Below are 51,655 nucleotides of genomic sequence, written 5' to 3'. Positions count from 1 at the left end.
CGACGGCACGCTGATCGAGGCCTGGGCTTCGATGAAGAGCGTCAAGCCAAAGGGCGGCCCAAGCGGCGGTCATGGCGAACCGCCGACAGACGGCGGCGGACGCAATGCGGAAGCGGACTTCCACGGCGAGAGGCGATCGAACGAGACGCATACCTCGACTACCGACCCCGACGCCAGGCTCTACCGCAAAGGGCGGGGCAAGGAGGCCAGGTTGTGCTTCATGGGACATGGGTTGATGGAGAACCAGCACGGCCTGCTGGTGGAAGCCGGTCTGACGCTGGCCGACGGACATGCCGAGCGGGTAGCGGCCCTGCACATGATCGAACCTCGTGCCGACCGGCCGCGGGCGATCACGCTCGGCGCCGACAAGGCCTATGACGCAGAGGACTTCGTCAACGAGTTGCGCTCGATGAAGGTGACACCCCACGTAGCGCAGAACACGAACGGCCGTCGTTCGGCGATCGATCGCCGCACCACGCGCCACGGTGGCTATGCCGTCAGCCAGCGCATCAGAAAGCGCATCGAAGAGGCGTTCGGCTGGATCAAAACCGTCGCTGGGCAGGAGAAGACCAAATTGCGCGGCCGCGACCGCGTTGGGTGGGCCTTCACCTTCGCGGCCGCCGCCTACAATCTGGTGCGGCTGCCCAAGCTCTTGGCGGCGTCGAAATGACCGCGCCCGCAGGCTGCCAACTGATCGGCCGCTGGCGGATCATCGAAGCCGATCTGTGGGATCGCGGTTACCTGAACCTCGGTGGACCCGCAACCATCGCCATCGGACCCGACAACAACGGCGAGATCGCCTTTGGCGCCCTGCAAGCCGGTCTCGAACTGAGCTACAGCCCCTCGATAGTTCACTTCACATGGGCCGGGTGTGACGAGATGGATGAAGTCACAGGCGATGGCTATGCCGCATTGCTCGACGACGGCTCGATCGAGATCACATTCGCCTACCACAACGGCGACGAGGCCATCCTCAAGGCAATACGTCAGACTTCTTCAACAGCCTGCTAGTGAGGTGCGACAACTGGCGCGACCGCGCTTTTCCGACCGTCAATCTACTTCATTCAAACAGACGAGGACAGTAGGCCATCCTGCCTCTACCGTAGGTGGTCCTTCTGTCGAACTCGTACGGGAGTAATTATTGTAGGTTGTGCGGAAATTGAAGCAACATGCAAACACTGTTGCAGTTCATACACTCGCATCCCGTAGGGGGGACATTCTCGAAGGACGATTGGGGTAACAACGATTTTCTCGGTGTTACCGCAAGAATTTACAAACCCCATTCCGTGATATGCCGCCAGGATGACAATAACGATGGGATATTCATCGTAAAATCGGGTTGGGCCCTCCTTTACCGCGGACTACTGGACGGAGAACGGCAGATCATCGACACTCCTCTGCGGGGGGACATTGTCGGTTTCCGTTCCGTGGACGGACCTCGTTTAGCGTCCCTGGCGTCCATAACCGAACTAGCTGTTTATGAAATTTCCAGCAAGAAACTGGTAGAGGCCATCTTGTCGGAAGGCCGGCTCGGCAAGACTATCGCCTGCTCCCTGGCCCGCCTGAACGCCATCCTTACCGAACATCTCATGAATGCCGGGCGGCGGAACGCGATGAGCCGCACCGCCCATTTCCTGCTCGAGTTGGAGGAGAGGCTCTCGATCGTTGGCCTGTCGGCCCATGGACGATATGAGTGTCCGCTTACCCAGCACGAATTGGCCGACATCCTCGGAATGACCACCGTTCACCTCAATCGGACGTTAAGGGAACTCCGCAAGGCCGATCTCGTCGCTTTCAAGGCAGGTTATGTAGAGGTGATCAACCGCAAGAAGCTGGTCAAAACAGCCGGATTCGACAGCGAGTATCTCAGGTAAAGGTTATTCCCTCAGCTCGGGTTCAACCGTCTCTAGCGGGGTTTTCGCGTCGCCCCCCCTGCGGCGCGGTGCTGGGCGCCAGCGCATAGACCATCAGCAAAATTTCTGCTGGAAGACGACAGTGCGCCGTCGCTCGGGCAGTTCCAGACGATGTCCGGGCTGGCAGTTGGCTTACCTGGCCGCAGTCTATCTTGACGAGGGCAGCCGCAAAGGCCCGATTATCATGACCGACGGCACCATGGCCTGTCGCATGAGGAGAAGGTGCTGCCGAAATGCGCGTAAGCTGCCCATAAACGGCGGCAGATACAGCCGGTGTTCTCGTACCTAAAGCGCTTGGCCACGGATGCCACGAACTGCGCCCTGGTCATGCCAATATCCACCTTCAGGAATTCTCGTCCGCAATCGCGAGGAACTACCGATCCTCCCTTCGAATAGCTGCTGGGCTTGGGGTTTGGCTGAGCGGTCCCATCCTGAGAATGGCATCATCGCCTACCCGGTTAGTCAACCTCGCAGAGCTATCCCACCTCTTGGCATTCCTTAAGCGGTCGGAATCATTTCAACGGTTGGCACATGGCCAAAGGGATTGAATCTGACCGGACCCGCGCGTCACGATCGAACTCGCGCGGAGCTTCAAGGCGGGGGTGACGCGGTCTCAACACATGTCCTCAGGCGACCGTCGAGGCGAAATTTTCTAAAAATTAACTTATGTTAGAGAACGCTTATAAATAGACGATAGGCTGCACAAGCTGTTCTCGGCTAGGGGCGAAGAACTGCTGAAACTGCTGGTGAGCTCACGCTTTCACAAGGGCTGGGTGTTCAATCACAAGCGCATTCAAACACAGGGCAGCGTATTCAAGCTTTCAGATTGCGAAGAATGAGGGGTGTTTTGGCAGCCGCAACGCGGCCTGTGCGAAAAGATTGGGGAGTGACATGGGTTCCACAGCAGGACGGCGTAAACACACGGCCAAACGGTCAGGAGTGCTGTCCAGCGGAACGGAAAGTGTCCACGGCCAAGCAGGCAGAGGATGCCTCCTCATCCTGGACGGACGGGCTCTAGGCCGCGAGTGTCTCGCATCGGCTCTCGCGGACCACGAACTCGGCATGGAGATCGCCGCCGTGGGTTCGATCGATGAATGGCGCGTCAAGAAGGGCTCGGCACCTCCTCTTGCAGCCATACTCTTCAACCTCGGCGGCCGAAAGATCACCGATCAGGGCATCGCAGACGAGATTAGGCATATTTCGTCCGAATTCAAATCAGTCCCTGTGGTTATCCTGGCCGACACTGAAGATCTTGCACACATACTGACCGCTCTCGAATGCGGCGCACGCGGCTACATTCCGACCTCGGTCGAAATCGACGTCTGTGTCGAGGCTATCAACCTCGCGGCAGCGGGAGGCATCTTCGTCCCTGCGAGCAGTGTCCTTTGCATGCGCCACCTGATAGGTTCGGATAGCCCCGACACGCAGCCTTTGAAAGGCATGTTCACGCTCAGGCAGGCCGAGGTCGCCCAAGCGCTCCGGCGCGGAAAGGCGAACAAGATCATCGCCTACGAACTGAACCTGCGCGAAAGCACTGTGAAGGTCCACATCCGAAATATCATGAAGAAGCTGAAGGCGACCAACCGCACGGAAGTCGCCTACAAAGTCAACGATCTCTTCGCGGAAGGAACTCCTGCCGAAGCGTATCCCAAGCAATAAGACGGCGACCTCGGGTGAATCCCGGCGGGCGGTCTTAGTGAAAGTCGGGGGATCTCCGTTGCAGTGAGTGGCATCCGGGAGCCGCCCGAGATACAGCGGCCCCCGCCCCAGTGGGGTTCGTTGCCCCGAGCTTCCTGATAGTATGCTGTAGGGGATTTGGCGGGGAGCTCCGAACCGCCCGGCTTCGTCGCGATGATGTTGTTCCGCAGTCCTATGGAAAGCTGTTCCAAGGGCGCAGTGTCAGATACAGTGGTCCGCATGCGGCCGCAGAAGCTCTCGGCGCTCGACCCGACGGCAAGCCGGCGTAGACATACCGTCCCGTGTTCCTGCAGGACATTCAGGCGTGGAGTGCTCATGCCGCTCTGGTCGTCAGCTTCACCCGCGACGAGGCGGCTGTCATAAGGTGACGGCCGTCTGACAAACGGGTCTAGGTCCCGCCGAAAGGCTTCGCGGAGACCTGCACAGGGCGGCACGCAAAGCCAAGACGATTCCCGCCGACAGGAACCTTGCCTCGCGGACGACCGATTGAGAAGGGAATGCGCGACTTCCGCCAGGCGGGAAGCTGACCGCAAATCGGGTTAACTTTCTGCCGCTGAATCCGCCGATTCATCTGCACTGTCAGGGAAAGTGTGTCTGGCCACCCATCTTATGGCTTCTTCGATCGTATCGAAATTCTTGTGCTGCCCGCTCAGCAGCCCGAAGCCTGTCTCGAGGAACCATTTGCCCTTCGTGGAGTAGGCTTCCTCGTCGATCTGAGTAAGGACCGCGACCAGTTGATCCCAATGCCACACCAAAACCCCGGACTCTCCGCCCTCGACCGTCCCGATCCGCGCTTTCTTGAACGAAAATCCAGGAGCAATTTTTGTCTTGCCCACTTTGATGAATCCCTCAACTTCAAAATGGATAGTAGAAACGATCGGCTTGCACCTGGCTAGTTCTGTACTATCTGTGCTAGTTCTGTACCTATCTGTGCTTGTAGATGTCTTGTTGCCGGACCGCTGTAGAATAACTAGTTAAGCAGATCGCACGGTGAGTTCAAGGCCAACTCCATTTTTCGACGATCGCCCCGTAAGTTTTGCGAGAGAATGTTCGCAAACTGCTAAGTATTTTGCCTTCCGGAGCGTGAAAGCCTCGGCGAAATGCTCGGGTGCCATTCCATCCAGCGCAACCTCGCAAGCCCAGCGAGTGTCTGGCGGTCGAACCGTCCTTGGAGCGCCGCGTTCCGAAGTGCTTGTCGAGGAGCTCGATCTTGCGTTCCAGCACGTCGGCCGTGAGCGGCACGTAGGCACTGGGGTGCCAAAGGTCGCCGTCCCATTTCAGGGCGGCATTCGAGCACCAGATGATCGCGGAAGACGTTCTAGGTCAGTTGTTTGAACCTCCCGGGGGCCTGATGGGCATCGAACTTGGCCTGGGTTGGCACCACGTCGCTATGAACCCGTCATCTGTCTGCGAAATCCGCGACGGCAATCACTAAAGGCCGGGTTGAGGTCCGGTTGGAGGGTCCACCTCAGCGCCCCATTGCGATCCGTCGCGTCAAGACCCGGAGGCGGTCACACAGGATGAGTGTTCTTGAGAAGGTGGTACTCGGTTTGTCCTTCAAGTAGCTCTTGCGGATGGTGAGAAGGCTGAGTAGCCATGTTTTCGGTCCCTGACGGGCCTTTGCCAGGAGCGGAAGTGAGCATACCATGGTTCATCGCCCAAACTGCAGCCTGGGTACGGTTGCCGACCCGAATCTTTCGAAGGATGGCCTTCACGTGTACCTTCACCGTCGCTTCGGCGATGTTAATCTTGCGCGCGATTGTCTTGTTAGACTCCCCTCCGATCAGGCAACGTATAATACAATCTTCCCGAGCTGACAGCATTGATGGTTCTCGATCAGCGTTCTCCATTGCAAGAGCCACATTTGTAACCTCATGTACTGCTAATTCATCATATTTTAGACCATGTCTTATGTCCTGAATAAACGTCGAAGTTTCCGCAGGTAGAACCGTCTGCCCCAGCATAACCAATTCGAGAGCTTTGATGAAGGTGTCGTGAGCGGCAACTTTTGTCAAATACGCGTCGGCCCCCGCGCGAAGGGCTGAAACTATATCGTTGGGTCGACAGTGATCGGCTAGCGCAACGACATGGCTGGTCGGATAAATCCCTTTAAATTCTGAAATTTGCGCAAATCCAGCATCTGCATCAATACGGTCGACATCCATGATGAGCAAGATGGACCGGTGCTTGGGCAGCGGCTTCTGCAGAAGGTCGTGAACACAAGCCGCAGAGAAAATAATGCGAAACTTTGCTGCATCCAGAATTAAAACAAGGCCCTCTCGGAGTAACTCGCTTTGGCTGACAAGCACTGTTGTGAAAGACTTTGGGATTATCAAGGATTTCGTTGTCATCGTGGCCTCTCCTGACGCGATTGAGGTAACGCGCGTCTCGCAAGGTGCTCCTCGCATAGTTCTTTCTTGACCATGTTACCTTACGCGAGGAAAACCCTAGACAAGAACACCCTCTTTAGGCGTAGGGTAGCTTCGTCGAGGGCTACCCCGGATTCTCAAGCTTGAGGGCTTGGTGAGGGATGCGAGCCCTGGCTTTCAGCCGCTCCGGGCGGCAGCCAGCACCATCGAGGCGACGGATGCGCGGGCCGCGAGAGTTGCCGGGGTTGGTCTCCCGTGGGGCGTGGGTGGTGCCGCCGGTCTGGCGCGGGGCGGCGCGGCGTGTCAGGCGGGAGAACCGCGGGCGAAGGGGCCGCGCCGCGACCAGCCGCCATTTTGGGATGACGGCGCAGGCCGAGGAGAAGGCGATCTTGACGCGGCGCGCGCTGATCCTGAGCAGCGCCCGAGCTTCAGCAGCTTGAGGAGCTACGTGCCACAGCTGGCAGTGGCAACTGGGTGTCGGCCAAGGCGATGCGGCGCAGCGCGCACAACAGCACGGATGCCTCCGGGCATCGAAATAGGCGGTGGTTTGCCGAGCCTCTCCTTGCACCTGCGGTGAGCAATAGAGGAGTTGCCTGGCGCGGCCCCTGGGGCGGCCGATATCGGGGGCAGCGCTGCCGGGAAGTCCTCTGGCAGGGGCTGGAATTCGAGCCTTGTGAGATCCGGCGAGAGAAATGATAAGGCGGGCCAGTTCTGCTATTGCTACCTCGATAGTGTTGCCAAGATTGCGGCTTCGTCGAGGTCGCCTCTTCATTCATCAGGCGAGTCAAGCCGTCGATCAGGTCATCGACATAGCAGAATGATCGGCTTTGGGACGAGGAGCCGGAGATCGTGATCGGCTCGTTCTCCAGGCCTGGACGACGAAGTTGGAGACGGCCCAGCCATTCTGCGAACGCATGTTGGGGCCGCAGGGGGTTCGAGACGCTAAGTTGGACCGCTATTTCCGGCTCTTCGTTGCGTTCGATCGCGTTTGTCGCGTTTGCCATCAAAGAGGTTCTCCTTCAGCACAGCAATCTGCTCATTGGACGAGTTCGCCGGCGGGGTGTTTATCCGGAAGGAGTGCCTACAAAGGGATAGTTGTGCCGCTGGCGGTGAAGGGTCACGATAAGGCAGAGCCTTCCTCGTCGACCGATGCTCGGCAGTTCGGGACGGGCTGGCCACTTGAAAGTGAAAGCCACGCGCCATGGCCATGGATGCAAAATACACTCCCTCGTCAAAGGCGGCCGACCGCGGGGGATGGAAGGTCGTCCTGCTTGTCTTCGGGCTCTCCGGGCTCGCCGCCCTGGGAGGGGCCGCGGTCAAAAACTGGGGGGCAGGAGCAGTAGGAGCAATAGAAGTTCTTTCCAGAGCCGTGGCACAGAAGGTCAACGATGTCTCCGGACCCGTGGTGCGGGAGGTCGAGGATGCCTCTGGGGCGGCGGCACAGCCGGTCAAGAACGCCTCCGGGGCCGTGATGCAGAAGGTTGAGGACACCTCCATAGCCCTGGTGCAGAAGGTCGAGGATGCCTCCGGAGCCCTGGTGCAGAAGGTTGAGGACGCCTCCGGAGCCCTGGTGCAGAAGGTTGAGGATGCCTCCGGAGCCCTGGTGCAGAAGGTCGAGGATGCCTCCGGAGCCCTGGTGCAGAAGGTGGAGGATGCCTCCGGAGCCCTGGTGCAGAAGGTTGAGGACGCCTCCGGAGCCCTGGTGCATAAGGTCGAGGATGCCTCCGGAGCCCTGGTGCAAAAGGTCGAGGATGCCTCCGGAACCCTGGTGCAGAAGGTTGAGTACGCCTCCGGAGCCCTGGTGCAAAAGGTCGAGGATGCCTCCGGAACCCTGGCGCAGAGGGTTGGGGATGCCTCCGGAGCCGTGATGCAGAAGGCAGAGGATGCTTCCGGACCCGTGGTACAGAAGCTCGAGGACATCTCCGGGGCCGTGATGCAGAAGGTGTCTGCTGCCATCGATAGCTGGCAAGAACAACCGGTTCAAACCACGGCCGAATCCTCCCGCGCCCGCGCGATCGTGCCGGGACCGGATGCGTCGGCCGCGACGTTCGTCGAACGGAGCGCCGCCCCTGCCGTCCCCACCATTGCCGGGCACCCCCAAACCCTCGGCAAGGGGCCGGATGCATCGGCCGCGGCAATGGTCGAGCAGAGCACCGACCCTGCCGTCGCCACCAATGCCGAGCGCCCCAAAGCCCTGAGTAAGGCGCCAGACGTGCCAACCGGAGCCGTGTTCGGCGTCGGCGACCGCCTTAAGATCGCGTTCTACGAGCGCGTCGACGTCGAGGAAGACAAGTGGGGGGCCGCATCCTCGGGATTGCGCGGCATCCTGCAGCGTCCGGAACTGAGCGGCGAATATATTGTCCAAGAGGACGGCACGATTTCCGTGCCCTTGCTGGGCTCCATTCCGGTCGCCCTCAGGTCGACGCAACAGGTACAGGCCGACCTAGTGGAAACCTTCAATCAACTGCTGGGCCGCAAGGGACTGGTCAATATCCTGCCGCTGGAGCGCCCGCCCGTTTACGTGCTGGGGCCGGTCAAGAATCCAGGCTCGTTCAAGTACGCGACCGGCATGACGATCCTGCACGCGATCGCACTGGCCGGCGGACTCGATCGGGCCGAGAGCGAGCCGTGGCAGAAGATCGAAGCTGTTCGTGAGACCCAGAAGCGGAGCGGGGCGATCGATGCCATGTTGAACTTGCTTGCGCGCGCGGCGGTTCTGAAGGCCGAGCGCGACGGTACGGCACCCGCTATCCCGCGCCAGTTGCTGGAGCTGGCCGGCGCGACCGAAGCTGCGAACCGTGTCGACGAGCAGAGCGACCGGCGCAAGGGCATCGCCACGGCCCGCAAGGATCGCGAGCGCGCGACCATGCGTGCACTGGAGGCGGCCAGGCAGGATGTTGTCGCTTATGGGCGCATGGGGTCGCTCGACGAACTCGTCAAGCTACGCCAGCAGCGTGTCAACAGCATGCGAACGCTCGTGGACCGCAAAGTTCTCAGCATAACAGTGATGGATCAGATCCAGAGTGAGTTGTCCGACGCGGAGCAGCGTAGGCAGAACGCCCTCAACCAATACGCAAGCGCCAAGCAGCGCCTCGCTTCGCTGGAGTCTGAGGTGTTGCGAGCCCGAGCCGACCTCAGGAACGATCTGGAGATCGAGATCGAGAGCACGCAGAGCCAGATCGCGGCCAATGTGCGCGAGTTGAACGTCAGCGAAGGCGTCCTGTACGCGTTGCCGGTGACCCGCGCCCAGTTTGCGAAGGACGCGAACAGCTTGACCTATCGAATCGTGCGGCAATCGGCAGCCGGGCCGGTCAGCATCGAGTCCGGCGGGATGACCCTGTTGCAGCCAGGCGACCTCGTCAACATCATCGAGGGCGAAAACGAGCCAAGAGAGCCGGCCGGTTCACCGGTCCCACCCCCGTCGCCTACTGGCGAGAGCTTGCCGGCCGCGTCCAACCCCAACGACGTCGAGCCTGCCCGCGTGGTGAGAGAGTAGAGGATCGGTCCGATTTGATGCCCACAGCAAGGGTGATTGTTCTGCACGGGAGGGCCCTTGCGCTGGGCCGCTCAGCTGCCGGGTCGACCTCGCCGGCCGGGTTGCCAGGATCTCATCGGACTCGGCCCCAAGAAGCGGCCAAATCGAATGGGAGCACGTGTTGACAAAGTTGAAGCCTGACTATGTTGCGATCCAGCGGCGCTGGAAGGATACACGGCAACCTGAGCGCCTGATCGCGCATTACGAACTCGAACGCCGGCTCGCGGATCGGCTGCGGGCCGCTTGCCGCGACGAGCGCTCTCGACTCTATCCCGAAGTCTATTCGGAACTGTTCAACAGCCTGCTGGACCATCCGCAAAAAGCCGCCGTCGGCTCGCGCCCGGACCGGATCGCGAAACAGGTCAGGGTCCTCAAGCCTCTGATGGGGCGCGGCGACGTGTACCTGGAGATCGGCTGCGGTGACGCCTCGCTGCCCCTCGCGATGTCCGGGATCACTCGTGAGGCGCTGGGCCTCGATGTCACGGACGCCCTGGTGGATTTCGCCGCCGCTCCGGCCAATTTCCGCTTCCTGAAGACGGACGGGGTCGAGATCCCGCTCGCGGACAACTCCGTCGATCTGGCGCATTCGGACCAGGTCATGGAGCATCTGCACGTGGAGGACGCCGAGGCTCAGCTCCGGGAGATCCACCGGGTGCTCAGGCCCGGGGGGCACTATGTGTGCACGACCCCGAGCGGAGTTACGGGGCCGCACGATATCTCGGTTTTTTTCGACGAGGTGGCGACGGGCATGCACATGCGGGAATACGACTACCGCTCACTGCGCGCCCTCATGCTCCAGGCCGGCTTTCGGCCAGTCGAGTTCCCGCTGGTGGTCGCCGGATATTGGCTCGCCACGCCGCCCTACCGGCTGCTGCACGGCATCGAACGGGCTCTGCAACGGCTTCCGGCTCGGTTGCGGCGCATTCAATTGGCCGGCATCCTGATGGGCATCACGGCAGTTGCCACCAAATAATAGCGCCTGACTCGGGACGTGGGCGCCGGGACTTCCAGGACTTGCCCACCAGGGCGGGACTTCCGTACAGCATCAGGTACCACGAAGTCGCCGGCACCGCGACGCTCAGGACCGCCACGGTTCGAGAGGATGCCTTGGAGTCGCCTTAGCTGGTTTTCGCCCTCTATCGGACACCTAAATTAGATTACGCCGGTTCACAGCTCCCGACCGACATCCGACTGGGCTTTGACGGCAATCCCAGCCGGCTGCCCCTGCCGACGCGACTGACGGCCGGATTGGCCATACTCAAGGCGAGCGGCGTCGCGTCCCTCCAGCACCCGCTCCTTCAGTCTGAGCAGCGGAGACTCCATCAGGAACCATGAGATGGTCGGAACGCACAGACTCAGCACGATGGCGATCAGCCCTTGAGCCCAAAGGGGAATGGTTCCGAACCGCTCTACGACCGCGCTCGATTGAAAAATCTTCAGGAAAAACACGTGCGTCAGGTAGATGCCATAAGAGATTTTGCCGACGAAGCGCACGAACCTAAAGCTGCTGAACCACGCGAGTAAGCCTGGCAGCTCCGCGTCGGCGTCCACCACCAGCCGTGCGAAAAAGATCCCAACCGTCAGATTGAAAGTGAGGTGCCGCAGGATGCCGTTGCCCGCGACGTACGAGGCGACGCACTGGAACGCGAGGCATGCCAAGCCGGCGCACCACCAGTCCAGACCGGCTCGGAGACGGCGTCCTTCCCTCGACGCGGCATAGGATAACGCGCCGATGAGCACACCAAACCCTAGGATCTCGAATTTGCCGAAGATCGAGAGCTCGAAGGCAAACCGATCGATCGGGGTGGCCAGAACCAACGTGCGCAACAGGAAGCCGGTGCCGATCAGGAATACCGCCACTCGCACGGCATCGCGCCCGGACAGCAGAACCAGCATGGGCAGCAACAGGTAGAACTGCTCCTCCACGGCTAGGGACCAGAACACCAGCAGGGGACCGCCGGAAGCCGCGAGGTAATTGCTCGTGTAGGTGAGATGCCAGAGAATGAAGTCGTGAACCTCGGGCACGCCCAGCACGAACAGGACCAGCAGGGTCAGATAGTAGGCTGGCATGAGCCGTACCGCGCGGCCGATGTAGAACCTGCGGATGACTTCGCCCGCAGGGGCTTGCTCCAGTCTGAACAGCAAGTTGCGCGTGATTAGGAAGCCACTCAGGACGAAGAACAGTTGGACGCCCAGCGCTCCCGCCCCGATGGGGAAGTGCGTTCTGACCCACGGCCCGCCGAAGTGCTCGACGCCGACGAGTCCGATCGCGATGGCTCGCAGGCCATCCAATTGCGGTCGATAACCTTGCGCCATGACCGGTGTCTCCTTAAGTCTCAGGTGGCGACACAACCGACGGCCCTCCGTGCACAGGGCCGGCGGCAGAATCCAGTTTCATCGCGTTAGGGCCGCACATGGAGCGTCGACGCTGACGCGAGCGTCCAGCCCAGGACCAAGGCCTTGAAATCCGGCAAGCTTCGCCCCCGCGATCAGTCGCGCACGCAGCATCCCAGCCGGGAGATGTCGTGAAGCCATCCTGCTCTCCAGTTCGTTTCAACTCGAATTCAATTCGTCATGGCTGGCGGAGTGGAGCGCCGGTCTTCGAAGCTGGGTGTCGCCACTCAAGTGACGGGGCGGGTCGCTACGACCAGGGTTGAAACGCCGAATTTCCGCAAAGGCGTTTTTTCGATCCGTGGGATGAGCTGCCGATAGGTCGATATCACGCCAGCCGGCAGCCATTGATAAAGCTCGAATACCGGCAGCACATAGTCGACCTTCTGTATCTCGAAACCCGCCGCGGCCACGATATTGCGCAATTCATGGGGCCAGTAGTTCCGTGCCGCCATAACGCGAGCCGACCACGAACTCGGTAGCCAAGGAAGCAGTGGGATAGGGAACCCGAAATTGCGGCCTAGAAACCGCATCCCATGGCCCTCGAATGGAAACCAGCGATTTGGACTCATCACGACCAGATGACCACCGGGCCGCAGGACCCGCCAAATTTCGCGCAGCGTGGCCGCCTCGTCGGCGACGTGCTCAAGAACCTCATTCAACAATGTCGCATCGACAGAGGCATCCGGTAATGGGAAGTCGTCGGTGCAGCAGTGGTATTCGATCGCATTTGGCCGCCGATTAAGCCTCTCATCATTCGCCAGCTTGCGAGCGATGGCCTCGTCGATCCTCGATCGTTCAGGATCGACACCAATGGCTTTCTGGGCACCCCAGGCGACCAGGGCCTCGGTGTAGCCGCCGTCGGCACAGCCGCAGTCGAGCCAGACTCCCTGCAGCAGTCCGAGGTCTTTCAACTTGCCGAGCCTGTAAGCAAGATTGCTTCCAATCGCGGTCGAGCTGCCGGGATGGGGATAGCGTGGCGCAGTACGCGCGCGCGATAAAGAATTCTCGCTTGTCGCGATGGCCCGCAGGCCATCCAATTGCGGTCGGTAACCTTGCGCCATAACCGGTGTCTCCTCATGTCTCAGATGGCGACGCAACCGCCGGCGGCCCTTGGTGCATAGGGCCGGCGGCAGTATCCAGTTTCATCGCGAAGGCCAAAATCAGGGCCGCACATGCACCCTCGACGCTGACGGCAAGCGTCCAGCCTATGACCAGGCCTTGAAGCCCATCAAGCTTCGCCCCCGCGACCACGAAGCACAGTTCCAGTAATCCCCCAAGCGTGAACCAGCGAGATGCCTTGCGCATCGTATCGCTCAGCCGCGCCAGCGTGCAGGCATGAAATTTGAGCGTTAATCCCAGCAGGCTAAAGCCGAGAAAGCGCAGGCTCGGACCAGCGATCTCAGGATAGGCCGGATTGAAGACCGCAAGGATCTGCTGCGAATAGGTTAAGATGAAGGCGGCGAAGACCACTGAGAAGAGCAATGACGCCATTAGCGACAAAAGGATGTAGTGCCTGGATTGTTTCGGGCTTGCTCTAACCACGGGGAACAGGGCCGTAGCCATGGCTGCGGGAATGATCGAGGCCATGGACACCAGCATCCACAACGATACGAAGGCGGCATTGATGGCCGGCGACAGGAGAATTAGCACAAGGTACGGCATGATGAGAGCCGAGGTCTGCACGGCCACATCGAGCGTGTAGTGGTCGAAGACCTTGCGTCGGAGCGTATGCAGCAGCGGGAAATCGGGGAGCCCAACGAGGTGACGCGCGCCACCCCGGGTCAAGAGATCGACGCCGATCCAGGAGGCCAGCATACCGGCCACCCAGGTCAGAAGAATCGCGGCATTGGAGGCGTAGCCAGCGGCTGCGGCGGCGGCGATCAGGATCAGCTTGAACGTGGAGAACAGCACTTGCCGGATCATCCTGCCGGTGCTGCGCAAGTTGCCCACGAGCGCCTGATCGACCACCGCACTGAGAACGGTCAGGCAGCAGCCGACGACGAACGCAACGCCCTCGAACCAACCGTCGATCGGCCCGGCCGAGATGTTGAGATACGCCTCCCCGAAGACAAACAACAAGGCGAAGCCAATCGCCAGCGCCACCCCGACGGACGCTGCCGCGGCCACGAGGCCGCGCTCCTTGCCCGGGTGCAGAACGATTTCGCCCATCAGCAGGGTCCCGAGCCCGGCCTCCCCCAACAGACCGACCAGCCCCATCACGGACAGGAGGGCAGAGGCCTTGCCTATCACCTCCGGCGGAAACAGCCGGGCGGCGAGCAACCAATAGATTAACCCAAGACCGGCCGCTGCCATCGTTCCGATTGCCAGAGCGCCGGAATTCGTTAGGAGTGTGGCGTTCTTTTGAAGCGCCCGGCGCACGCCATTAAGTGCGGTCACGGCGAGATCTACCGGCATGATGGGTCTTTCGAGAGTTGGCGCGCCCGCACCGCGGACGTGCCGGCGGCTGGGCGCAGGACGTCCCGGTAGACCTGCTCGATCCGGGTCACAATCACTCCGGCTTTGAGGCGCCCCACCCTGGCGAGGCCTGTCGCCTCTAGGCGGGCCAGCAGGGCGCGGTCTTCCAGAAGTGTTTGCATCGCCTGCGCCAGGGCATGCGCGTCACCGGGCGGCACGAGAAGCCCTGTTTCGCTATGATCGACGATATCCGGCATGCCGCCGACATCGGTTGCGATGACTGCCTTGCCGGACGCCATCGCTTCCATGATGACCGTCGCGCAGGCTTCGGGTCCCAGCGATGGCAGCACGCCGAACAGCGAGCGCCGCCATGCGTGCATGATGGCGGAATGCGGCCACGTACTGAAGACGTGAACGTTTGGCGGAAACTCGGTTGGCGTATCGGGGGCCCGCCGCCCAATCAGGACCAGTTGCGGCGGCCGCTCCAGGCTGGCATAGGCTTGCAGGAGAACGCCAATGCCCTTGAGGCGCATCATGTCGCCGACGAACAGGATGAACCCATCCACAGGCAGCTCCTCCCGCAGCCAGGGATCTTCCGGGCCAAGCACCCCGATGTCGTCGGGCACGAAGTTGGGGATGACCTCGTAGCGGGCGCGGCCTCGGGTGAGTCCGGTGTGACGCGCCACGGCGTGGCTCACCGCGATGAAGCGGTCCACCAGGCGCTGAGCGGCGAAGCTCGACGCCCAGTTGCTCAACGTTGTCGCGGCTCCCTTTACGGCTCCGTAATGCCCGGTGGCGCAAGGTAAGCACTTGGCCGGTGCTGGGCCACTGCAGAGATGGGTCCCCAAGTGCATGAAGTTCTTCTTGGCGCAGACAAGGCCGTAGTCGTGCAGCGTGACCACGAGGCGTGCCCCACTGAGAACTTTGACCGGCAGGAAGGACGCGTAGATCCAGTTATGGGCGTGGACGATGTCCGGCCTCTCCTGAGCGACCAGCCGCTTCAGGGCTAGCACCAGTTCGGGATCCGGGAAAGGTGGTGCGTGGCGGCGCTCGGGATCGGTGTGGAGGCCTGACAGACGCTGGAGCGTGCCGCGCAAGCGGTGCACGCGGACCGCGCCGTCCAGCTCGGTTGCGGGCGATCCGGGATGCATCAAGGTCCCGACGCTGACATGATGGCCCCGCTGCGCCAACGCCGTGCCGAGGTTGCGGACGTGCCGCTCCTCTCCCCCGATCACCGGAGGATAGAACTGCGACAGTAGCAGGATGCGCATGGCAAGCCTCGTTTCAGATGGGCGGCACCAGCGTCGAAACGCGGCGATAGAGTCGGTCGTGTTCCGGCCCATAGAGCCGCGCCTCCGCCGTCTGGCGAGTTGCCGAGACGGGCACCAAGATTTCCCGGGCCCAGGTGTCGCCCGGCGCGATGGTGAGCGATTGGAAGATGGCGAACGGTTGCCCGTCGAGGGTGATTTCCAAGTCGAATCGCTGAGCTCGGGTCTCGGCGCTTCTGATGCCGACGGTGAGCAGGTCGGGCTCGCCATTGGGCGATGGCAACATCCAGAACTCGGTGTATTTGAATTCCCGGTAGGCCGCTTCGTCCCGGACGGCCAGCGCATAGGCTCCGGTCGCCACCAGCACCGCCAGCATCAGTGCGGCACCCTGCCAGAGCCGGAGCCGCGGCGGAGCCGGCCAGGCTGGCCGATCGGGAGCGTCGCAGCGGACCGCCACCAGTGCCGCGGCGGCCGTCACGGTCCCGAACCACACCGCCCAGCCGAGCGGCGTGAGGAAGCCTACGGCATTCAGGGCAAAGCCCCCCGCGATGCCGGCAGCGAGGCTTGCTCCGACCGCGTAGACGAGATGTTCCGACGCGGAGGTGGTTCTCACGCCAAGAGCCCGCAGCACCGCGTGGCCCGAGACGAGCAATACCATCGGCGCGCCCAGGGAGGTACGGAGGAGCAAGCTGTCGCTGACCGCAACGGCCGCCATCGTGGCCCCTGCCCACAGGCAGGCGGCCGCAAGGTCCCGGTTGCTAGGAATTCCCATGTAATCCCCTCACATCGTAGATGACGATCCAGCCGTTGTCGTAGATGCGCGTGATACCCTTGATGTTGTTGAACTTGAGCAGCTGTGCGCCCGAGAGCGGCGTTCCCTGCTGCGCTTGCCACGGCTCGAAGTAGAAGCCGAGCACCGGGATGGCTGTGGACAGGCGCAGATCCACCAGCAGGAAATCGACGTCGCCCCTCGCCAAGGCGTAAAGATCGTCAGGCACCAATTCCTTGGCCTCGAAAATGCGCGCTGCATCGACGCCTTGGACGATGTTGACCCTGGCATCCTGCCGCCCGTAGCCGGCGAGCAGCAGGCGATTGGTGCGGTCGGCGGTGAAGCGATTGCCGGGCTTGAGCCATTCCTTGGTCCAGAGAGCGGTTTCGATCCCCATGGATTCGATCGATTGCTGGTCGGCCGCCACCCTGTAGCGTCCACGCAAGGGGTCGAGCGTAGCGCTCGTGACGCCGCCCAGGACGATGGCCGCCAGCGCAACGGCCGGTGCGACGCTGCGCCACTCGCGCGGCGTGCGACCCTCCCAGAACTGGACGACACTCACCGCGACGACCAACCCGACGCCGATGAACACGAATGTTCCCAGGCGGTTGCCGATTTCCCATCCAGCGTTGGTCAACCGGAAGGCCAGCGAGACCGGAAACAGTAAGGTAATAAAGGTGAGGAGCGTTACGCGGCTGTCGCGCCAGCGGCGCTTCAGAACGTCGTGGATCGAACGCCAACCTGTCCGCGCATCACTCGGCGCTGCCATGGCCAGCGACCGAAAGAAGCCCGTCGCCAGCCCGAGCGCCAACAGCAGGATCGCGAGCAAGGTGGTCAGGTGCATGCTCAGGGGTTGCGTCGGCGCTCCGAGGTGCTCCGAGCGTGGAGTAGGCGCGCCCAGGATCTTTCCGAGCAATGTGTTGAAGCCGGTTTCGACCACAGGACCGAGATAGCTTGTGAGAGGATTGCCATGGGCCAGTATCCAAAGGAGAGGCAGGGCTATAGCCAACAGCGCGGTGACGCCTGCGGCGGTCCTGGCCTTGATCCGCGAGGGGCCGTGTCGGCGCAAAGCCTCAAGGGCCGCCAGTGCTCCGAAGTAGCTGGCGGTGAAAGCGGCCGAAAGGTGGTGCGTGACCGCGAGGCTCGCCAACAGCAAGGCAATCAGCCCGAGCGCCTTCAGCCTCGGTCGCCCAACGAGATCCTTGGACGCTGCCTCGACGGCGAAGGTCAGCACGCACAGCACGATGCCGAGGCTCTCGTAGGAGAACATCGACTCGAACAGGACGAAGGTTGAGCAGCCCATATAGGCCAGACAGGCTATGGCCGAGATCCGCGGCGATCCGGTGATGCTTTCGAAGAACACAAACAGAGCACCGATGAACGTGCCCCTGAGGACGATCAACAATAGCGTCCCCGCGACAAACAATGGCAATCCCGTCAGATTGACGATCGCCGTCGAAAGGATTTCCAAGGCGGGATACGTTGGCCCGATCGGGAGAAGCGGGTTGGACAGAAATAGGCGGCGGGCCGTCATAAGATCGTCGGCTGCGATCCAGTGCAAGAACTCGTCATGATTGATGAAGCTCGTCGGGGAATAGACCGCCTTGTAATAGAACAGGGCTTCGGCAAGCAGAAACAGGAGGAAGAGGCGCTCACCCCGGGCTAGCATCGGCCAAGCTATGCGCAGGCTGGTAGGGACGACCAGGAGGACGACTCCGGACCAGAAGAAAAGCGGCGCAACGTCATAGGCCCGACGCCCGGCGGCGTGCCCGGCCACGACCAGGAGCAGAGCCGTGGCAATCGTCAGGCACAGAACCGCGATCCATCCGACGTTGGCCCGTTGCGGCGGGGTCTCGACGCTGCCGCCGCGAAGGTCGGGGCCGATAACGGCCGAGACGAACCGTATCCCGGCCCGGAGTGGGCTGATCCGAGCTCCCGCGGTGAAATGAGCTGGCACCATCAGGCTCATACCTCTGTAGCAGGAGGCCAAGACATCACGCCACCGGGGGGCAAGCGGACCCTGGATCGGCTGCTCAGAACATCACAATAAACGTCGCTCAGCGCTTGAGCGCAGGCATCCCAGTCCGGTAGCGCCAAATCCGGGACCTCCCGATGGGCCTTCAGCTCATCGGCCATGGCAGCGGCCAGTTCTTTCGGGCCGGCGTTGGGCGGAATCGCCCTGCACAGGCCCTTGGCGGCCAGCTCCCGCAGCCCGGCCGTGTCGCTAACAAGGACCGGACGGCGCAGCGACAGGGCTTCCATTACGGCGATCGGATGGGCTTCGTAGTCGCTGACCAGCACGAACAGCGCAGCCCCCGCCAGAAGGTCTGCCATTTTCTGCCGCTCGGATCCGGGGATGGCTTCGATAGCGACCCGCTTCTCAAGGCCGAGCGTCGCGACGAGGCGCCGCAACTCTCCCTCATAGGGGCCTGTACCGACGACGTGCAGCCGCGCGTCTGGCACCCTGCGGATCAGTTCGGGCAAAGCCTCAATCACCCGGTGGTGGCCCTTATAGCGCTCGAGCCTGCCGCCCGAGACGATCAGGTGCGGATCGACCTTGATGCCGGGGCTCGCAGCCGGCATCGCGGCGCCGTTCGGGATGACGACAAACCGTTCCGGCGGCACGCCCATCCTCCTGCTGAAGAAGCTGGCTTCAAATTCGGAGACGCCAATCAGCCGCGCGGCTTGGGCCACCAGCGGCCGGAGCAGCGCGTGCTGCGTGCCGCGCATGGTGTTGCGCAGCCGGGAGGAATGCCCGCCGCTATGGAAGGTCAGGATGAACGGCAGGTCCCCGCGCACGGCCGCGAGCAGTCCGATCGGCGCCACGAAGGTGTTGTAACCTTGGAAATGGATCAGATCCCAAGTCCCGCGCCGGATCGCGGTATAAATGCCGGGCGCAAAATAGAGGTCCAGCTCCCTCGGCCAAGCCGGCACGCGCCGCACGCGCATGCCGCGCACCTCCTCCTCAACCGGCAACTCCCCCGAGGGATCGGTGGTGAGCACGTCGACCACGTGGCCGCGCGCCACCAAGCGGGGACCGACTTCCTGGATATGAGTTTCGATGCCGCCTATGAGCGGATAGCAGCGAGCGGCAACCATCAGAATTCGCATCAGGTCTGTCCACCGACAACACAGGCTGTCGCGCTCCGCCTGCGCTGTTGGTGCACCCTCTCGCGCAGGATGGTTTTCAGGACGCGCCAGCCGTCCGGCATGGCGCGCAGATGGCTCACACCGCTGATGCGCGAAGCCTCGAAACTCGCCACCTCCACGATATTGAGATGGTTCTTCAAGGCCCGCACGTTGATGAGGGTCTCGATCTCGAACCCGTCGCAATCGCAGTCAAGCGTGGCGACGTGCCTGGTCCAGAAGGCTATGTATCCGTAGCATAGATCGGAGAACCAACCGCCGTAGAGCAGTCGCACGAACAGGGTCAGCCCCCTGTTGCCGAACATCCGGAACAGCGACATGTCGTCGGTGCCGGCGCCCTGGATGAAGCGTGAACCCTTCACAAGATCCGCGCCGGCCATCAGCGCACTGACAAAGACGATCGCCTCCTCCGGGACCATCGAGCCGTCAGCGTCCAGCATGACGATGATGTCGCCTGTGGCGGCCAGGAATCCCGCTTGCAGCGCAGCGCCCTTGCCCCGCCGCGGTTCCATGACAATCTTCACGTCCTCGCGCAGGCGGCGCGCGACGGCGACCGTGTCGTCAGTCGAACGACCATCCACGATAATGACCTCATGGGCCCAGTTGGGGATGCGCGGCAGAAGCCAAGGGAGGTTCTCGGCTTCATTGAGCGTCGGGACGACGAAGCTGACCCGGGGCAGAGTCAGCGATCGCTGCAGCGCGAAATTAATTGGGTCAGGCGGCGACACGGCACCGGCAGGGGCGAGAATGCTGGCGAGACGCGCGTTCATGACAGCGCTTTGAGGTCGTACGATGGGACCCAGGAGGCGGACTGGCAGCGCGCCAAGACTGCCGATAGGTGTCGGGCGAGATGATGGGCCGGGTGGTAGGTCCCGTATACGAATCGACACACTGGGCCGAAGCTGTTCGCGGCGGCGGGACCAATGAAATGCAGGCCGGGCACCGAGGTCTCGTAATGAGCAGACAACTGCGGCGCGCCCTCAACCACGCGGATGTGGCGCAACAGCGTTGGGTTCAGGAAACCTAGCCGCCCCACATCGATCTTGTAGCCGGTCGCGAAGATGACGTGGTCGGCCGGCATCGAACGCCGCGCGCCACTGGCGTCCATCACATCGAGTAGCACTTTGCCGTCGCGTGTCTCGATGCTTTGAAGCGTGTGACCGACCCACACCGGCAATTTCCCGATAACCCGGTCCTTCATGAAGGCGCCGCCAATGGGTCCGAGCGTCCTGATGTTGGCAAGCCAGACTCGCAAATCCTTCGACAGAAGCTGGATCAATTGCGGATATTTGGCGCAGGTCGCCAAGGTCCAGCCGGGGCCGATGCCGCTCATTGGGGCGACGGTGCGCTCGAACAGGGTTCGGGGGCGAGGGCGACCGGCGAAATCCAGCTGCCGTCGGCGCACAACGAGTGAAACCGAGACCCCACGTTCGTAGAGCAGCGCCGCCAGATCGGACGCCGATGATCCGGATCCGACCACGATGATTTCCTTGCCGTCCAGCGGCTCCAGAGTGCCGTACTCACCGCTATGCGAGCATAGGTCAGCGGGCAGATGCGCCGCCTGGTACGGCAGCCGTTTGAACGGATGTAGGCCGACCGCGACCACTACGCGGCGCGCATGGACTATCTCGCCGTCATCGAAAGTGGCGCGAAAGCAGCCAGCGCCGGGCTCCAGCGCCATCAGGGTCTTGCGCTCAACTAAGGGGACGTAACGCCTCTGAAAGGTTTCGCCGTACTCAATAAACCGGCTGAGCGAAAACGGAATGAGTTCGTCATGATAGTCCAGAGCCCGCTCGGCGCAGAACGTCTTCAGTGCGAATTGGGACCACGGATCCGACAGGCTCGACGCCCAGGGATAGGATTTGAGCAGCATACCGGGCGGCATGTTGTGCTTCCATGACCCCATGAGCTCCCCGAAAATCCGGTGCTCCACACCGTTCCCACGCAAATGCGCGGCCAGCGACAAGCCGTAGGGGCCAGCTCCAATGACCGCCACATCCACGGATGTGCTTGATCCAACCATAGTGCGGACTCCCGATCATACTAAATGGAGATAATATCAAGAATATTTAGTACGCTTGCGCGATCTAATCTTTGACGCGCGAGCATTGCTGATGCATACTCGAAATGGAAGAACAATATATGGTTGTAACAAAACAATAGGTGAGTAACTCTCTTGGGGTATCCCATAAGGTTATTTCGAACCATGCCCATCTGCGGCGGAGGCAACGATCGTCTTCAGCAGCTGTGTTCGCAGCTTTGCCAAGCCCGTTAGACTTCAGGCCCCTTCGACGCCAGCACGGACATGCATCGACCGGCGGCCGCCTCTAGAGCATCGGAGTCGCTTTGGCGAAAGGAATTTGATGTATTCGGTCGGCGAGAAGACAGGCTACGCCGATAGCTTACCAGAGCGCGCCGATTGTTCGGACGGCGAGCGCAGATGAGCTCGCTCCGTCGCTCAGCCGTGATTTTCCGAGTTTGTTGTGTCCCCGAGAAGGGTCGAGAGCACCCTGCCCTTTGCGGGCGGCGTATGTTGCGCTCGAGCAGCTGCCCGCAGACCGGTCAAGAGAGGGGCTGCCTACGCGGTACTGCGACCGGCGCGTCGGGTATAAGCAATCGATACGAGGTCGTGACCTCTTGCAATCCACGGATATGACCGAACAAGTCGATCACCTCCAGACCGGACCGCCGATTGTAGGTGTGGCAACCGAACGCTCCGGATCGAATACGACCGACGGGGGTTTGGAGAAATTCCGACTCACCGAGGGCATCAATCCGGCAGAACGTCACCGCACCGCCATAGCCGCGCGCGCAGTCTTGGACCGGGCGCAGCGTCCGTCCGCCGTGTCGGATGACAGCGCCTGCAGGGCGGCTGAGCGCGGCATCGATCAGGACGGGGTTTGCGGCATGAGGCGTCCAGGACCCGGTCAAGCTCTCGGCACGGTAGAGACTGAGGACATCCCAGGACGTGGACCTCCACAGCCTGGGGCTGACGAAAAACCAGAAGCCGCCTTCATGGTAAAGCGGTGTGGTGTCGTAGCCCTCGATGCCGTCGATCAGGCAGGCCTCCCGCGTCCACCGGTACGGGAATTCGACTGCCCTGTAGAGACTGACATTCCTGGCCGCCCCCGATTCGGGGATCATCCAGACCTGCCCGTCCTGCTCGAACACGAACGGGTACGAGAGGTGGTGCGGCTCCTCCACGACGATCTGGGGTTCGCCGGCGGTCCCGCGCGGGTCCACTTTCACGACCGCAATGCACCCCCGGTTCTTTGAGTAGAGGTACTGTTCGACGAAGATGAAATCCTGCCCCTGGTGCCGGAACGGGAACGGGTCGGCAAGGTAGCTGCCGGTTTCCCCGGTGAGCACCGTGAAGGACGCTCCGCCTTTGTCGAGCAGACTCGCCGCATGGTCGAAGCGCCAGCCAATCCCCCACGTCCTGCCGCCTCTGGCCAAGCTGTCCAACAACTTGATTGCCTTCGACGCCACCGTGCCAGTCTCCCATGCAATGGCCGAAAGCGCGCCGGGCGAAGGCACGGCCGTCCGTGGGCCGGCGACAACGGACGCAGCTGAACTGGTTTCCTCGCGCAAGGCTTTTAGGATCAGCGCCACAGCGCAGGAGAGGACGCTATCGAGACTCGCTGCGAACACTTCACGGTCCACACTGGCCGGACGCGCCATCCACGGCTGCGACGGGCGCGCCGTGTCGTGCAGGTCGACAAGAGAGTCCTGGTCATTCGCCAAGGCCGCCATGACTCCGATCTCGCCCGGTATGCCGTTGAAGAGCGGCGTCAGCACGCGCCGTCCCGACGGGAGCGATTCCGCACCGCTCAAATCGATCACGACATCCACTTGGTCGACCGGAGGCGGCGGCAGGCATCGCAGCGCCGCCTCGACGAAGTCGATGGCGCCGTTGACACGAAAGCCATAGAGTAGTCGTTCGAGTTCGAGCAGCAGACGGAAGATCAACGGCATCGGGCGGCAGCCGGCCGCGAAGGCGCAGGAGATATCGTTGCCTGGCACTTCAGCAAGCGCCTCTGCCAGCCACAGATGCCAGCGCATCGGACGCGACGGATCGAGACTCAAGCAAATGCGCATTGTTGTTCTCACGGCGGATTTCAAAAAGACGACGGCTTTGACGAGAACCACCTCGAGCGATGCGCCTTGCCAACTGTCCGCCGCGGACCTGCGAGCCAGGGAGGCAGATAAAAAGCCACAGCGCGCGCCACATCGCACGGGTAATGCACTAGGGCCGGCAGCGGATCGTCCCGGCGCCAGAAGCCATCCACCACTACAGAGCGAGGCGGGATCGGCTTCGCGCCAAAGCGGATCCGCTCGATCCATGAGCCCTGCCAGACCACGCGGCCGTCAACCGGGCCGGCCGGCAATGGTTGCAGGTTGAGTTCATGCCGATAGGCTATCAGCGGGATATTGACGCCGACGAGCGTCGCCGACTCCTCCTGCCAGTCAGTGCGCCCGACCGTCGGCTCTATTATCAGAAAGCGTCCGCTCCTCGTATCTCGCTTGTACTCGACGCCGCCAAATCCGAAGTAGTTAACCTGATCGAGAAGGTTTTTCGTGGTGCGTTCCAACTCCTCGTTTGCTGCGGCCGTACAGAACGCCGTGCTCCCGGTGCCCGGCGGCGTGCTGGCTAGTTTTTGCCCGGTGAACATGCCGAGCGTCTCGCCGTTGCGTCCCCGGTAGAACAGGCAGAAATAGATGTTGTCGTCGGGTCCCTCGATCGTCTCCTGCACCAAGACCTCGCCGGTCTGAGCCAGCAGCCTCTCGGCGGCCGAGAATGCGTCAGCGTAGCTCTCCGCGGTGATCAGGCGAGGAGCATGTCCCTCGTGGAAATGGCGCTTGTCGGCGGGTTTCAGGATCATCGGCAGGCGGAGCGACGCGATCTCGCGAACGCCCGCGAGGTCCCGCACGACCACGCCGTTCGGCACTGGCCAGCCGTGCTCACCGGCGCTCTCGTGGAACCTGGCTTTGTCGTGCAGCATAATAACTGTATCGTGAGTTGGGAGGCGGAAGTGGTAAAGCCCCTCCAGCTCTTTGCGGTACTCCGAGATCGTAAGAAGTGCCAGCTCATCCGTGACGACCAGGAAGGGCCGCTCGCCGATTCGTCTCCGAAGATCGCGGAGGAAGACCACGAAGCTATGGCCATGCAGGGCGTCTGCCAGGACGGGCTGGGCGTAGCGCGACCACAACGCGGGGTTCGATCGCTTGCGGTCGACCACCCAAACGGGCATTCCGCCCAGGGCGAGGCTGCGGCAAACCCCGAGTCCATTCAGCTCCCCACCTACTACGACTGCAGGGACTCCCCGATGCGAAGAGCTAAACTCTTGGTTGGGAGCGGTGTCTGACAGCATGGGTTCCATACTCGAGCGACCGCTATCGGCCTAGCACCACTATGCCCGAACGGCGCCGGGCCGTGCGAGGGCAGAGGGGGTAATCCCTCGGAACCATTGCACTCGGCCCCCAGGCGAGAGCCACATGCGGGCATGACAATCGGCTGGCAGCGGACGAAATACACGCTGCGCAATGCCGGATTGCATGTGCCAGTGTTCGCGTTGCTATCTGTTCCGGCAGCCGTGAGCGCCGCGGACAACTTGTCGGGTGGCGCCCAGCAGATGCGGGCTTGGTACGGGAGCCAAGACGAGTCGACGTTTTTCTTCGATGACCCACGCACGAAGCGGGACTACAGGGCCTGGGTCCGCCACGTCGTGCAACGCGTCAACCCGCTTACCGGGCTTGCCTACCGGGACGACCCGACCATCATGGCCTGGGAGCTGATGAACGAAGGCAATGCGCAGCCGGAGGCTTTGCGGTCGGCTTGGACTGGCGAAATGTCGGCTTACGTCAAGTCCCTCGATTCCAATCACCTTGTCAGCTCAGGGAATGCCAATATTCTCGACCCGAAGCTAGCCGATTTGACGATCCCAACTCTCGATTTCGGGACCTGGGATGGCTACCCGCTCTTTACGGTGGAACGCATAGCGACCGCATCGTCGAGAACGTCGGTGACTTCTTTTTCGTGCCAAGACAAAACAAGGACGCGCGCTTCTGATCATCTCCCGACTGGCTCGGGCGCTCCAGATGGCCAAACTAAACTTTGCGCCCAATCATATAATCTTGGGACCCAATTTTGCCCTGGTACCATTCGCCGGGGCGAAACTCGGGTGCTAAACCACATGCTTTATATAATTCGCGAATGAGCGTCTCATTGAAGGCAATGGCGAACTCTGGCGTCTGCCTGCTCGCTGTGAAATACGAGCCGAACGAATATCTAAAGTTGAACGTGGATTTCGGTAGCTTCATCGCTGCCAGAGAAACCGGCGTGAGGAAGTAGTAACTCGCGTAGCACATCCCGCCGGGCCGAAGCATACGCGAAATTTCACGCATGTAATTAGCAGTATCCTCGTAGTTCATGTGCGTAAACACGCTGATCAGAACAACGACATCAAACGAACGATCCGCGAAGGGAAAACGGTAATCCTTGGCCTTCACCATACCCGAAGGATTGTACTCGCGATTATATATGTCAGCGTGCCTGAACTTGACATTGCCGTTAGGGCTCTTGACGTTCTCGCCGCACCAGTTGATGCAGTCCTTGACGATGTCGAGACCTTCATAATACCCGTTGGCATTAAGATAAGTGCCCATGGCGGCACCCAGGCGCCCGAACCCACAACCGATATCCAGAACCCGCGAGTTCGGTGTCAATCCAGCGCTCTCAACCAACCGGCCCAGAAGAGCATCGCCGCTGCCCTCGTAAGTATGGACCACCCCGGTTACGGCACCTGAAAAATTGGACGCCCGTTTTGGTGATGAACTTTTCCGACCGTGTGCCAATTGCTCGACCAGATCAAGCGGCGCAAGGTATAACTTTCTCAGGAACCAGCGAACTTGACGTGGTAATGCCGGCAGCAGATATCCTGAGAACCACCTCTGGTCCAAAAGCCAGAGCCGCAGCGATTCCCCACCCGATACACAGCTCAGCAATAGCTTTCCATAAGTCATTAACCGCTCCTGACCTGTCTTTCTTCGGACCAGTGTTAGTTTGGGACGGCTACCATTTCTGTGGCGCCTTGCCACTTCACGCGCCGGAGCAACGGGTCGAGGCGCGAAGGACCCATGTCGTTAACATTATTCTACCACGGTTTTCCCGGTGACATGCCGTGCCATGCGACCGTAATCGGCCAAGCACCACTATGGCCGATTGACGCCAGGCTGTGCGAGCCCAGAGGAGGTAATCCTTAGGGGCCATTGCAGTCGGCGCCGGGCAAGAGCCACATGCAAGGATGACAGTCGGCTGGCAACGGGCGAAATACGGGCTGCGCAATGCCGGATTGCGCGTGCTGGTGTTCGCGTTGCTATCTGTTCCGGCAGCCGTGTGCGCCGCGGACAACTTGTCGTCAGCGTCTTTCATCAAGACTTCCGGCACGGAGTTTACGGTCGACGGCAGGCCATTCTTTGTGACCGGCGTGAACAACCACTATGTAACTTTCGGGTCGCAGGACGAGGTCATCCGCGTCCTCGATGACGCGGTGGCCATGGGGGCCAATGCGGTCCGCACCTTCCTCCAGCCGGTGATCGGGTCGCTCGACGGAAGCAAGTCTACGATCTGGGATTGGCGGCTTCAAGGCGAAGCCAGCAATCTCGCAGTCAAGGGCACGTACCTGCTCTACTGGGACCCGAGCCAAAACAGGATGGCGGTCAATGACGGCGCCGACGGCATGCAGAAGGTTGATTTCCTCATCGCCGAGGCCGGCAAGCGACACCTCAGGCTCATCATCGCCTTCCTGGATTTCTGGGCCTACACGGGTGGCGCCCAGCAGATGCGGGCTTGGTACGGGAGCCAAGACGAGTCGACGTTTTTCTTCGATGACCCACGCACGAAGCGGGACTACAGGGCCTGGGTCCGCCACGTCGTGCAACGCGTCAACCCGCTTACCGGGCTTGCCTACCGGGACGACCCGACCATCATGGCCTGGGAGCTGATGAACGAAGGCAATGCGCAGCCGGAGGCTTTGCGGTCGGCCTGGACTGGCGAAATGTCGGCTTACGTCAAGTCCCTCGATTCCAATCACCTTGTCAGCTCAGGGAATGCCAATATTCTCGACCCGAAGCTAACCGATTTGACGATCCCAACTCTCGATTTCGGGACCTGGCATGGCTACCCGCTCTACTACAACCTCACGGTCCAGCAATTCAACGACATGATCACCGAGTTCTGCCGGCTGGCGGCCCGCGCCAAGAAGCCGGTCCTTCTGGAGGAATTCGGCTATGCCCGCTCCAATCGGGACTCCGCCAAGGCTTACGCCATGTGGCTCGATACGCTTACCCGCGATCCCAGCTGCGCCGGCTGGATGGTGTGGCTGCTGGTCTCCCGGCAGGACAGCGGACGTTATCCCGTCGACGAACACGCCCAGTTCGATGTCCACCATGACGGAAGCGCGATCTGGAACATCCTTCAAGCCGCGACGGCCCGGGCGACGCAGACCCGCGAGACCCACCGGGCCTCAGAAACCGTCCAAGAAGCCCCATGACCGAAGCCTCCGTTGTGATCTGCGCGCACACTCTCGACCGCTGGGACGAGTTGAAGCGTGCGGTCGGGTCCGTCCGCACCCAAACGCATGCCCCACGTGAAATTGTCGTGGTCGTCGACTACAACGAGGCCTTGCTAGGGCGCGCCGCGCGCGAGATTGCGGGCGTCACCGTCCTTGCCAATGGCAGGCAACCGGGCTTGTCCGGCGGACGCATGACAGGAGCTGAATACACCACTGCCCCGGTGATTGCCTTCCTCGATGATGACGCCGTCGCCGACCGGCACTGGCTGGAGGAGCTGTTGGACGCTTATCGGGATCCAGCTGTGTTGGGCACCGGAGGCCCGGTTGAGCCGCTGTGGCAAGTGCCGCCGCCCTCTTGGTTTCCCGGCGAGTTCCGTTGGGTCGTGGGCTGCACCTACGCCGGTATGGCCGTACGGGAGGGGCGCATCCGCAACCCGATCGGGGCCAACATGTCGGTGCGCGCCGACGTGCTGCGGCGCGCCGGTGGCTTCGCGCCGGACCTCGGGCGCCGCAAGCTCGGATTCTCCGTCAGCGGCCGAGCAAGGATCGGCGGCAAGGCTGAGAGCTGCGAGGAAACGGAATTCTGCATCCGGGCCAGCGGCCTATACCCTGGGGGCCATTGGGCGTATCGGCCAGCGGCGCATGTGCTCCATGCTGTGCCGATCCAGCGCACCACCTGGAAATACTTCGTCCACCGCTGTCTCGTCGAGGGCACCGCCAAGGCAGTGTTGACGGGCCTCGCAGGGTCCAAAGGCGGCCTTGGACCCGAATGGCTCTACGTCCGGGAGGTGCTGCCGCGCGCCGTGGCAACCGAGCTGAGGGCGGCCATGCGCGGCAAGGTCGGTGCCGCCCGGCGGGCCGGGGCGATTATGGCCGGCTTTGCCATTACTGCGTTCGCCTACGCCATGACTCGCCTCGGCGGGGCGGCCGAAGCTTTGTCACAGCATTTGCTATCGCGGGTCCGAGTCTGGAGAGCATAGCCGACGCCGATGCGGGGATTGCAGGGAAGCCGGTTTGTCCGAGACGGAAAGTCTCCGAGATGGCCTTCCTGACCGGCGGCGCAGGCTCCGTCAAGAGCGTCGATCGGCCTTTGCAAGGCGCATGGGGCAGCGATTTCCATCCACCCTCACTCCGCACGCCGCCCATCGCAGGTAACTCGTAGGAACCAAAATCTCACCATTCTAAAGCGAGGCTGACTAGCGGTGCGAACCAGGGCGTTAGGGCTACTCCATCATGAAGGGGCGTTGGGCACGGCAGCGTGCTAGGATTGTGCCCTACAGTTGTGGAGCGGAAACCGTGACCCTGAACGTAGTCGGCCAAGCCAGGCCGAACACATTCGCCTTCGAAACCAGTGCTCTCATCACTGGCTTGGACCTGACTGCCGGAAAGAACGTCGGCCGAAAACTGAAGGTGGTGGCTACCTGCGGCAACGGCACCGCTGTGGCTTTCAGGCGGACTGGATCGAGTTCGCTGGCCAGCCGCTGGCCAATCTCGTCACCATAAATGGGGTGCGTGTCGTTGACCAAGACGGCACGTGGGGTCTGGTCAGGGCCTCGTCGAACAAGGCGGAAATTGTTGTCGTCGTGGAAAGCCCTGTCTCGCCGGAACGACGTCGCGAGATGTTCGAGGCTGTCGATGCCGTGCTGCGCCGCAATCCAGAGGTCGGAGCCTAGACATTTTGAGAGGACTGGGCATGCCGGAGCGGATCGTAAGTTTTGTCATGAGCGGGGGCGTCGGGTCACGGCTGTGGCCGCTCTCGCGCGAAGACAATCCCAAGCAATTCCACGACCTTTCGGGCGACGGCTCGATGCTGGCCAAGACTGTCCGACGCCTCAAGGCGCGGTCGGACGGCGAGACGCCGATCTATCTGATAGCCTCCGAACGGCATGCCGACCGCGTTATCTCGGACATCGGTCCGCTCGGCCTGAACGGCGGCAGCCCGATTTTCGAACCCGTCGGCCGCAATACCGCCGCTGCGGTGGCCATAGCCACCTTGCACACGATCTCAGAATATGGCGGGGACGCGCTTGTGCTCGTGGTCCCCTCCGACCATCAGATATCGACCGAAACGCAATTCTGGGAAACCGTCGAGGTGGGCATGCCTGCCGCCGATTCAGGCAGCATTGTCGTGTTCGGCATCAAGCCGACGCATCCCGAAACCGGGTACGGTTACATCGAGGTTGCGGCAACGGGTGACGGAGTGGCCACCGTTTCACACTTTGTCGAAAAGCCCAATGCCGAGACGGCCCGCAAATATGTGGCTTCGGGAAGATTCTACTGGAACGCCGGCATCTTCCTGTTTCGTGCCGACACGATGCGGAAGGCATTTCTCGAGTTCCGGCCAGACATCTGGGACACCGCGGAACGGGCCCATAAGGCTGCACGGACCGACGTCTTGGGCATCTACCTGCCCCAGGGCTTCTATTCGGCTGTCCCGTCGACGTCGATCGACTACGCAGTCATGGAGCATGCACGCGGTATTGCGATGGTTACGGCTTCCTTCCGCTGGAACGACCTTGGATCGTGGCAATCGCTGCTGGAAGCCAGCCCGACGGACCGCGACGGCAATGTCGTAATGGGCGACGTTGTCGCCATGAATTGCGGCAACTCCTATCTCAGAAGCCAAGGCAGACTGCTGACAGTCATTGGAATGAAGCATGTGGCGGTGGTGACGACACCGGACGCGGTATTCGTCGCTCCTGTCAGCCACAGCCAGAATGTGAAGAAAGTCGTCGAACAACTCGAGAAGAGCGGACGCCTTGAAACGAAGTTCACGGGGTCGGATGACCGGGTCATCATCAGCGGGTCATGGCGCAAGCGGGTCGAGCACTGGCTCTTCAAAGAAACCCTGCCGCTGTGGTCCACTGCAGGTGTCGACGATGCGTATGGCGGCTTCCACGAGGCGCTCGGTTTCGATGCAAGGCCGTTGGGCAAACCCAAGCGCATGCGGACGATGGCTCGCCAGATTTACGCGTTCGCGGTGGCCAAAGAACGCGGCTGGGTTGGACCGGCCGACAAGCTCATCGACCACGGCATCGAGTTTATCGCCAAACACGGCCGCACCGAACGCGGTGGCTGGGTGCGCATCCTTAATTCCAGTGGCAGCGTGGCTGACCCGACGGAGGACGCCTACGACCATTCCTGCGTGCTCCTGGCGCTTGCCTACGCTCACCGATGCGGCCATCAGGAAGCCCTGCAACTGGCACAAGAGACGTTCAATTTCATCGACACCCATCTCGAGGACGTCAGCCTGAATGGCTTCCTCGAGACCCCCGGCTGGAAGGGGGTGCGGTTCTCGAACCCGCACATGCACATGCTGGAATCCTTCCTTGCCTGGCATCGCGTCACCGGCGAGCGTGCATATCTCCGTCGGGGGGCACGTGTCGTCGATCTCTTCCGGTGCCATTTCTTCGATCAGGAGAGCTGGACGCTTGGGGAACATTTCGATGTCGATTGGCTACCGTTGCCGGGAGAGGAGGGACAGTGGACCGAACCAGGGCACCATTTCGAATGGGCTTCGCTCCTCGTTGAGTTCGCGCGGGCAAGTGGGCAGAAAGACTTGGCAGCCTACGCCAGGAAGCTCTATTCGTCGGCGATCGCCAGCGGATTGAACCGGGCCACGGGCCTGGCTTATGCAGCTGTGTCGCGGCAGGGAATTCCCTTCGACCGGCTCTCCCGCAGCTGGCCGCAATGCGAAGCCGTCAAGGCGGCCGTCGCCCTGGACGGCATCGGCGGGCCCGATCTGAAACCCGAGATCGAAGCTCGTGTCGCCCGCCTCTTCAAATGGCATATCGATCCCGCACCGCTTGGCTTGTGGATCGACAGGATTGACGAGCGCGGAAGGTCACTGGCAACGGAGGTCCCCGCGAGCATTTTCTACCACCTGGTGACGGCCTTGATGCAGTATCTGGACAAGACCGCAGGGCAGGTCGAACCTTTCCCGCTGCCAGCTTTAGAGACGAGCAAAAGCGTTGCGATACAGGGTTACGGCTGACCCAACTGTCCGCCATTGCTCCGTGTTGGTCAAACGACCAATAACGAAACTCGTACAAGATCGGGAGGAATACCCATGAAAGTGAAAATCCTGGGAAACTGTCCGCCCCATGCCTACAAGGGATTGATGCAAAGTTCAGACCGAGAAGCTGCAATCAAGGCGGTTTTGGAAAGCGTTGGTAGCAAGGTATCCGGTATGATGTTTATTCGCGGCGCCTACGATATTGTCATCAATGCTGAGGTTTCGGACCAGGCCGATGGGATGGACCTAGCACTGGCGGTCCGAGCAAGCGGCTGGATAAACGAGCTAGTTGTCCTCGAAGAACTCGACATGAAGGCGCCGCTCGCAGCCGCCAAAAAGGCTGCCGGCGTTTACAAGCCCGTCGGCTGATTGGACAAACTGGCTGTACATTTGAAGGCAGCACGGTTCCGATTGAACGCGCCGTGCTGCCAAGTCTCAAGGAAAGACACGCTGCGGTTTCGGAAAGCCGAAGCAGGCGCGGCATTGGTTCTGCTTCAATACCGCGCCGACAGCGAACCCGCCCGGCTCAGGGGGTCAGAAACGGAGGTCATGCCGAGTTAATTTTGGAATGTACACCCTAAAAGGTGCGCTTAACGGATCGGCGAGGTCCGGTTTTGTAGATGTTTCTTGTCGGAGCGCTTCTTTTCTAATCGGAGCGCGACAAGGCAATCGAGATCACCTTGTCCGTATCTGTTTCAGGCAGCTCGAACAGCATTGGCAAGAATTGCCCGCTCGGGCGGCGTTCTTATGATCACCGTCCCTAAGCGAGCTCGGGCTTTGCGACTTTCCAGGATACCTATGGTCCTGACGCAGCGGGTGGAGCTAGCCGTCACTTCTCTACACCCTGTGCGCCGCCACCAATCTCGCGTAGAAGGGCCCTGGCCGAACCCGGCCCTGCGAGGCGAGAAACTCCATGCGAATAGTGTTGCCTCTCCTGTTGGTCGGCGCCGCCCTCGCCAGCCTGTCGCCCGCCAAGGCCGCGGCGGGCGATTGCGGCGATGCCGCCGCGCTGGTGCAGCAGGCCTATCCCAAGGCCCGAAAGAGCGCCGACGGCACCTCGTTCACGCTTGAACCTCATACCAGCATCACCTCAACGCTCCCGGAGAGCGAAGCGCCATTTGGTCTGATTTGCAAGATCTGGCCCGCCCATAACGACCTGCTGTTGGTCGCAGTGCCGCTGATTGACAGCGCGAACGGCGACCACCTGCATGTCGGCGATATCGAGCTTCTGGTCGTCGACAGGAATACGCTGCGTGTGCGCCAGCGCCTGCTCCAGCCCGGTCTGATGACCGACGACGCGATTGTCATCGAGAAGGTGGAATTCGACACCGGCCGTTATGCACTGGCCCCCAATGTCAGCGCATTCGGCCTGCGCATCGAAATGGCGCACCATTCGCTGACCGCTCCGTTCACTGAAACCGACCTGCGGCTCTACGCTCTCACCGGCGATACGCTACGCGTGTTGCTCGACGGCCTCGTGATGGCCGGCCATAGCGGCGATAGCGATGGTAGTTGCGCCGGATACTTTCATTCAAGCCAGGTCAGCCTGGCGATGAGCCCGGCGAGCCATCAGGGCTATCACGATATCACCGCGGTTGAGCGGACGAATACCGATAATCCGTCCCCCGATCAGAATGGCGAATGCCAGTCCCATCCTGGCAAGCCTGTGACGCGTACCTACCGGCTGCGCTATGACGGCAGCCGCTATGCGGTTCCCGCGGCACTCAAGGTGATGGGGTTGTGAGGCGGCCGCACACGTCCCTGCTTTGGTTCGTCAATGTCATCAATTCCAGTTGAACGGGTATCGACCGTTAATTCTCTCGTGGTAGGAGGCGCTCAAGGGGGCTCTTCTCAAAGGAGCTGATGATTTGTGGTGGTCAAGATTCAAAAGGGGTTTTGCCGGAACGTGGGACGACAGACTTGACGGGCTATTCTCCGCAAAGGTCGACTACGCCGGAAAATCCATTCTCGATGTTGGCTGCAATATGGGTGTTGTCGCCTATGAGATATCCAAGCTGAAACCCAGTTCGATTCATGGCATCGACATTGCCAAGCCGCACATCGAGACCGCAAAAATGTTATTGAGTGGCTCCCCGGTACATGCCCGGTTCGATCGCCTAAACCTCGGCAGCCGGCGCCTCGGCAATATCCTCCTACCGAAATACGATATCGTCCTGCTGCTGGCCGTCTATCAGCACATGCAGCGCAACATCGGCCCAGGCAAGGCGCGAAGGGTGCTTTCCAATATTGTGAGGCGCACCTCAAACATCGTTGCCCGCGTTCCGCCTGGAACGGATGGCGAATTCATCGAAACGCTCTCAGACGAGGGTTTCCAGGTCAAGAGCACTCACAGGTCGCCTCTTGGTAGTCATGTGCTGGTTCTTGAGAAACCTGCCTTTGGAAATCCGCAGCCATAGAGATTTCGCATCGTCAGTGGCAATCTGCCCCACTAACATCCCATGTGTCAGCAGCGGCGCCGACCCGCTGTTGGCTGCAACTCGGCCCGGAGCGCCCATTCCGCCGGGAGAAGCATCTCGCGGCTACGGTGTTCTCTGCCACTGCCTTATCAGACTGGATGCCCCCCGTTGGCCTAGGTGACGAAGACGAATTTGTCCGCCCGGCGAGAGCACTGCGCGTCCCGCCTGCGGTCAGCGCGCCGCCCTTATCGAAATTCAGCCATGTGCGCTATCAGCTCGCAGGCGCCCGTCCAGCGCTCTGCCTCAGGGCGCCGGGCGAGTGAACAGGGTTCGGAATAGCTCCTCAGCACGCCGCAATCCTTCATCTGTCAGAACGACCGACTTCGCCTTGTTTGCCGGATTCGCGATCAGCCCCTTCTCGTGCAAGCGATCCAGAGCATTCCAATCCAACCCCTTCCAGGCGCGCCCCCCTTCATGCAGCGTCAGCCAAAGCAGGCCCAGAACGGCATCGTCGATCTTGTCGGTGTCGATCTCCATACAAGCAGTTTAACACGCGAAAGCGCCGCTGCCACGATCCCCACCGGATGGTTACTCCCCGCCACGAGCGTTCGCCTGAAAACGAGTGCCTCACTCAGGCGTCGCATCCGCGACGTCGTCATTCGGGGCGACGAGCCGGGACGGATTGGAGTTCATTATGTTGCCTAAGCGGCCGTGGCAGCGTTGCCGCTGGCAATGAAATGCGAATTGGCGAAATCCTCGTCGTCGCTCTGGTTGCGCTTACCGCAGGCGAGCGGCGCACTATCCAGGTGCCCGTCATGCTGCCGGCAGCGCGCAGCACCGCGTCGCCCGCCGCGGTGTCCCATTCCATAGTGTGGCCGAAACGCGGACACGTTTTGCGGGACGCTTTTTTCCGACGCGCTCTCCGACCGCAGAAGTCTCAACCTTACTAGAGGTGAATTTTTGACCCCTGAGCGGTTATTGCGGAGCGCATTCCGCGCGACAACCGACTTTGCGACATCCCCTTCACTGATTCATTGCCCGTCCAGCGCCAGAATGCGAAATCCGCTGTGAGCGGTCGGGGCTTCGCAACAATCGCTCAAGGTCGTTCCGACATTGCAGGGCTGACGTGTTTCATCGAGCCAAGACTGACTCTGGTACCGTGCCGGGAATGAGCTATAGTTCACATACTAAGACGGCCGGGCGCTTGCACAATGGCTGGACTGGGTGAACAGATCGCGCGTCAGCAGCGCACCATGGGACCGCTCCTGGTGGCGGCAGTGGTCATCGGCCTTGTCGGTCTGCCCGTCGCAGCCTGGCTCGACCTCCGAGACCTGTCGGAACGGATGCTGCGCAGGCAAGCCAGCGAAATCAGCCGCATCATCGACGAAATGCGCGGATTTTACGGCAGCGACGTCGTGGGACGCGTGCTGCAAGCTAACGGCGCCGTGACTGCGACGCACAACTATCGGGACGTGCCAGGCGCGATCCCTATTCCAGCAACCCTCTCGATCGAACTGGGCAAGCGCATCAGCGCTCATGACGGCTCGGTCAAATATCGGTTCGTCTCGGATCTGCCTTTCAAAGGTCGTGCGCCCCACCAGCTCGATGCGTTCGAGCGCAATGCAATCCTGGCTTTGCGCGCCAACCCGAAGGAGCCGATCATCGAGGTCTCGGGTTCACTGTTTGACCGGCAGGTCCGCGCCGCGGCCCCTGTCATAATGGGACAAGTCTGCGTGACCTGCCATAACTCACACCCGGACAGCCCCAAGACGGACTGGAAGGTAGGGGATGTCCGAGGGATCCAGGAGATATCAGTCAATCAGCCTATCGCTGCGAACGTGCTGACCTTCAAGTATCTGCTCCTGTATTTCGGTTTCGCGGCGGCGGCGGGCCTGACGTTCATTCTCCTGCAGCGTCGGCAGTCCGCGTTGATTCAGGGCATCAACAAGGAGCTTTCGGAGGCAAACGACTTCCTGGCCGCGATTTCATTGAAGATCGCCAAATACCTTTCGCCTCAAATTTATAAAAGCATCTTCAGCGGCCAGAAGGACGTCACCATCGCGACCGAGCGCAAGAAGCTCACGATCTTTTTCTCCGACGTCAAGGATTTCACCGCGATCGTGGAACGGCTCCAGCCCGAGGACCTAACGCTTCTCCTCAACGAGTACTTCACCGAGATGTCGACGATCGCGCTCAAACACGGCGGCACCGTCGATAAGTTCATCGGCGACGCGCTTCTTGTGTTCTTCGGCGACCCCGAGACGCAAGGCGTTGAGGAAGACGCGAGAGCCTGCTTGCGCATGGCTGTCGAAATGCAGCGACGGCTGGAGCAGTTGAACAGGGTGTGGCATGACCGCGGAGTTGAACGGCCCTTCCGAGCTCGCATGGGCATCAACACGGGCTATTGCAATGTTGGGAACTTCGGTTCCGATGATCGGATGGACTACACGATCATTGGAGCCGAGGCGAACTTGGCGGCCCGGCTGCAGTCGATTGCCGAGCCCGGCGGCATCTGCCTCAGCTATGAGACTTACGCGCTCGTGCGCGACCTTGTCCGGGCGCGTCCATTGGCACCGATAGCCATGAAGGGGATCAGCCGGGAGGTTGTCCCCTACGAAGTCGAGGGCCTCCTGGGTGAACTCGCCCAGCGCCCTCAGGTCATCAGCGAGCATGCGACTGGTCTCGACTTGTTCCTCGATGTTGAGGCAATCGACGAGAACGGGGTGGAGCGGGCGAAGAAACGACTTTCGGAGGCGCTCCTGGCCTTAACCATCCGAAGCAAGCCCGCCGCACTTTAGGTTCTTGAACGTGATCCAATCTGGACCGTGGCCAGCCAAGTAAAGTCCGGTTCAACACCGTTCAGGCGCGCCGGGTCCCGGCCAGGAGTTCGCGCATCATCCTCGTTGGTCATCAGCGCCGTCAGGGCCGAGGCGTCGGTGAACATCAGTCATTCTCGTACAGGCTGTCGCGAAACGCCTTGTCGGCGGGCCTGCCGTGATCAGGCTTGCCCCGGGCTCGCAGATCACGGCAGAACCTGACGCCGATCTCTACGAGGGACGCTCTAGCCTGTTCGCGCTCAAGCTCGTGCTTGAGCGCGGCATGGACGGCCTCTGTCAGACCAGTCCTCTTAAGTGCGGCGAGCCGGCGGGCCAGTGCGTCGGTCTCGGGATTTTTGATGTGGAACGCCATCACTCGCTCGTAGAGCCGTTCAAGTCTATCGGTATACGGCACACCGTGTGAAGGTCCGGGGAGCGTCGACCGGAAGGGTCACCAACGGAATCGGCCACGCCAACCGACCGAGTTGGTGGCTGCGCCTCGCTTGCCGCAGGCTGGATGGGACCGTAACCCTGTTGTTTACAGACCCCGAGCATATGTGATCGGTAAGCGGCGTTTCCGGATACCTTTCGGGAGTGGCCGCGATCTGTGAGGTTGTCGATCCTGTATTGGGATTGGAGATCGGCTTGGGTCTGGACTTGACCGGGGCTCGACGAGTCGCTGGCTGAGATGGCCGGTCTGCTCGATATCACGGTCGATGCCATGACGGGGCGAATCTCCTGCTGCTCCGCTGACTCGACGTTATATCAGGGGGCGCTAATTATCGGTCCTCGGGTCAAAAACCTTAGAAGGCCGACATGCTGAAACCATCGTGGAACAACGCTCGAGGAAGCCGACTTCTATCTCTTTTTCGCAGCTATGCTGATCGTATCACAACGCGGCGGGTCACACGCAAACTTGATTCGTACGGAGATTGGCTGAGAGCCCTCACCCTGACACTCCTCCCGACGAGGAAGGCTCATCACTGCAATGCCTGCGATCGCGGTGTGGCGGCTTTTTACCGTTTCGGGCGATACACGCTTATTTGCCCGCTTTGTCATGCCCTGGATCGTGAGCGGTTTTTGATTTGTGCTCTAGACCGTAAGCTTCTCGGGCTTCCGGCGGGGCGGCTTAGAATTCTCCAGATTGCGCCGAGCGAGAAGGGGCTTTCAAAGAGACTATCTCAGGCGGGCAACCTCATTAAAGGCGATATCGAGCCCGGACGGTACGGCCCCGATACCGTGCAGGTTGACCTAATGAACATGAACGGCATCAGCGATCTCGATATTGTCGTCTTGTGTCATGTCATGGAGCACGTACCTGACGATCGGCATGCTTTTCGGCAAATTTGGTCATCCCTTAAGCCTCGAGGACAGGTCTGGATCCAAGTACCGCTTATCTATCGTCAAACGCTCGAAGCGCCGCCATCCATGTCACGGAGCGAGCGCGACGAGCGCTTCGGCGGATCAGATCACGTGCGAGCCTACGGACCCGATATCAAGGAACGTATCGAGGACGTGGGTTTTACGGTCGCTCGAATACATTCAGACCGTATACCTGCCGCCGATCGCGAGCGTCTTGGGCTTCTCCCCGATACTCTCTTTATCGCCGAACGGCCCGAGAAACACAATTCGGATTGAGCGCGCGAAGTTCCCGCCGCCATCCTTGGTGGCGATCATCGCTACTGTGGGCAAGCGCATCGCGGATCGCGTCACGCTGCACATTCCGACAGCCAATTTCCCTATTCGATCATCGATCCGAGAAGCTCTGATCGCGGCCAGCAGTTACTGTCACACCGTCGCACCTGCGCTTTCACACCGGTCTGGAACTGCGCTTACCGGAGGCGATAGGTCGTGCATCCGAAGAACGCCGGTCAGGTCTGACGCGGTCCTTTGGTTTGCGCAACCAAGGTCTATGGGGATTGAGCAGCCTTGCCGCTTGCAATAAAATGCGGGTTGGCGAAATCCTCGTCATCACTCTGGTTGCGCTTGCCGTAGGCGAGCGGCTCACCATCCAGCGTGCGCGTCATGCCGCCGGCAGCGCGTAGCACCGCGTCACCCGCGGCCGTATCCCACTCCATGGTGCGGCCGAAGCGCGGATAGACGTCCGCCTCGGCGCCGGCGACAAGGCAGAATTTCAGCGACGAGCCGACCGAGACGATCTCGGCGGCGCCAAGCGCGCGGATATAGGCATCGGTTTCCGGCGTGTTGTGGGAGCGGCTGGCAACGACGGTCAGCGGCACCATACCGGCCCTTGCCGAAATCGGCTGGCGATCGACGATCTCGTAGTCGTCATTGATCTCGATCGTTTCCGCTTTGCCCGGCCGGCCGGAAAAGAAGCGGCCGGTGCAAGGCGCGAAGACAACGCCGATCTCAGGCACGCCATGGCGAACCAGCGCGATGTTGACAGTGAAATCGGTCCGCCGGCTGACGAACTCCTTGGTGCCATCGAGCGGATCGATCAGGAAAAAGGCGTCGCCGAGATCCGGCGCCATGATGCCGGCAGAGGCTTCCTCCTCAGCCACGCATGGAATCTCTGGAAATGCGGCGCGCAGCCCGGCAAGGATGATCTTTTCGCTCTCGCGGTCAGCCTCCGTCACCGGTGAACTGTCCAACTTGCTGTCGACCGCACAGCCGGCACGAAAGACGCGCATCACCTCGCGCCCTGCCGCCAAGGCAAGGTGCTCGAAGACGGCGAGCATCGCTTCGTCGTCAGATACCGCCGCCGCTGTCATATTGGTCTTCGGCAATGTCCCGCTCGTTCAGCCAGTGTTCCAGGGCGTCCACCATCTCCTCGGCCGATCTGCCGAGGGTCTTGAGATGGATTTCAGGTTTTTCCGGCACCTCATAGGGTGAATCGACGCCGGTGAAATTCTTGATCTCGCCATTCAACGCCCGCGCATAGAGACCCTTCGGATCGCGCCTGGCGCATTCCTCGAAGGGGGTATCGACAAACACCTCGACGAATTCGCCGTCGGCCATCAATTCGCGCGCCATGCGCCGCTCGGCGCTGAACGGCGAGATGAACGACACGATGACGATCAGCCCGGCATCGGCCATCAGGCGTGCCACTTCGGCGACGCGGCGAATGTTTTCGACACGATCGGCGTCGGTGAAACCGAGATCGCGGTTGAGGCCGTGACGAACGTTGTCGCCATCCAGAATGTAGGTATGGCGCCCGGTGGCGAACAGCTTCTTTTCGAACAGATTGGCGATGGTCGACTTGCCCGAGCCCGAAAGCCCGGTGAACCAGAACACGGCCGGCCGCTGGTTCTTCATATCGGCACGCGCGCGCTTGCCGACATCGAGCGACTGCCAGTGGATGTTTTCGGCGCGGCGCAGCGAATGCAGGATCATGCCGGCGCCGACCGTGGCGTTGGTGATGCGGTCGATCAGGATGAAGGCGCCGGTGGTGCGGTTCTCGGCAAACGGATCGAAGGCGATCGGCGACCGCGTCGAAATATTGCAGATGCCGACTTCGTTCATTTCAAGCGACTTGGCTGCCTCATGGGCAAAGTCGTTGACGTTGACCCGGTATTTCAGGTCGGTGACGGTGGCGCTGGTCTGGTCGGTCTCGGTGCGCAGGATGTAGGAGCGGCCAGGCAGCAGCGCATGTTCGTCGAACCAGACGATGTTGGCGGCGAACTGGTCGGCGACCTGCGGCCGCGCCGCCGGCGACACCAACATATTGCCGCGCGAGACTTCCACCTCGTCGTCGAGGACAAGAGTGATAGCCTGGCCGGCGATAGCCTGCTGAAGGTCGCCGCCATGCGAGACGATGCGCCTGACACGGGAGGATTTGCCGGATTTCGCGACGACCACCTCGTCGCCCGGCGCAACCGATCCGGACGCTATGGTGCCGGCGAAGCCGCGGAAATCGAGATTGGGACGGTTCACATATTGGACAGGAAACCGGAACGGCAATTCGACCGCGGCCTCGTCGACCGAGACGGTTTCGAGATGTTCGATCAACGTCGGGCCGGAAAACCAGTCTGTCCTATCGGAACGGCCGGTAACGTTGTCGCCGTAGCGGGCCGACATCGGAATGGGCACGATCGTCTGGAAGCCGAGTTCACGTGAGAACTGTGCGTAATCGGCGACGATCCGTTCAAAAACCGCCTCGTCGAAGCCGACAAGATCGATCTTGTTGACGGCGAGCACGATGTGGCGGATGCCAAGCAGCGAGGCAATGATCGAATGCCGCCTGGTCTGACGCAGTACCCCCTGGCGGGCATCGATCAGCACGATGGCGAGATCGGCGGTCGATGCACCCGTCGCCATGTTACGCGTGTATTGTTCGTGGCCGGGCGTGTCGGCGACAATGAACTTGCGCTTTGGCGTTGCGAAGAAGCGATAGGCGACGTCGATGGTGATGCCTTGCTCGCGCTCGGCCTCGAGGCCGTCGACCAGCAGCGCGAAGTCGACGTCGTCGCCGGTGGTGCCGTGCTTGCGCGAATCGCGCTCGAGCGTGGCCAGCTGGTCCTCGAAAATCTGCTTGGTGTCGGAAAGCAAGCGCCCGATCAGCGTCGACTTACCGTCGTCGACCGAGCCGCAGGTCAGGAAGCGCAGCAGCGACTTTCGTTCCTGCGCCGCCAGATAGTCGCGGACGCCGTCGGTCGGGGCGAGACTCTTGGCCATGATATGGCGCATACTCAGAAATACCCCTCGCGCTTCTTCTTTTCCATCGAGCCGGCTTCATCACGGTCGATCAGGCGACCTTGCCGCTCGGAAGTGCGCGCCGTGAGCATTTCGCCGACTATCGCCTCCAGAGTGTCGGCCTCCGAGTCGATCGCGCCGGTCAAAGGATAACAGCCGAGTGTGCGGAACCGCACCATCCGGTTCTCCACTGCTTCGCCGGGCCGCAGCTGCATGCGCTCATCATCCCGCAGGATAAGCATGCCATCGCGCTCGACGACCGGCCGCTCCTTGGCCAGATACAGGGGCACGATCGGAATGTCTTCCTGGAGAATGTACTGCCAGATGTCGAGCTCGGTCCAGTTCGACAACGGGAACACCCTGATCGATTCACCGGCAGCGATGCGGGTGTTGAAAATCTTCCACATCTCCGGCCGCTGGTTCTTCGGATCCCAGACATGCTGGGCGTTGCGGAACGAGAAGATGCGCTCCTTGGCGCGCGACTTCTCCTCGTCGCGCCGCGCGCCGCCGAAGGCAGCGTCAAACCCGTATTTGTCGAGCGCCTGCCGCAGGGCAACCGTCTTCATTACATGGGTGTGGGTATTGGAGCCGTGGTCGAACGGATTGATGTTGTCACGCACGCCGTCTTCATTGACATGGACCAGGAGGTCGAAACCGAGCTTTTGCTGCATCTGGTCGCGAAAGGCGATCATTTCACGGAATTTCCAGGTCGTGTCGACATGGAGAAAGGGAAAGGGTGGCTTGGCCGGATAGAACGCCTTCATCGCCAGGTGCATGAGCACGGACGAATCCTTGCCAACCGAATAGAGCATGACCGGCTTGGCAAAGGCTGCGGCCACCTCGCGAAAGATATGGATGGATTCAGCCTCAAGCCGCTGAAGGTGCGTAAGCGCGATGGTCATGGACTGTGAGCGTTCTTTCGTGCCATTCACAGAAGGGCTGTAACGGGCGCGATCTTCAGCCGCGGGGTTCAAGCTGCACTTCTGGACAATCTATTCTCGTGCGGGCCTTCTAGCAGATCGTTCCTGCCCAGAACAATGCAAGACAAGCCAGCGGCCGAGTGGTTCGGGAATGAATTTTCCACCCAGAAGGCTAATTCGGGAAATTCCTGCTCAGCAACGGATGCCGCTTGGGAGGAGCCGGAAATATTGGCTAAAGGGTCGCGTTCGATCGGCCTCATGCGACGCGCTTTAGGTTCTTGTTTTTGTGCATGTCGTTATCGCAAAATCGCAAAACTGCTGCACACTTTTGCGCGACATGGATTAGGCTTGGGAGGGTGAGAGGCAGAAGCCGGCGGTCAGGGTGATCGCCTGACAATCGTCCGCCTCATTCAGCCGACAGCCAGCAGCGGCGACGAGGTGGCTAAGACGAAGATCCGATGGGAACAAGTAGCTTGTCACCGTTGTGATCGATCTCGATCATCTCGCTCTTCCGGCCCAAGCGTTCGGCAAATCCTTTGTGAAAAATGATGGCGTTCATATAGGCAAAGGTCATCGCCAGCGCCCCGGTTCGCAGCGGATAATCGACCAACGAATGAATGAGAAGAAAAGACACCGAGAGGAATGCCGCCTTCTGAAAGGGGTCACGGCGAACCCTGGCCAGTGCAGCGAAAAGCAGTACGAAATAACCTATCATCAGCAGGACTGCCGGAACTCCACCTTCGAAGGCTATTTCCAGATATTCGTTGTGGGCATGATTAACATAGTTCCGAAAAATCATGCCCTCTCTTTCGTATAGCTGATACGCTTTCTGGAAATTACCAAATCCGACACCCATCGCCCAATTGTCCTCGATCCCTTCGATCGTCGTTCGGGCGAATTCTCCCCGCCCGAACGCAGGATCGATCACGTCCGAATCGATCTTCGTCCACGCGCCTATCGTGTAGACCGTAAGCCCTATGAAAATCAGCAGGATGGTAAGTCCACTCGCCCTGGAACGGGCCGAAAGAAAGACGACGGACAATATGGTTATTGCCAACCCAATCAAAACACCGGCCCGTGAACCGGCGGCCAAAAGCAGCAGCAAAAGCGCGATCAAGCCGACCGAACCCGACAAAAGACGCCCGCGGAACAGGCCATAGTAGACGACAAACGGAATAGACACAAAAAGCAACGCCGAAAAGTGATTCACGTTAGCAAAAAGCCCGGCGTTAATTGTGAAAGGCAATAGACCCACAATAGCGATATTGTCGGAGAGCGAATATTGAATCGAGCCGGCCAGACCATTGCAGATAACACCCATGAAGAAAAATGGTAGGAGAGCGCTGACCTGCTCGGAGCGCAAACGCAATATGCTCAGAAAAAATGCGGCTGATGCCAACAGAAAGAACAGACACTCCAGCGTCCGGCCGACTCCTACACTGACGAAGCGAAACCGGGGAGTTCCAATCAGCCGGTCATCTCCGAGTAAAAGTTCCGGCCGAAAGCCGTCGAATATGGCTGCCGGGAGTGGCACAATCTGAAGAACAATCAACGCCGCTACGAAGATGATCAGCCATAGAACGGAACGTGGGATCCTTTGGCCGGAGCTTTGAGAAAAGACCGCTGCCGCCGAGATAATCACTACAACCTGGATCAGAGTATCCGTGTAAAGGCCGCTTGCGGTACCGCCGCCGATCAGCAGGCACATGAACAAAACCGACCCAAGGAGATATTTATCCCATTCCGGCGGCCGATCGCTCAAGACGGATTTCTCTCGATGCTCAATTTGTGCATTACCAACGTACCGACATAGCGAAATCGCCAGCTCTCAGCAATGGCCGAGGTCTCCAGTCTCAACAATTGCATTCGACATGTGTCCGAACCGATTGAAAACTCCTCGCTCATGGTCTGCCGATTGAATGTTCCCTCGGGAATATTGAAGCGCGCGATTTCACCGGCTGGACATCTAAGAGACCAGAACAGTTCCTTCGGAAGCTTGAGGTTTCGTGCAGAGGCAATCAGGGAAATTTTGTAGGATCCGGGAGGCAGCTCAATATACTGCTGAAGAGCCGAATTCTTCACCGGCGTGTTCAGGAACCGGACCATCGCGCCGCCCTCGCCCTCTACCGCATTTTGGGATGTCGCAAACGTCACCTCTAGGCCCGACTGGTCGCGTACCTGCCAATCAAACGGCCTGTCTCTGGATATCGGTTCGAACGTGCTGTTAAAAATATATCCGCCTGACTTACGCTCCTGTTCAGACAGGGTGAAAAGAAACAGCCGATACGCTTGTTCATATTCCCTCTGGCGAATGTAACCATTGATCACGATGGATAGTTCACTCGGTTTCGGCGGCGCGGTTGATTCATTCAAATCGAGCAGCAGCCGGTTTGCGTAATTCAGGCCCTTGGGGTCATTGGCAAGAGCCCCGAAGAGGCTAGGCCTCCAGGGCGTCTCCGTCCTGATTGCTGCCAGCATGGTGTTGTATCCGTCGGGATTCGAAAGAATCGCCGGCAGGCCCTCGGCGATCGCCGGAAATTGGTCCGGCCATCGGCGCAGCAATACGTCAATCTCGCCAACGGCCTTTGACAAATCACCTGTCTCGGTCGAGTGGCCAATAGACCTCTGGAGCGCATGGATTTCTGTTTTGGATAACTTACGAGCCTGGTCGAACAGCTCGTAGGCCTCGTCTGTCTCGCCTTGGCGGTATTTGATCTCACCGACTAAGCTATAGAGGCGTGCGTCTGCGAGGTTGAAACGGAGCGCGTCCCTAGCCTTGGCAAGCAAGGCCTCGAGGTCGGGAGCGTTATTCGTATCGTTCAGATCATCGGTGATTACGCTTATCAGAGCCTCGGCGTTGAGCGGATCCAGCGCAAGAGAAACGGCCGGAGTTTCCGTCTCAAGTAACCGACTTAGCCCGATCGAGGAAGCCGCCAACACTAGAACGGATGCGACGAACCAAACGCTTGAACGCCGGAGATTTTGCATACGCGGGCTGGTCTGCTCCATCATCCACTTTGCCCTCGATCTTCGCTGTGTTTGCGCCATAGTCGTAATATTGATAATTCATGTACTTGTACGCGTAGTTGTAGTCGAACTTGTTGACCGCGAATTTTGACATCGCGGCTCCAACAACGTTGGCACCAGCGGCTCGCATGCGCTTCAACGCCGCCTTCGCCGACTTGCGTGTCACCTGATTGGTGGAGATGACCATCAATGTACCCTCGGCAAGCCGGCTGAGGATGGGCGCATCCGAGAGGCCAACGATCGGCGGCGCATCGATGATGACAAGATCGAAGCGCTTGCCGAGATTGGTTATGATCAGAGCCATCTTGGGAGACGAGAGCAGATCCGCGGGATTTGGAGGAATCGTTCCAGAAGTCAAAACGGTGACGTTGGGATATTTTGTTGCCCTGAAGATGCTCGCCAGATCCTCCTTCCGGACGGTATTTGTCAGCAGATTGCTCAGTCCGATCGTATTGTCGAGACCAAACAGGCGATGAAGATTCGGTTTCCGAAGGTCCCCGTCGACGATGAGAACTCTTGCACCAAGTGCTGCAAAGTCCTGCCCGAGCTTGAACGAGGTGGTCGACTTGCCCTCCGAGGGCTCAGAGCTTGTAACCAGCAGTGAGCGCGGTGCTCCTTCGGCACCGGAGAATTGCAACGACGTTCGAAGCGAGCGGTAGGCCTCCGAGAGACCGGATTTCTGATCAGTGATGCTGGCTATGAGTTCGCGGTCATCAACGAGCGGCAAGATGCCGAGCATCGGTAGCCCGAGTTCCTTCTCGATCTGCTCAGGATTGGTGAAGGTGTTGTTCAACAACTCCAAGATGTAAATAATCAATGCAGCCAAGGCAAGGAAAAGAAACAGCGCGATAGCAAGGTTTATGCTGAGACGTGGGGAGTAAGGGCGATCAGGAAGCGCTGCAAAATCAACAATGGCTGCGCTCTGTGTCTTCAATTCTGAGCTAACACCCACTTCGTTCAGCTTGGCAATAAGACTGTCATATTGAGATCGGTTGGAATCAACCTCACGCTTCAAGATCGTATATTTGATATTCTTATCATTGAACACGACCTGCTGCTTTTCCATTTCAGCAAGCTTGCTCTTGAGGTCGGCCTCCTTGTTCTGCGCCTCCTGATATTTTAGGCGTAGTGAATCCGTAATGGCAAGCACGCCGTTGTTGTAGAGTCGTTGCAACTCCTTGATCTGTGACTGAAGCTGCTGCATTTCGGGAAAACCGGGCTTGAGAATGCCCAGCTTCTGCTGGTACTGGCTAGTCAAATCCGCTAGCTTCTCACTGAGATTCTGCAGGCCTTCGCTTTCCAGAACCGGCGCGAGGCTCGAGCCGCGGCCTTTGTCTATCTGGTCCACGATACGTCCGGCATCGAGACGATCCTGGATCGCTGTCGCAAGCGCGGTATTCAGCGCCTCGATGTTTGATCCTATCAGCGATTTGTCATCGCCGGTTATCGTGATGCCGGCATCCTTCGCATACGCGACCAGCTCCTCTTCGGATTTCTGAAGCTTTTGCTTTACCTGCAAAACCTGTTCCTGGATGAATTGCCTTGCCAGGTCCGAGGTCTCGCTGGTTTGGTCGAGGCGTTGATCAATAAAGCTTTGTGCAACCTGATTGGCTACGTCGCTTGCATATTTCGGATTCTGATCAACAAAGGTGATCGATAGCAGGCTCGTGTTGGTGACCAGATTGACCGTGAGGTCGTCTAGAATGCGCTTTATCGCAATTTCCTCGCGTTCTTCCGGCGTCTTCTGTTCAATGGAGGGTGACTTGGAGATTCCGAAGGCACGATAGAAGATATTGGAGAGCGAAAAGTTCGCCGTAGGGAAGAGGAAGTCCGGTTTTTCGCTCAGACCCAATTGGAACACAACGCGCTGTGCCAATGCGCGGCTTTTGAGCTTTTCACGCGCGGTGAGAAAGGCCCGCACATCCGCATTTTCAGAAACGACCTCGATGTCCTGGAAGACTTTGGCGGAAGGCACCAGCACTTCCAATTGCGTTGTTGCCTGGTATTTCGGCGTCTGCATCATCGTAACAATGAGGCCTGCCACAAGCCCGGCTGCCACCATCATGACGAACAGCCACCTATACTGGACTACGTAGAAGAACAGCTTGAGCGGATTGAAGCCCAGTTCCTGCTCCGAATATTCGCGACCGTAAGGGCTGTAATTTTGCCCACCGTCATAATAGAGGTCGGCGGACAGAGCCTGGCCAGCTCCTGGACCTGCAATTTGATGCTGCCTGTTGCGATCGAGCATGGTGCGAGGTGTTCCTAGATTCGACTACATTCTGACCGGCTGCGACCTATAATCCCGGGACAACGGCAATTCGGGCGGCATTGGAGGCTATGCCAAGTGCGTCCTTGAGATTGTTCACGGCAATCTTCGATTTTGAGGCAAAGACGACGACCTTGTCACCACCGTAGATCCGCGGGTTACGTGCCTTGCCGGCACGAATTGCCTCCACGTTGTAATTTGCGACCAAGGTATTCTGGCCGATATTGCGATAGACGAAGACCTTGCTTGCGTCTCCAACCGGGCTGAAATTTCCCGCCAGAGCGATCGCGTCCAGAAGCGAGGAATTACTCGTTACCGGAAAGATACCGGCCCTGTTGACTTCGCCATCGACGGTTATGCGCTGCCCAATCGACTCCTTGACGAAAACCGTCACATCGGGTGACTGCAGGTAGTTGGCGCCGTACGCCGTCTCGATCTCTTGCTCCAACTGACGAACGGTTTTGCCTGCCGCGGTAATGGTTCCGATAAGCGGAAGCGATATCTGGCCGCCGGAGTCGACTTGAACTGTTCGGCTCAAATTGTCGACCTGGAATACATTCACTTCGAGCACATCGTTCGGAGATAAAGGCTGCTCGGCCCCATTCTGCGTGTTTTGTGGCGGCGGCAGGTCCTTCACCACGCTCAGAGCGCCACCGCCCGAAAGTTGCGTCGATGAGGACGTCAATTGCAGCGCATCGACCGAGCTCGAGGAGGAAGATGTCGTCGACGAAGTACTCGTGCATGCCGACATTGCAAGTGAAGCGAGCAAGACGAGTCTCGTGTTTATGTGGCTTTTTGCGAAACGAAAAATGGCCATTATGCTGTCCCGCTCTTGAATAGGCGGCCCAATCCTCCAAAACGGCCGGCGTTGCCGGCGGCTGGCTTTTTCGGACGCGCTTGTCCGACTGGCTCAATGGGCCGGTTCGCCAATATTTCGCCTGGTCGTTTCAACACCATGTTGCGGGCCTCGTCTTCCCCACATCGCTTGGCAGCAGCAGCAACCGCCTGCGAAAGCCCAGGACGCCGGCGCGTAGCGCTATGAGTATCCGATGCGATAATGTCCACCCTGCCCTCGTCAATCAGCTTTTCCGAATAATAAAGCGCCGTGCGCCCAAAAGCACCAACAATCGAGTCTGCGGTAAGCTGGATGAGGCAGCCCACTGCATTCAGCCTCTCGATAACGTCGTAATTCGTTTTGATCCAGGTCAAACGCTCAGGATGAGTAAGAATCGGAATAAAACCGGTGTTTATGAGGCGCAGAGCAAGATCCTCCATTCGTGGAGGTAGAACATGATGCGGCGGTTCGAACAGAAAATAGCGGGATCTGTTTAAAGTCGGCACACTGCCGGCCGCCAATCGGTCCGGAAGATCCGGCGCTATGTGAACATCGGCGCCGACGTAAAGAGCAAGTGGTATGGCGGCGCGGCGCAGCGCCTGGTGCAACTCTTGAACCGCCCGGAGGATATTCGATGTTCCGTTTTCGTATACGCCCGGCGTCACGTGCGGCGTGCACGCCATGTGGGTCGTGCCGTCGGCTACCGCCAGTCGAGCCATTTCCAGCGATTCGGCAAGGCTGGGCGAGCCGTCGTCGAGGCCGGGCAAGATATGGGAATGCAGATCAATCATTGGCGTTTGTGACTGCAACGAAACACCGTAGCGATGTTATCCGAAAAAACACAAATGCGTCACCCGCGAGACAGCGAACGACGCATTTGCCAAGCTCATCAAATGCTATGAATGCCGGGTTCCAGCTACTGGCTGACAGAGTTGTCATCGTGCAGGCCGATGACCAGCGCCGTGCCGCCGATAACAGCGCCGCCCAATAGAGTTGGCGCACGGCCAAACCTGACGCCCAACGCGTCCAGCGCTATGCAAATGCCGCCTTCCCCAGGATTGACTTTGACCGTCGCCGGAATGTCGAGCCTGCAATTCGCGCCGAAGCCGAAGATCGCGATCCAGTCACAGCGCCGAGATGGAAGCGCTCCAGCCCTCATCCCGACATATCCGCCAGCCTCAGACATCCGCACGTCCCCTTGGGGTCGACCGGTTTGGCAACCGCCGACCTGCGGGTCAGGGCAGTTCTATCACCAACAACGCCAACGCAGCAGAAGCGCCGTGTGCCTCTGCTGCCGAGCTCCGTTATCGTTAACTCAGTCGCTAACTCCGTGATCTTTGTCCGCCGTCGCAGCCAGAACACCGGCCCCAAGAGCCATGCCACCAAATATAAAGAGCGGCGTGTTGTTGGAAACACCGGTGGAATTCCCGGTTTGGGCGGTGTGCTCAGAACCCAGAACATTGAGGCAAATCTTGTTCTCAACACGGGAGATATCGAGGGTCGAATTCGCCGGGACGCTCAGATTGCAGCCACCGACATTAACCGAAGCCGATCCCCTGGCGCCAACCACGACGCGGCTGCCGAAATCGAGATCACCGCCCGCTTGCGCCGGGCCGTAGCCAGCTACCTGGGACACCATTACGCTGCCATTGACGTTCCCGATCGATCCAATAGGATTTACGCCCGTATAGGCAGTTGCACAGGTGCACGACCCATCCTGCGCGAAAGACGACACCGGGGTGAAGCCGGCCAACACAAGAACTCCAGCCAACGCACTTTTCAAAACTAGGTTCATCCGCATCAATCCTTCTGTCCCACATTACCTGAGGCCCACCCAACCACCAAGGTACTCATCAGCGCGTAACAGCTTTCTGCGCCAATTCCAACCCGTTTCGCAGATGCGAGATAATTTTTGGTTTCGGTGTGGTTGATTGAACACACCATTAGAGCATCGAAATGTATCATCTTTACTGCCGGCCGCAATAGAGTAAGCGGGCAGCTGAGGCCGTTCAGCGCTGGTAATTCCATGGCACGAGGGCGTCGATATCGCCGTTTTGGCCAGCCATTGGCAACGCGCTCGAGGGTCAGGGTGAGCCAGGCGTGCGGATCGACCTGATTCATCTTGGCGGTGGTCAGCAGGGTGGCGACGGTGGCCCATGTCCGTCCGCCGCCGTCGCTGCCCGCGAAGAGGCTGGCGCGCTCGACGGTGTTGGAGTCGATTTCGATCCGGCCATCGGTGAGGAGGCCCTCGAGCGCGGCACGCCGGCCGAGTGCATAGTGGATCGCCTCGGCCGGCTTCGATTTTCCTGACAGCTTGGGCAGCTCCTTTTCCCACAGCGCAAAGAGAGCGGCAACGATGGCGACGGATTTCTCCTGACGCGCAGTTATCCGTAGTGCCGGGTCCTGGCCGCGTACGGCCTCCTCGGCGGCCCACAGTGGGGCCATCTGCGCCACCGTCTGCGAGGCGATAACGGAGGAGCCTGCGGCATGCAGTTCGTAGAACTTGCGCCGCACGTGCGACCAGCACGCCGCCAGCGTCACGCCGTCATTGCCCCGATCGGATCGGGCCAGCCGGTTATAGGCGGCGTATCCGTCGACTTGCAGGATGCCGCGATAGCCGTC

Annotated in this window: 43 protein-coding genes and 3 pseudogenes; 16 read left to right on the top strand and 30 right to left on the bottom strand. The window is 60.2% G+C overall.

Annotated features, from left to right (window positions below; genetic code table 11):
* The 4 genes from NKH99_RS29170 to NKH99_RS29155 all read left to right on the top strand — a co-directional run.
* Positions 1-670: IS5 family transposase (locus NKH99_RS29170; protein ID WP_353017225.1), on the top strand; the 670-nt coding region annotated here is incomplete at its 5' end.
* Positions 667-1,011 carry a hypothetical protein gene (locus NKH99_RS29165; protein ID WP_353017223.1) on the top strand — a complete coding sequence of 115 codons (345 nt, stop codon included), beginning with the start codon at positions 667-669 and terminating at the stop codon, positions 1,009-1,011. The genes NKH99_RS29170 and NKH99_RS29165, both read left to right, overlap by 4 nt.
* Before the next feature lie 158 nt (positions 1,012-1,169).
* Positions 1,170-1,874 (top strand): Crp/Fnr family transcriptional regulator, encoded by a 705-nt coding sequence (locus NKH99_RS29160; RefSeq protein WP_352933660.1) that lies wholly within the window; start codon positions 1,170-1,172, stop codon positions 1,872-1,874.
* 930 nt (positions 1,875-2,804) lie between these two features.
* Positions 2,805-3,572 (top strand): response regulator transcription factor, encoded by a 768-nt coding sequence (locus NKH99_RS29155; protein WP_352933663.1) that lies wholly within the window; start codon positions 2,805-2,807, stop codon positions 3,570-3,572.
* A 578-nt stretch (positions 3,573-4,150) separates the two neighbouring features.
* On the opposite strand, the gene NKH99_RS29150 is transcribed toward NKH99_RS29155, so the two are convergent.
* From NKH99_RS29150 to NKH99_RS29135, 3 genes are all read right to left on the bottom strand, one after another.
* Complete coding sequence (locus tag NKH99_RS29150; protein WP_353017220.1) at positions 4,151-4,447, bottom strand: hypothetical protein; 297 nt, start codon at positions 4,445-4,447, stop codon at positions 4,151-4,153.
* Between the two features lie 675 nt (positions 4,448-5,122).
* On the bottom strand, positions 5,123-5,962 hold the full coding sequence (locus NKH99_RS29140; RefSeq protein WP_353017217.1) for a LuxR C-terminal-related transcriptional regulator: 840 nt from the start codon (positions 5,960-5,962) through the stop codon (positions 5,123-5,125).
* 446 nt (positions 5,963-6,408) lie between these two features.
* The gene (locus tag NKH99_RS29135) at positions 6,409-6,984 is read right to left on the bottom strand and encodes an NAD-dependent epimerase/dehydratase family protein (protein WP_353017214.1); all 576 of its coding nucleotides are present in this window, start codon (positions 6,982-6,984) and stop codon (positions 6,409-6,411) included.
* A gap of 197 nt (positions 6,985-7,181) precedes the next feature.
* Here NKH99_RS29135 and NKH99_RS29130 point away from each other — a divergent pair, with 197 nt between their 5' ends.
* Positions 7,182-9,476, top strand: a complete 2,295-nt coding sequence (locus tag NKH99_RS29130; protein WP_353017211.1) for a polysaccharide biosynthesis/export family protein — start codon at positions 7,182-7,184, stop codon at positions 9,474-9,476.
* A gap of 160 nt (positions 9,477-9,636) precedes the next feature.
* Positions 9,637-10,488, top strand: coding sequence for a methyltransferase domain-containing protein (locus NKH99_RS29125; RefSeq protein ID WP_353017208.1), 852 nt, complete (start codon positions 9,637-9,639; stop codon positions 10,486-10,488).
* 194 nt (positions 10,489-10,682) lie between these two features.
* Here the strand turns inward: NKH99_RS29125 and NKH99_RS29120 are convergent, their stop codons facing one another.
* The 11 genes from NKH99_RS29120 to NKH99_RS29070 form a co-directional block, all read right to left on the bottom strand.
* A complete protein-coding gene (locus tag NKH99_RS29120; RefSeq protein ID WP_352933680.1) occupies positions 10,683-11,831 on the bottom strand; it encodes an acyltransferase family protein in 1,149 nt (382 codons plus the stop codon).
* Between the two features lie 305 nt (positions 11,832-12,136).
* Positions 12,137-12,970 carry a class I SAM-dependent methyltransferase gene (locus tag NKH99_RS29115; RefSeq protein WP_353017205.1) on the bottom strand — a complete coding sequence of 278 codons (834 nt, stop codon included), beginning with the start codon at positions 12,968-12,970 and terminating at the stop codon, positions 12,137-12,139.
* Positions 12,971-12,983: 13 nt separating this feature from the next.
* A complete protein-coding gene (locus NKH99_RS29110) occupies positions 12,984-14,324 on the bottom strand; it encodes a lipopolysaccharide biosynthesis protein (protein WP_353017202.1) in 1,341 nt (446 codons plus the stop codon).
* Entirely contained in the window at positions 14,315-15,595 is a 1,281-nt protein-coding gene (locus tag NKH99_RS29105; RefSeq protein WP_353017200.1) for a glycosyltransferase family 4 protein, read from the bottom strand. The genes NKH99_RS29110 and NKH99_RS29105 overlap by 10 nt, the downstream gene beginning before the upstream one ends.
* 13 nt (positions 15,596-15,608) lie before the next feature.
* On the bottom strand, positions 15,609-16,307 hold the full coding sequence (locus NKH99_RS29100) for a hypothetical protein (RefSeq protein ID WP_353017197.1): 699 nt from the start codon (positions 16,305-16,307) through the stop codon (positions 15,609-15,611).
* 43 nt (positions 16,308-16,350) lie between these two features.
* A complete protein-coding gene (locus NKH99_RS29095) occupies positions 16,351-18,330 on the bottom strand; it encodes a hypothetical protein (protein WP_353017194.1) in 1,980 nt (659 codons plus the stop codon).
* Positions 18,327-19,472 (bottom strand): glycosyltransferase family 4 protein, encoded by a 1,146-nt coding sequence (locus tag NKH99_RS29090; protein ID WP_353017191.1) that lies wholly within the window; start codon positions 19,470-19,472, stop codon positions 18,327-18,329. Before NKH99_RS29090 ends, NKH99_RS29095 begins: the two co-directional genes overlap by 4 nt.
* Positions 19,472-20,278, bottom strand: a complete 807-nt coding sequence (locus tag NKH99_RS29085) for a glycosyltransferase family 2 protein (RefSeq protein ID WP_352933699.1) — start codon at positions 20,276-20,278, stop codon at positions 19,472-19,474. The genes NKH99_RS29090 and NKH99_RS29085 overlap by 1 nt, the downstream gene beginning before the upstream one ends.
* A complete protein-coding gene (locus tag NKH99_RS29080) occupies positions 20,275-21,531 on the bottom strand; it encodes an NAD(P)-binding domain-containing protein (protein WP_353017187.1) in 1,257 nt (418 codons plus the stop codon). The genes NKH99_RS29085 and NKH99_RS29080 overlap by 4 nt, the downstream gene beginning before the upstream one ends.
* 539 nt (positions 21,532-22,070) lie before the next feature.
* Positions 22,071-23,570 carry a glucosamine inositolphosphorylceramide transferase family protein gene (locus tag NKH99_RS29075; protein ID WP_353017184.1) on the bottom strand — a complete coding sequence of 500 codons (1,500 nt, stop codon included), beginning with the start codon at positions 23,568-23,570 and terminating at the stop codon, positions 22,071-22,073.
* Between the two features lie 56 nt (positions 23,571-23,626).
* The gene (locus NKH99_RS29070) at positions 23,627-24,748 is read right to left on the bottom strand and encodes a carboxylate--amine ligase (RefSeq protein ID WP_353017182.1); all 1,122 of its coding nucleotides are present in this window, start codon (positions 24,746-24,748) and stop codon (positions 23,627-23,629) included.
* A 264-nt stretch (positions 24,749-25,012) separates the two neighbouring features.
* Between NKH99_RS29070 and NKH99_RS32835 the strand changes: the two genes are divergently transcribed.
* Positions 25,013-25,726, top strand: coding sequence for a hypothetical protein (locus NKH99_RS32835; RefSeq protein ID WP_502900120.1), 714 nt, complete (start codon positions 25,013-25,015; stop codon positions 25,724-25,726).
* Here NKH99_RS32835 and NKH99_RS29065 read toward each other — a convergent pair.
* On the bottom strand, positions 25,617-26,531 hold the full coding sequence (locus NKH99_RS29065; RefSeq protein WP_352933712.1) for a class I SAM-dependent methyltransferase: 915 nt from the start codon (positions 26,529-26,531) through the stop codon (positions 25,617-25,619). The genes NKH99_RS32835 and NKH99_RS29065 overlap by 110 nt on opposite strands.
* 335 nt (positions 26,532-26,866) lie before the next feature.
* Between NKH99_RS29065 and NKH99_RS29060 the strand changes: the two genes are divergently transcribed.
* The 7 genes and pseudogenes from NKH99_RS29060 (at position 26,867) to NKH99_RS29030 (ending at position 34,513) form a co-directional block, all read left to right on the top strand.
* On the top strand, positions 26,867-28,060 hold the full coding sequence (locus tag NKH99_RS29060) for a glycoside hydrolase 5 family protein (protein ID WP_353017179.1): 1,194 nt from the start codon (positions 26,867-26,869) through the stop codon (positions 28,058-28,060).
* Complete coding sequence (locus NKH99_RS29055) at positions 28,057-29,061, top strand: glycosyltransferase family 2 protein (protein WP_353017176.1); 1,005 nt, start codon at positions 28,057-28,059, stop codon at positions 29,059-29,061. Before NKH99_RS29060 ends, NKH99_RS29055 begins: the two co-directional genes overlap by 4 nt.
* Before the next feature lie 483 nt (positions 29,062-29,544).
* Positions 29,545-29,754: pseudogene (locus NKH99_RS29050) on the top strand (phosphomannomutase/phosphoglucomutase); the annotation flags it as partial.
* Between the two features lie 20 nt (positions 29,755-29,774).
* The gene (locus NKH99_RS29045) at positions 29,775-32,075 is read left to right on the top strand and encodes an AGE family epimerase/isomerase (protein WP_353017174.1); all 2,301 of its coding nucleotides are present in this window, start codon (positions 29,775-29,777) and stop codon (positions 32,073-32,075) included.
* A gap of 75 nt (positions 32,076-32,150) precedes the next feature.
* Positions 32,151-32,465 (top strand): GYD domain-containing protein, encoded by a 315-nt coding sequence (locus tag NKH99_RS29040; protein ID WP_353017171.1) that lies wholly within the window; start codon positions 32,151-32,153, stop codon positions 32,463-32,465.
* 568 nt (positions 32,466-33,033) lie between these two features.
* On the top strand, positions 33,034-33,840 hold the full coding sequence (locus NKH99_RS29035; protein WP_353017168.1) for a PA3715 family protein: 807 nt from the start codon (positions 33,034-33,036) through the stop codon (positions 33,838-33,840).
* Positions 33,841-33,964: 124 nt separating this feature from the next.
* Positions 33,965-34,513: a class I SAM-dependent methyltransferase gene (locus NKH99_RS29030; RefSeq protein ID WP_353017165.1), complete on the top strand. Its 549-nt coding sequence runs from the start codon at positions 33,965-33,967 to the stop codon at positions 34,511-34,513.
* Positions 34,514-34,816: 303 nt separating this feature from the next.
* Here the strand turns inward: NKH99_RS29030 and NKH99_RS29025 are convergent, their stop codons facing one another.
* Entirely contained in the window at positions 34,817-35,050 is a 234-nt protein-coding gene (locus NKH99_RS29025) for a DUF6429 family protein (RefSeq protein WP_352502833.1), read from the bottom strand.
* A gap of 164 nt (positions 35,051-35,214) precedes the next feature.
* Positions 35,215-35,399, bottom strand: a pseudogene (locus NKH99_RS29020) (3'(2'),5'-bisphosphate nucleotidase CysQ); the annotation flags it as partial.
* 325 nt (positions 35,400-35,724) lie between these two features.
* Here NKH99_RS29020 and NKH99_RS29015 point away from each other — a divergent pair.
* Complete coding sequence (locus NKH99_RS29015; protein WP_353017162.1) at positions 35,725-37,311, top strand: adenylate/guanylate cyclase domain-containing protein; 1,587 nt, start codon at positions 35,725-35,727, stop codon at positions 37,309-37,311.
* On the opposite strand, the gene NKH99_RS29010 is transcribed toward NKH99_RS29015, so the two are convergent.
* Both NKH99_RS29010 and NKH99_RS29005 read right to left on the bottom strand, forming a co-directional pair.
* A complete protein-coding gene (locus NKH99_RS29010; RefSeq protein WP_352821751.1) occupies positions 37,308-37,457 on the bottom strand; it encodes a hypothetical protein in 150 nt (49 codons plus the stop codon). The two genes, NKH99_RS29015 and NKH99_RS29010, sit on opposite strands and share 4 nt — an antisense overlap.
* A complete protein-coding gene (locus NKH99_RS29005) occupies positions 37,457-37,702 on the bottom strand; it encodes a type II toxin-antitoxin system VapB family antitoxin (RefSeq protein WP_352616528.1) in 246 nt (81 codons plus the stop codon). The genes NKH99_RS29010 and NKH99_RS29005 overlap by 1 nt, the downstream gene beginning before the upstream one ends.
* Positions 37,703-38,334: 632 nt before the next feature.
* On the opposite strand from NKH99_RS29005, the gene NKH99_RS29000 reads away from it, so the two are divergent.
* Positions 38,335-38,967 (top strand): class I SAM-dependent methyltransferase, encoded by a 633-nt coding sequence (locus NKH99_RS29000; protein WP_353017161.1) that lies wholly within the window; start codon positions 38,335-38,337, stop codon positions 38,965-38,967.
* 272 nt (positions 38,968-39,239) lie between these two features.
* Here the strand turns inward: NKH99_RS29000 and cysQ are convergent, their stop codons facing one another.
* The 11 genes and pseudogenes from cysQ to NKH99_RS28945 form a co-directional block, all read right to left on the bottom strand.
* Positions 39,240-40,028 carry a 3'(2'),5'-bisphosphate nucleotidase CysQ gene (gene cysQ, locus NKH99_RS28995; protein ID WP_353017228.1) on the bottom strand — a complete coding sequence of 263 codons (789 nt, stop codon included), beginning with the start codon at positions 40,026-40,028 and terminating at the stop codon, positions 39,240-39,242.
* Between the two features lie 10 nt (positions 40,029-40,038).
* Positions 40,039-41,976 (bottom strand): sulfate adenylyltransferase subunit CysN, encoded by a 1,938-nt coding sequence (cysN, locus tag NKH99_RS28990; protein WP_353017159.1) that lies wholly within the window; start codon positions 41,974-41,976, stop codon positions 40,039-40,041.
* Between the two features lie 2 nt (positions 41,977-41,978).
* Positions 41,979-42,884, bottom strand: coding sequence for a sulfate adenylyltransferase subunit CysD (gene cysD, locus NKH99_RS28985; RefSeq protein ID WP_353017157.1), 906 nt, complete (start codon positions 42,882-42,884; stop codon positions 41,979-41,981).
* Positions 42,885-43,344: 460 nt separating this feature from the next.
* Positions 43,345-44,664, bottom strand: a complete 1,320-nt coding sequence (locus NKH99_RS28980; protein WP_353017153.1) for an O-antigen ligase family protein — start codon at positions 44,662-44,664, stop codon at positions 43,345-43,347.
* Positions 44,661-45,914, bottom strand: coding sequence for a tetratricopeptide repeat protein (locus NKH99_RS28975; RefSeq protein ID WP_353017151.1), 1,254 nt, complete (start codon positions 45,912-45,914; stop codon positions 44,661-44,663). The genes NKH99_RS28980 and NKH99_RS28975 overlap by 4 nt, the downstream gene beginning before the upstream one ends.
* Positions 45,802-48,180 (bottom strand): GumC family protein, encoded by a 2,379-nt coding sequence (locus tag NKH99_RS28970; protein WP_352737413.1) that lies wholly within the window; start codon positions 48,178-48,180, stop codon positions 45,802-45,804. Before NKH99_RS28970 ends, NKH99_RS28975 begins: the two co-directional genes overlap by 113 nt.
* A gap of 46 nt (positions 48,181-48,226) precedes the next feature.
* Positions 48,227-49,015 (bottom strand): polysaccharide biosynthesis/export family protein, encoded by a 789-nt coding sequence (locus NKH99_RS28965; protein ID WP_353017148.1) that lies wholly within the window; start codon positions 49,013-49,015, stop codon positions 48,227-48,229.
* On the bottom strand, positions 49,015-49,824 hold the full coding sequence (locus NKH99_RS28960; protein ID WP_353017146.1) for a tyrosine-protein phosphatase: 810 nt from the start codon (positions 49,822-49,824) through the stop codon (positions 49,015-49,017). The genes NKH99_RS28965 and NKH99_RS28960 overlap by 1 nt, the downstream gene beginning before the upstream one ends.
* A gap of 125 nt (positions 49,825-49,949) precedes the next feature.
* Entirely contained in the window at positions 49,950-50,219 is a 270-nt protein-coding gene (locus NKH99_RS28955) for a hypothetical protein (RefSeq protein WP_353017144.1), read from the bottom strand.
* A gap of 129 nt (positions 50,220-50,348) precedes the next feature.
* Positions 50,349-50,828 carry a hypothetical protein gene (locus NKH99_RS28950; RefSeq protein ID WP_353017142.1) on the bottom strand — a complete coding sequence of 160 codons (480 nt, stop codon included), beginning with the start codon at positions 50,826-50,828 and terminating at the stop codon, positions 50,349-50,351.
* A 214-nt stretch (positions 50,829-51,042) separates the two neighbouring features.
* A pseudogene (locus tag NKH99_RS28945) lies at positions 51,043-51,655 on the bottom strand (IS66 family transposase); the annotation flags it as partial.

The sequence above is a fragment of the Mesorhizobium sp. M0854 genome, from assembly GCF_040319815.1.
Taxonomy (GTDB): Bacteria; Pseudomonadota; Alphaproteobacteria; order Rhizobiales; family Rhizobiaceae; genus Mesorhizobium.
This window is presented reverse-complemented; position numbering and strand designations above follow the sequence as displayed.

Coding starts and splice junctions, on each gene's coding strand:
- NKH99_RS29045 (WP_353017174.1), top strand. CDS start 29,775: ATGCCGGAGCGGATCGTAAGTTTTGTCATGAGCGGGGGCGTCGGGTCA.
- NKH99_RS29040 (WP_353017171.1), top strand. CDS start 32,151: ATGAAAGTGAAAATCCTGGGAAACTGTCCGCCCCATGCCTACAAGGGA.
- NKH99_RS32835 (WP_502900120.1), top strand. CDS start 25,013: ATGACAATCGGCTGGCAGCGGACGAAATACACGCTGCGCAATGCCGGA.
- cysD (WP_353017157.1), bottom strand. CDS start 42,884: ATGACCATCGCGCTTACGCACCTTCAGCGGCTTGAGGCTGAATCCATC.
- NKH99_RS29140 (WP_353017217.1), bottom strand. CDS start 5,962: ATGACAACGAAATCCTTGATAATCCCAAAGTCTTTCACAACAGTGCTT.
- NKH99_RS29085 (WP_352933699.1), bottom strand. CDS start 20,278: ATGAACGCGCGTCTCGCCAGCATTCTCGCCCCTGCCGGTGCCGTGTCG.
- NKH99_RS29025 (WP_352502833.1), bottom strand. CDS start 35,050: ATGGAGATCGACACCGACAAGATCGACGATGCCGTTCTGGGCCTGCTT.
- NKH99_RS29055 (WP_353017176.1), top strand. CDS start 28,057: ATGACCGAAGCCTCCGTTGTGATCTGCGCGCACACTCTCGACCGCTGG.
- NKH99_RS29075 (WP_353017184.1), bottom strand. CDS start 23,570: ATGCGCTGGCATCTGTGGCTGGCAGAGGCGCTTGCTGAAGTGCCAGGC.
- NKH99_RS29130 (WP_353017211.1), top strand. CDS start 7,182: ATGGCCATGGATGCAAAATACACTCCCTCGTCAAAGGCGGCCGACCGC.
- NKH99_RS29080 (WP_353017187.1), bottom strand. CDS start 21,531: ATGGTTGGATCAAGCACATCCGTGGATGTGGCGGTCATTGGAGCTGGC.
- NKH99_RS29110 (WP_353017202.1), bottom strand. CDS start 14,324: ATGCCGGTAGATCTCGCCGTGACCGCACTTAATGGCGTGCGCCGGGCG.
- NKH99_RS29010 (WP_352821751.1), bottom strand. CDS start 37,457: ATGTTCACCGACGCCTCGGCCCTGACGGCGCTGATGACCAACGAGGAT.
- NKH99_RS29120 (WP_352933680.1), bottom strand. CDS start 11,831: ATGGCGCAAGGTTATCGACCGCAATTGGATGGCCTGCGAGCCATCGCG.
- NKH99_RS29135 (WP_353017214.1), bottom strand. CDS start 6,984: ATGGCAAACGCGACAAACGCGATCGAACGCAACGAAGAGCCGGAAATA.
- NKH99_RS28960 (WP_353017146.1), bottom strand. CDS start 49,824: ATGATTGATCTGCATTCCCATATCTTGCCCGGCCTCGACGACGGCTCG.
- NKH99_RS28950 (WP_353017142.1), bottom strand. CDS start 50,828: ATGAACCTAGTTTTGAAAAGTGCGTTGGCTGGAGTTCTTGTGTTGGCC.
- NKH99_RS29155 (WP_352933663.1), top strand. CDS start 2,805: ATGGGTTCCACAGCAGGACGGCGTAAACACACGGCCAAACGGTCAGGA.
- NKH99_RS29115 (WP_353017205.1), bottom strand. CDS start 12,970: ATGGCGCAAGGTTACCGACCGCAATTGGATGGCCTGCGGGCCATCGCG.
- NKH99_RS29090 (WP_353017191.1), bottom strand. CDS start 19,472: ATGCGAATTCTGATGGTTGCCGCTCGCTGCTATCCGCTCATAGGCGGC.
- cysQ (WP_353017228.1), bottom strand. CDS start 40,028: ATGCTCGCCGTCTTCGAGCACCTTGCCTTGGCGGCAGGGCGCGAGGTG.
- NKH99_RS29065 (WP_352933712.1), bottom strand. CDS start 26,531: ATGACTTATGGAAAGCTATTGCTGAGCTGTGTATCGGGTGGGGAATCG.
- NKH99_RS29165 (WP_353017223.1), top strand. CDS start 667: ATGACCGCGCCCGCAGGCTGCCAACTGATCGGCCGCTGGCGGATCATC.
- NKH99_RS29105 (WP_353017200.1), bottom strand. CDS start 15,595: ATGCGCATCCTGCTACTGTCGCAGTTCTATCCTCCGGTGATCGGGGGA.
- NKH99_RS29095 (WP_353017194.1), bottom strand. CDS start 18,330: ATGAGCCTGATGGTGCCAGCTCATTTCACCGCGGGAGCTCGGATCAGC.
- NKH99_RS29005 (WP_352616528.1), bottom strand. CDS start 37,702: ATGGCGTTCCACATCAAAAATCCCGAGACCGACGCACTGGCCCGCCGG.
- NKH99_RS29015 (WP_353017162.1), top strand. CDS start 35,725: ATGGCTGGACTGGGTGAACAGATCGCGCGTCAGCAGCGCACCATGGGA.
- cysN (WP_353017159.1), bottom strand. CDS start 41,976: ATGCGCCATATCATGGCCAAGAGTCTCGCCCCGACCGACGGCGTCCGC.
- NKH99_RS28970 (WP_352737413.1), bottom strand. CDS start 48,180: ATGCTCGATCGCAACAGGCAGCATCAAATTGCAGGTCCAGGAGCTGGC.
- NKH99_RS28975 (WP_353017151.1), bottom strand. CDS start 45,914: ATGATGGAGCAGACCAGCCCGCGTATGCAAAATCTCCGGCGTTCAAGC.
- NKH99_RS29100 (WP_353017197.1), bottom strand. CDS start 16,307: ATGGCGGCCGTTGCGGTCAGCGACAGCTTGCTCCTCCGTACCTCCCTG.
- NKH99_RS28955 (WP_353017144.1), bottom strand. CDS start 50,219: ATGTCTGAGGCTGGCGGATATGTCGGGATGAGGGCTGGAGCGCTTCCA.
- NKH99_RS28965 (WP_353017148.1), bottom strand. CDS start 49,015: ATGGCCATTTTTCGTTTCGCAAAAAGCCACATAAACACGAGACTCGTC.
- NKH99_RS29160 (WP_352933660.1), top strand. CDS start 1,170: ATGCAAACACTGTTGCAGTTCATACACTCGCATCCCGTAGGGGGGACA.